Annotated in this window: 38 protein-coding genes and 2 tRNA genes; 16 read left to right on the forward strand and 24 right to left on the reverse strand. The window is 67.5% G+C overall.

Going from position 1 to position 48,703, the window contains the following annotated elements; all coding sequences use genetic code 11:
- Nucleotides 1–7 precede the first annotated feature (7 nt).
- A tRNA-Val gene (locus Q4A20_RS06325) sits at nt 8–80 on the forward strand.
- Between the two features lie 469 nt (nt 81–549).
- On the opposite strand, the gene Q4A20_RS06330 is transcribed toward Q4A20_RS06325, so the two are convergent.
- Nucleotides 550–1,929: a UTP--glucose-1-phosphate uridylyltransferase gene (locus Q4A20_RS06330; protein ID WP_303121427.1), complete on the reverse strand. Its 1,380-nt coding sequence runs from the start codon at nt 1,927–1,929 to the stop codon at nt 550–552.
- Nucleotides 1,930–2,008: 79 nt separating this feature from the next.
- On the opposite strand from Q4A20_RS06330, the gene Q4A20_RS06335 reads away from it, so the two are divergent.
- The 3 genes from Q4A20_RS06335 to Q4A20_RS06345 all read left to right on the forward strand — a co-directional run bounded on the left by Q4A20_RS06335 (nt 2,009) and on the right by Q4A20_RS06345 (nt 5,366).
- On the forward strand, nt 2,009–4,249 hold the full coding sequence (locus Q4A20_RS06335; protein WP_303121428.1) for a DUF2339 domain-containing protein: 2,241 nt from the start codon (nt 2,009–2,011) through the stop codon (nt 4,247–4,249).
- Nucleotides 4,250–4,590: 341 nt separating this feature from the next.
- Nucleotides 4,591–4,932 (forward strand): DUF2157 domain-containing protein, encoded by a 342-nt coding sequence (locus tag Q4A20_RS06340; RefSeq protein WP_303121430.1) that lies wholly within the window; start codon nt 4,591–4,593, stop codon nt 4,930–4,932.
- Nucleotides 4,908–5,366, forward strand: a complete 459-nt coding sequence (locus Q4A20_RS06345) for a DUF2339 domain-containing protein (RefSeq protein ID WP_303121432.1) — start codon at nt 4,908–4,910, stop codon at nt 5,364–5,366. Before Q4A20_RS06340 ends, Q4A20_RS06345 begins: the two co-directional genes overlap by 25 nt.
- Before the next feature lie 36 nt (nt 5,367–5,402).
- Here Q4A20_RS06345 and pdxS read toward each other — a convergent pair whose 3' ends face one another.
- A complete protein-coding gene (gene pdxS, locus Q4A20_RS06350; RefSeq protein WP_303121433.1) occupies nt 5,403–6,332 on the reverse strand; it encodes a pyridoxal 5'-phosphate synthase lyase subunit PdxS in 930 nt (309 codons plus the stop codon).
- Nucleotides 6,333–6,441: 109 nt separating this feature from the next.
- On the opposite strand from pdxS, the gene Q4A20_RS06355 reads away from it, so the two are divergent.
- On the forward strand, nt 6,442–7,830 hold the full coding sequence (locus Q4A20_RS06355; RefSeq protein ID WP_303121435.1) for a PLP-dependent aminotransferase family protein: 1,389 nt from the start codon (nt 6,442–6,444) through the stop codon (nt 7,828–7,830).
- Between the two features lie 52 nt (nt 7,831–7,882).
- Here Q4A20_RS06355 and uvrA read toward each other — a convergent pair whose 3' ends face one another.
- Together uvrA and Q4A20_RS06365 are read right to left on the reverse strand one after the other, a co-directional pair.
- Nucleotides 7,883–10,735: an excinuclease ABC subunit UvrA gene (gene uvrA / locus Q4A20_RS06360; RefSeq protein WP_303121437.1), complete on the reverse strand. Its 2,853-nt coding sequence runs from the start codon at nt 10,733–10,735 to the stop codon at nt 7,883–7,885.
- A 409-nt stretch (nt 10,736–11,144) separates the two neighbouring features.
- Nucleotides 11,145–11,942 carry a hypothetical protein gene (locus tag Q4A20_RS06365; RefSeq protein WP_303121439.1) on the reverse strand — a complete coding sequence of 266 codons (798 nt, stop codon included), beginning with the start codon at nt 11,940–11,942 and terminating at the stop codon, nt 11,145–11,147.
- A 75-nt stretch (nt 11,943–12,017) separates the two neighbouring features.
- Here Q4A20_RS06365 and Q4A20_RS06370 point away from each other — a divergent pair, with 75 nt between their 5' ends.
- A complete protein-coding gene (locus tag Q4A20_RS06370; RefSeq protein WP_303121441.1) occupies nt 12,018–12,302 on the forward strand; it encodes a YciI family protein in 285 nt (94 codons plus the stop codon).
- A gap of 32 nt (nt 12,303–12,334) precedes the next feature.
- Here Q4A20_RS06370 and Q4A20_RS06375 read toward each other — a convergent pair whose 3' ends face one another.
- Entirely contained in the window at nt 12,335–14,824 is a 2,490-nt protein-coding gene (locus Q4A20_RS06375; protein ID WP_303121444.1) for an HAD-IC family P-type ATPase, read from the reverse strand.
- Between the two features lie 60 nt (nt 14,825–14,884).
- Nucleotides 14,885–15,955, reverse strand: a complete 1,071-nt coding sequence (locus tag Q4A20_RS06380; RefSeq protein ID WP_303121446.1) for a TerC family protein — start codon at nt 15,953–15,955, stop codon at nt 14,885–14,887.
- Between the two features lie 330 nt (nt 15,956–16,285).
- On the opposite strand from Q4A20_RS06380, the gene Q4A20_RS06385 reads away from it, so the two are divergent.
- Nucleotides 16,286–19,102, forward strand: a complete 2,817-nt coding sequence (locus tag Q4A20_RS06385; RefSeq protein ID WP_303121448.1) for a TrlF family AAA-like ATPase — start codon at nt 16,286–16,288, stop codon at nt 19,100–19,102.
- Between the two features lie 65 nt (nt 19,103–19,167).
- Here the strand turns inward: Q4A20_RS06385 and uvrB are convergent, their stop codons facing one another.
- From uvrB to polA, 6 genes are all read right to left on the reverse strand, one after another.
- On the reverse strand, nt 19,168–21,264 hold the full coding sequence (uvrB, locus tag Q4A20_RS06390) for an excinuclease ABC subunit UvrB (RefSeq protein ID WP_303121450.1): 2,097 nt from the start codon (nt 21,262–21,264) through the stop codon (nt 19,168–19,170).
- A gap of 58 nt (nt 21,265–21,322) precedes the next feature.
- Entirely contained in the window at nt 21,323–21,973 is a 651-nt protein-coding gene (gene coaE / locus Q4A20_RS06395) for a dephospho-CoA kinase (protein WP_303121452.1), read from the reverse strand.
- A gap of 18 nt (nt 21,974–21,991) precedes the next feature.
- Complete coding sequence (locus tag Q4A20_RS06400; RefSeq protein WP_303121455.1) at nt 21,992–22,309, reverse strand: multidrug efflux SMR transporter; 318 nt, start codon at nt 22,307–22,309, stop codon at nt 21,992–21,994.
- A 66-nt stretch (nt 22,310–22,375) separates the two neighbouring features.
- Nucleotides 22,376–24,136, reverse strand: coding sequence for a hypothetical protein (locus Q4A20_RS06405; RefSeq protein WP_368502447.1), 1,761 nt, complete (start codon nt 24,134–24,136; stop codon nt 22,376–22,378).
- 128 nt (nt 24,137–24,264) lie between these two features.
- On the reverse strand, nt 24,265–25,716 hold the full coding sequence (gene rpsA / locus Q4A20_RS06410; RefSeq protein WP_303121457.1) for a 30S ribosomal protein S1: 1,452 nt from the start codon (nt 25,714–25,716) through the stop codon (nt 24,265–24,267).
- 245 nt (nt 25,717–25,961) lie between these two features.
- Nucleotides 25,962–28,742, reverse strand: coding sequence for a DNA polymerase I (gene polA / locus Q4A20_RS06415; protein ID WP_303121459.1), 2,781 nt, complete (start codon nt 28,740–28,742; stop codon nt 25,962–25,964).
- 17 nt (nt 28,743–28,759) lie between these two features.
- Between polA and Q4A20_RS06420 the strand changes: the two genes are divergently transcribed.
- Nucleotides 28,760–29,284 carry a PaaI family thioesterase gene (locus tag Q4A20_RS06420; protein WP_303121461.1) on the forward strand — a complete coding sequence of 175 codons (525 nt, stop codon included), beginning with the start codon at nt 28,760–28,762 and terminating at the stop codon, nt 29,282–29,284.
- A gap of 51 nt (nt 29,285–29,335) precedes the next feature.
- On the opposite strand, the gene Q4A20_RS06425 is transcribed toward Q4A20_RS06420, so the two are convergent.
- Nucleotides 29,336–29,947, reverse strand: a complete 612-nt coding sequence (locus Q4A20_RS06425; protein WP_303121464.1) for an ANTAR domain-containing response regulator — start codon at nt 29,945–29,947, stop codon at nt 29,336–29,338.
- A 63-nt stretch (nt 29,948–30,010) separates the two neighbouring features.
- Between Q4A20_RS06425 and Q4A20_RS06430 the strand changes: the two genes are divergently transcribed.
- The 8 genes from Q4A20_RS06430 to Q4A20_RS06465 all read left to right on the forward strand — a co-directional run bounded on the left by Q4A20_RS06430 (nt 30,011) and on the right by Q4A20_RS06465 (nt 36,673).
- Nucleotides 30,011–30,084 (forward strand) — tRNA-Leu (locus Q4A20_RS06430).
- Nucleotides 30,085–30,615: 531 nt separating this feature from the next.
- The gene (locus tag Q4A20_RS06435; protein WP_147680071.1) at nt 30,616–31,173 is read left to right on the forward strand and encodes a TetR/AcrR family transcriptional regulator; all 558 of its coding nucleotides are present in this window, start codon (nt 30,616–30,618) and stop codon (nt 31,171–31,173) included.
- A gap of 70 nt (nt 31,174–31,243) precedes the next feature.
- On the forward strand, nt 31,244–32,128 hold the full coding sequence (locus tag Q4A20_RS06440) for a dimethylarginine dimethylaminohydrolase family protein (RefSeq protein WP_136313503.1): 885 nt from the start codon (nt 31,244–31,246) through the stop codon (nt 32,126–32,128).
- Nucleotides 32,129–32,284: 156 nt separating this feature from the next.
- Nucleotides 32,285–33,442, forward strand: coding sequence for an ABC transporter substrate-binding protein (locus tag Q4A20_RS06445; RefSeq protein ID WP_136193927.1), 1,158 nt, complete (start codon nt 32,285–32,287; stop codon nt 33,440–33,442).
- A complete protein-coding gene (locus Q4A20_RS06450) occupies nt 33,423–34,481 on the forward strand; it encodes an iron ABC transporter permease (protein ID WP_303121473.1) in 1,059 nt (352 codons plus the stop codon). Before Q4A20_RS06445 ends, Q4A20_RS06450 begins: the two co-directional genes overlap by 20 nt.
- The gene (locus tag Q4A20_RS06455; protein ID WP_210729295.1) at nt 34,474–35,358 is read left to right on the forward strand and encodes an ABC transporter ATP-binding protein; all 885 of its coding nucleotides are present in this window, start codon (nt 34,474–34,476) and stop codon (nt 35,356–35,358) included. Before Q4A20_RS06450 ends, Q4A20_RS06455 begins: the two co-directional genes overlap by 8 nt.
- Nucleotides 35,358–36,011, forward strand: coding sequence for a hypothetical protein (locus Q4A20_RS06460; RefSeq protein ID WP_303121480.1), 654 nt, complete (start codon nt 35,358–35,360; stop codon nt 36,009–36,011). Before Q4A20_RS06455 ends, Q4A20_RS06460 begins: the two co-directional genes overlap by 1 nt.
- Nucleotides 36,008–36,673 carry a hypothetical protein gene (locus tag Q4A20_RS06465; RefSeq protein WP_136193924.1) on the forward strand — a complete coding sequence of 222 codons (666 nt, stop codon included), beginning with the start codon at nt 36,008–36,010 and terminating at the stop codon, nt 36,671–36,673. The genes Q4A20_RS06460 and Q4A20_RS06465 overlap by 4 nt, the downstream gene beginning before the upstream one ends.
- On the opposite strand, the gene pyk is transcribed toward Q4A20_RS06465, so the two are convergent.
- The 11 genes from pyk to Q4A20_RS06520 all read right to left on the reverse strand — a co-directional run bounded on the left by pyk (nt 36,661) and on the right by Q4A20_RS06520 (nt 48,521).
- Complete coding sequence (gene pyk / locus Q4A20_RS06470; protein ID WP_303121483.1) at nt 36,661–38,091, reverse strand: pyruvate kinase; 1,431 nt, start codon at nt 38,089–38,091, stop codon at nt 36,661–36,663. The genes Q4A20_RS06465 and pyk overlap by 13 nt on opposite strands.
- A 71-nt stretch (nt 38,092–38,162) precedes the next feature.
- A complete protein-coding gene (lgt, locus tag Q4A20_RS06475; RefSeq protein WP_303121485.1) occupies nt 38,163–39,062 on the reverse strand; it encodes a prolipoprotein diacylglyceryl transferase in 900 nt (299 codons plus the stop codon).
- Complete coding sequence (locus tag Q4A20_RS06480) at nt 39,063–39,887, reverse strand: indole-3-glycerol-phosphate synthase (RefSeq protein WP_303121487.1); 825 nt, start codon at nt 39,885–39,887, stop codon at nt 39,063–39,065.
- Nucleotides 39,888–39,910: 23 nt separating this feature from the next.
- Nucleotides 39,911–40,342: a phosphoribosyl-AMP cyclohydrolase gene (hisI, locus tag Q4A20_RS06485; RefSeq protein ID WP_303121489.1), complete on the reverse strand. Its 432-nt coding sequence runs from the start codon at nt 40,340–40,342 to the stop codon at nt 39,911–39,913.
- A gap of 29 nt (nt 40,343–40,371) precedes the next feature.
- Complete coding sequence (gene hisF, locus Q4A20_RS06490; protein WP_303121491.1) at nt 40,372–41,142, reverse strand: imidazole glycerol phosphate synthase subunit HisF; 771 nt, start codon at nt 41,140–41,142, stop codon at nt 40,372–40,374.
- On the reverse strand, nt 41,139–42,467 hold the full coding sequence (locus Q4A20_RS06495) for a hypothetical protein (RefSeq protein WP_303121493.1): 1,329 nt from the start codon (nt 42,465–42,467) through the stop codon (nt 41,139–41,141). Before Q4A20_RS06495 ends, hisF begins: the two co-directional genes overlap by 4 nt.
- Nucleotides 42,464–43,927 (reverse strand): Pup--protein ligase, encoded by a 1,464-nt coding sequence (pafA, locus tag Q4A20_RS06500; RefSeq protein WP_303121495.1) that lies wholly within the window; start codon nt 43,925–43,927, stop codon nt 42,464–42,466. Before pafA ends, Q4A20_RS06495 begins: the two co-directional genes overlap by 4 nt.
- A complete protein-coding gene (locus Q4A20_RS06505) occupies nt 43,924–44,103 on the reverse strand; it encodes a ubiquitin-like protein Pup (protein ID WP_303121497.1) in 180 nt (59 codons plus the stop codon). The genes pafA and Q4A20_RS06505 overlap by 4 nt, the downstream gene beginning before the upstream one ends.
- On the reverse strand, nt 44,100–45,815 hold the full coding sequence (dop, locus tag Q4A20_RS06510) for a depupylase/deamidase Dop (RefSeq protein ID WP_303121499.1): 1,716 nt from the start codon (nt 45,813–45,815) through the stop codon (nt 44,100–44,102). The genes Q4A20_RS06505 and dop overlap by 4 nt, the downstream gene beginning before the upstream one ends.
- On the reverse strand, nt 45,812–47,461 hold the full coding sequence (arc, locus tag Q4A20_RS06515; RefSeq protein WP_303121501.1) for a proteasome ATPase: 1,650 nt from the start codon (nt 47,459–47,461) through the stop codon (nt 45,812–45,814). Before arc ends, dop begins: the two co-directional genes overlap by 4 nt.
- A complete protein-coding gene (locus tag Q4A20_RS06520) occupies nt 47,454–48,521 on the reverse strand; it encodes a tRNA (adenine-N1)-methyltransferase (RefSeq protein WP_303121503.1) in 1,068 nt (355 codons plus the stop codon). Before Q4A20_RS06520 ends, arc begins: the two co-directional genes overlap by 8 nt.
- Nucleotides 48,522–48,703 lie beyond the last annotated feature (182 nt).

Consider the following 48,703-nt stretch of genomic DNA (forward strand, 5'->3'; position numbering starts at 1 on the left):
CCGCACCGGGCGATTGGCTCAGGGGTTAGAGCGCCTCGTTCACACCGAGGAGGTCACTGGTTCGATTCCAGTATCGCCCACCGGAAGCGGCTGAGGCCCCGGACCTGAAGGTCCGGGGCCTCATGCATGACGCACGGCGACCGTGTTCCCACGGACCGCACGTCTACCCACGAATGTCAAGCACCGCCCCGGATCAACCTCCCAGACCATATAGGCGGCTTTGCACGACCTTGGTGCACATTCCACGACCCCGGGGTGGTCGTGCAACACACACCAAGGTCGTGGAACGCGGCCCCAGGTCGTGCAAAACACGGGACGATTCAGGCAGTCCAAGTTGACGCAGGCAGTCCAGCTTCCAAGCTCAGGGCGAGGCGTGTCGGCGAGCGCCTGAGGTCACGCCTTGCCTGTGGCAGGCGGGTGGGGGGCGGGAGCATGGCGGCGTCGGGCTCCGCCACCGTACTCCACCCAGATTACGCGCAGTGCCTCCTGCGCGGGAGTACCGGCACCCATGTCTGCCCGGGCGCCAACCCCAAAGCCACCGCCGTCGTCTCAACCGACCCGGGTGCCGGCGGCGACCGTGCCGGGGGCGCCGTCCTCGGACACGACCGCATCCCCGGTGGCGACGACGTCGGCCTCGAAGGTCCAGTCGCCCCGAACGGTCAGGGAACTCGCCTCCCGAATTGACGGCACACCATGTGGGAATCGCGCCTCGAAGTCTGCGATCCGCTTGTAGTAGCGCGGGTCAAGGTCCACCACACAGGCGCGCTCCGGCACCTGCTGCAGCAGCCCGTCGGCGTCGACCTCGTACACGTCCGAACGCACCAGCAGCAGGTCATTCGTGGTCTTGACCGGCAGGAAGCGGCTTCGCGGCACCTCCACCGCAGTGGCGCCCTCGAAGGCCTCCACGGCCGCGCCCATCGCCGTCTCCAGCTGGATGACCGGGGTTGAGCCGGGGTCGGCGGGGTCCACCGTCTTGGTGTTGCGGATCAGCGGCAGCCCCAGGATGCCGTGCCGCTCGGTGAGCGTGTCCCGCAGCACCTCCAGGTCGAACCAGAGGTTGTTGGTGTGGAAGAAGGGGTGGCGGAACTGGTCGGTGAAGTAGTGCATCTCCTCCGGCGGCGTCTGGGCGGTGTCACGCAGGATGATGCGGCCGTCGGACCTGCGCACCGCCAGGTGTCCACCTTTGACATCCGCAGGGGTGCGGCGGCACATTTCCGGCGCGTAGGGGGCGCCGGAGGCGGCGAACCAGCCGGCGATCCGGGCGCTCGGGGCGGCACCCAAGTTGTCGGAGTTGGAGGTCATCGCGTACTTGTAGCCACGCTCGAGGAGTATGTCCAGCACTCCGGAGGCGACCAGCGCGGTGTAGATGTCACCGTGCCCGGGTGGGCACCACTCCAGACCCGGGTCCGCGTCCCACTCCACCGGGGTGAGGTCGTCGGCACGCAGCTTGGGTTCCCGGTTCTGCAGGAAGTCCAACGGAATGCCGTCAACCTCGATGCCCGGATGGGCGGCGAGCGCCGCGAGCGTGTCCTCGCGAGTACGGAAGGAGTCCATGAAGATCAGCGGCAGAGTCACGCCGTAGCGTGCGCGGGCGGCCATGACCTGATCCACCAGCAGATCCAGGAAGGTCTTGCCGTCGCGCACCGGCAGCAGCGACTTGGCCCGGTCCATGCCCATGGAGGTACCAAGCCCCCCATTGAGCTTGATCAGGACCGTTCTGCTCAGCGCGTCGCGGGCGGCGGCCTCGTCGACCTCAACTCCGTCGATCGAGTCGATCTGTGTGAGCGGTTCGATGGTGTCCTCCGGAACCAGCCCGGTCGCACCCCCCTCCAGCTCACGGTAGTAATGACTGAAAACGTCGATGGCCTGCTCGGCGACGCCGGCGTCGCGCATCTTTGCCTGGGCAGCTGCCAATCCGGTGGTGCTCATGGACAAAGGCTATCCCACCGCGTGAGACTTCCTTCATTGAAATCGTGACAAGGCCGATGCCTTGCCCGATCCTTGACCCATGAAGCACTACGACAGTGCGCGACTCGACGAGTTGAGCACCCGCTTGGAGGCCCTGGAACACAGGCTCGAAGGGCTTGAGGAGGCCCTTACCCGATTGGCGCCCGATCCGGGGCGTTCGGCTGATCCCCACCTGCACGACCCTTACGCCTCCCCCCGGGTAAGTCGGCGGGCGGAACTGCCGCAGACACCACCCGCGGCCCCGGTCATGACACCGTCCGGGACCGCCGGCACCCCGCAGCGGGAGGGGAGTGTCGGCACCTATCTGCTGTCCGGGGCGGCGGCGCTATTGGTGCTGCTGGCCGCGGTGAGCCTGATCGCGCTGGTGTGGGAGCAGATTCCGGACACCTGGAAGGTTGGCGGTCTGACTCTGCTCTCCTTGGCCATGGTCTCATTGGGAACCACCTTGGCGGAGAGTCGGCCGCGCCAGCGGGTCGCCGCAGCCACCGTCACCGGAACCGGCGGAGCGTTGGGATTCGTGACCATCATCAGCGCGGTGCTGCTCACGGGCCTGCCGGCACTGTGGGCCCTGACGCTAATGGCGGCCTGGGGGTTCGTACTGCTGCTGGTGTCCTGGACGGCCCAGCAGTTCTTCACCGCCGTCGTCTCCACCCTGGGCGCCCTGGTTACCGTCGGCTTCGCCTGCGCGCAGGCGGACGCCCATCCTGAACGCGCGGCACAGGTGTGGACACTGGTATGCGGCTACCTGACCGCCTTGGCGGCAGTGAGCGCGCTGCTCCCGCATTACACGCCGCGCATGCGCCGGGTCGAGTGGTTGCCGGCGACCTCCACGGTGGTGACGGGGACGGCGCTGGTCTGCGGGCCGCCCCACCTGCTGTCTAATGCGGCACCGGTCGGGATCGGGCTTTTGTGTCTGCCCGCTGTCGTCCTGCTGGCCCAGGCCCATCACTCCGGACGACTGCTGGCTGGCAGGGCCGGACGGAGGGCAGCCGCCTGGCAATGGGCCGGCGCGGGTGCGGCGCTGGTTCTCACCGTGCTGCGCCTCGGACTGGATCCCACCGCCCCGCCTGCGGCACGCGGCCTGATAGCCGTGGCACTCCTGGCCGCCGCGGTAGTGTCAACCGCGGCTCTGCTACCCGACGCCAACGCGACCCCTTGGCCGCAGAGCGTGATCGGCGTGAATCTGGCGGGACTTCTGGGGCTCGGTGCCGCCGCCTTCGCCGTTGACCCCAGGCTGCTGCTGCCAGGAATGCTGGCACTGGCGCTGGCATCGGTGCCACTGGTACGCGTCGGGCGGAGCGAGCCCGTGGCACTGCTGCCATTAACCGGCCTGGCGGCTCTCACCCTAACCAACGATGACTACCCGGCCCCAGGAACCGTGGAACTCGCGCTGGTGGCGGTGATGATCTGCGTGGGCCTGGGCGTGCTGCTGGAGAACGGGCTGGCCCCATCCCCCTATGCGCCGCCGCCTTCCGTCCGCGCAATGCCGGGGCGTGACGAACTGTTGACCATTGCGGCCTGGCTTTGCGCCGCCGACCTGGTACTGGCCGTACCCGCACTGGTCGGGCGGCTGACTCCGGGCGGCACCACCGCTGCGCTGCTGGCGGGAGTGTGCGCCCTGGCAATGGCGGGACTAGGCTTGTGCACTCACGGCTGCACCCCGCTGACGCTGGCCTCGGGGGCGCGTGCGGGCGCACTGGAGGGGGCGCGCAATCTGCGTGTCCCCCTGGTGGATCACGTCCCGATCGTGTCCCGGTTGGGTTTCGGTCTGTTGAACCTCCAATGCGCCTTGATGCTCGCTTTCGCCCATTCCATGGCACGCTCCACCTTAGGAATGCTCAGAACCGTTCCCCTGGTGGTGTTGGCGCTGGCGCTCACGGTGGCCGGGTCGCATCTGCTTCTGCCCTGGCTCCGCCGCACGGCCGCAGCCGTGGCGATCGCGCTCTCCCAGAGCGTGGCGTTGTGGTGGTCTGCAGTGATTCTCACCGGCGCGTCACCGACTTCGATGCTGATCACGGCACTGGTGCTCGCGACCGGGGCGGCGTGCATCGTAGGCGGCTTTCGGGCCGACGCGACCGCGCTGCGCCACTACGGCCTCACGCTGGTGATGCTGGTGGTGGTCAAGCTGGCAGTGCTGGATCTGGCCGATGGGAACTCACTCACCCAGATCCTGGCGCTGCTGGTGGCCGGACTGGCGTGTTTCTGCCTGTCTTTGGCATACAACCGCTTCGCGCGCGAGCAGCGGCGGGGAAGTTCTCCCCGCCCCGACGGCGTGACTTAGGCACACCGCTACTGGATCCTTGAGACATGGATACGGTCAGCAGTGAGCAGCTCGAAGAGATTATCGGGCGCCTGGCAACCCTCGAGCGCAAGATCGATTGGGTAGCCAGAAGGATCTCCCGTGACGGTTACCCCGCGCGCGGTTCTGCGGAACGTCCACAGCCGCGCTCCGCGCAGGTCGCCTCCCCACCCGTCCGGCCGAGCACTTCACAGACGTCGTCCTCCTCAACGGCCGCGGCTCCCGCGGTGCAACAGCCCCGGACCCCGGCCCTGGCTACATACCCGCCGGCCAAACCCTTTGTGAAGGCATCCACCGCCCCGTCACACAACGCCCCGGCGGCAGTGGCCCCGAGTGGATCCACGAGCGCCGTCGGCGGTGACCCCTTCATTCCCCGCAATGCCCAGGCGCAGCAGGAGCGCGCTCAGGAGGGGAACGTCGGCAGGTATGTGCTCTCCGGGGCGGCCGCGCTCCTGATCGTGTCCGCCGCGGTGAGTCTGATCGCCCTGGTATGGGATCAGATCCCCGACGTCGTGAAGGTAACGGCGCTGGGCGCCGTCGCCGTCACCCTGGTCGCCGCGGGAACGGCTGTCAACAAGACGCGTGAACGGCTGCGGGTGGCGGCCGCAACCTCACGGGCACGGGCGGTGCGCTTGGCTTCGTGGCCGTCATCGGCGCCGCCCTGATCGCCGGACTGGCGCCAGTGGCCGCCCTGGGACTGATGGTGGCCTGGGCTTTCGTACTGCTGCTGGTGTCATGTGTAACCGCGCAGTTCTTCACCGCGGTCATCTCCATGCTGGGGGCGCTGGTCACCGGCGTGGTGCTGGCAACCGGAGCCGCCTGCATCGTCATCGGATTCCGGCTGCGCGCCACCACACTGCGGCACTACGGGCTCACCCTGGTGCTGCTGGTGGTATTCAAGCTGGCCGTGGTGGACCTGGCCGGACAGAACTCACTCACACGGATCCTGGCGCTCATGGTCGCCGGCGTCGTGTGCTTCGGACTGTCGCTCGCATACAACCATTTCGCCCAGGAGCAGGCGGAGCACGGCGCGATCGGAGACGACTCCGCCGGCGCCATCAGTCCAGCAGGTCGCGGTGGATCGTCGTATCCCCGGTGAACTCGGGGTGTAAGGAGACGCCGACGACGCGTCCGCTCACCAGCCGCGCTCTGCCAGCCGGTGCGGCGCGGGCAGGTCTGCCACGTTGATGCCCACCATCGCCTCACCCAGCCCCCGGGAGGCCTCAGTGATCACGGCCGGGTCGTCGTAGGCGGCGGTGGCCCGGACGATCGCGGCCGCGCGGGCGGCGGGGTCGCCGGACTTGAAGATGCCGGAGCCGACGAATACGCCGTCAGCGCCCAGCTGCATCATCATGGCGGCGTCCGCGGGGGTGGCGATCCCGCCGGCGGTGAACAGCACCACCGGCAGGTCACCGGTGCGGGCGACCTCGGCCACCAGATCGTAGGGAGCGGCCAGCTCCTTGGCGGCAACGTAGAGCTCGTCCTCCCGTAGGCCGCGCAGGCGGGCGATCTCCTCCTTGATGGTGCGGATGTGGCGGGTAGCCTCGGACACGTCGCCGGTGCCGGCCTCACCCTTGGAGCGGATCATGGCAGCGCCCTCGGCGATGCGGCGCAGGGCCTCGCCCAGGTTGGTGGCGCCGCAGACGAAGGGCACGGTGAAGCGCTGCTTGTCGACGTGGTGGTCGTAGTCCGCCGGCGACAGGACCTCGGACTCGTCGATGTAGTCCACGCCGAGGTGCTGTAGGACCTGCGCCTCAACGAAGTGGCCGATGCGGGCCTTGGCCATCACAGGGATGGAGACGGCGTCGATGATGGCGGAGATCAGGTCGGGGTCGGACATGCGGGCCACGCCGCCCTGGGCGCGGATATCGGCGGGGACGCGCTCAAGTGCCATGACGGCGACGGCGCCGGCGTCCTCGGCGATGCGCGCCTGCTCCGGGGTTACCACATCCATGATCACGCCGCCCTTGAGCATGTCAGCCAGGCCCCGCTTGACCAGGGGCGAACCGGAGCCTGCGGGAATGGCGGCGGAATCGGGTGCGGCGAGAGTTTCGCGTGTGCTCATGGCGCCATACTCACGACACGGGTGGGCCATTGTCAGGTCCACTTTGGAGACAATTCTTTGGACCACCGGTTAGCCTGTGCCGGAGGCGGCGTCGATACACGCAGCCGGTGTGGACGATTCAACAGGTGTGGGAGGCGCTCGGGTGATCATCGACCATGGGCAGCCGCTCCCCCAGCAGGTGGTGGTGGATATCCGCGGCCGCGTCGCGCGCGGTGAACTCGCCCCCGGGGACCCGCTCCCCGCCACCCGCGTCCTCGCACGGGAGCTCGGCATCTCGCGCGGCAGCGTCGTGACCGCCTATGAGCAGCTTGTGGCCGAGGGTTTTCTTACCGCCACGCACGGCGGCACCCGCGTCAACCCGGAGCTGCCCCGGCCGGTACCGCAACGGCGTGCGCGCACCTCCGGGGCGCCGGCGGACTCTCAACCCACCGAACTGAGGCCGGGGGCGCCCGTCACCGGGGTGCTCACCACCGGCCTGTGGCGCTCCGCCTGGCGGGCCGCCGCCGCGGACCCCCGACCGCACCCCGCCTCCGGCTCCGCCGAGCTGCGCGAGCTCCTGGCCACGCATATTCGGCGCACTCGCCAAGTCGACGTCGATCCGGAACGCATTCTGGTGACTGCGGGGGCGCGCGATGGCCTGCGGCTGGCCCTGGCCGCGCTGGGTGGCCGCGGGACTGCCTTAGGCGCGGGGACGCTGGCAGTCGAGGAGCCCGGCTACCCCTCACTCACCGGCATTCCCAGGGCGTTGGGCTGGCGCACGGTCCCGGTCGACACCGCCGCCTTCCGGGAGGCTCCCGCCTCACCGGCGCTTCCCACCGGGGCGCAGGCGGTGCTGGTCACGCCGAATCACCAGTTCCCGTGGGGTGAGCGCATGCCCGCCGGGCAGCGCCTGTCCCTGTTGGGGGCGGCGCGTCGAGCGGGGGCCATGATCATTGAGGACGACTACGACGCCGAGTTGCGCAGCGCTCCCGCGCCACTGTTGTCCCTGGACCCCGGCGAGCGGGTCATCATGCTCGGCTCTTTTGCGAAGACCCTGAGCCCCGCCGTCGGCCTGGGCTACCTGGTGGCGCCCGCACCGCTACTGGAGCGGATGCGCCCGCTGTGCGTCCCCGTATCCGGGATCGTGCAAGACGCGCTGACCCGTTTCCTCGCCCAGGACGGCCTGCGCCGGCACGTGGCTCGGGCGCGTCGGATCGAGCGGCAGCGGCGGGCGCTGTTCGCGGGGGTGTTTCCGGAGGGCGTGCCCATGGAGGGCGGGCTCCACGCCGTCATCATGCTGGCGCCGCAGGCGGATGAGGCGGGTGCCGTGGCCGCGTGTCACCGCGCGGGTCTGGGAGTCGCCGGAATGTCCGCGTACTGGGCCTCCCCGGGGCTGTCGGCCGGCCCGGGCGTGGTTCTCGGCCTGGGCGCGCGCACGCCCGAGCGCCTGCGGGAGCTGCTGCTGCGGCTGCGGGAGACGCTCGCCCCCCACGGCCTGCGGCCCCGGACGCCGGCTTGACCACCGGGATCAGACCACTGGGGTTGACTGCGCCGTCCCGGGGACGTCCGGGTCAGCTCGCCGCCCGCCGCTGTTCCAGGACGCGCTTGAGGTAGTGGCCGGTCCAGGAGCCTTCGACTCCGGCGACCTGCTCGGGGGTGCCGGTGGCGACGACGGTGCCGCCGGCATTGCCCCCTTCGGGCCCCATGTCGATGATCCAGTCGGCGTTGGCGATCACGTCCAGGTTGTGCTCGATGACCACCACCGAGTTGCCCTTGTCCACCAATCCCTGTAGCACGCCGAGGAGCTTGCGGATGTCCTCGAAGTGCAGGCCGGTGGTGGGCTCGTCCAGCACGTAGATGGTGCGGCCGGTGGAGCGGCGCTGCAGTTCGGTGGCGAGCTTGACGCGCTGGGCCTCGCCGCCGGACAGGGTGGTGGCGGCCTGTCCCAGGCGCACGTAGCCGAGTCCCACCTCCACCAGCGTGTTCAGGTGGCGGGCGATGATGGGGGTGGCGGCGAAGAACTCGGCCGCCTGCCTGATGGTCATGTTCAGCACGTCGGCGACCGTCGCGTCCTTGTAGCGGATCTCGAGGGTCTCCCGGTTGTAGCGGGCGCCGCCACACACCTCACAGGGCACGTACACGTCGGGAAGGAAGTTCATCTCGATCTTAAGCGTGCCGTCGCCCTTGCAGGCCTCGCAGCGACCGCCCTTGACGTTGAAGGAGAAGCGGCCGGGGCCGTAACCGCGCACCTTTGACTCGGGCACGGAGGCGAAGATCTTGCGGATGTGGTCCCATACGCCGGTGTAGGTGGCCGGGTTGGAGCGCGGGGTGCGGCCGATTGGTGACTGGTCCACATGCACGACCTTGTCCAGGTTGTCCAGGCCGCGCACGGTCTTGTGCCGTCCGGGCACGCCCCGGGCGTGGTTGAGGCGGCCCGCAAGCACCTGGTACAGGATCGAGTTGACCAGGGAGGACTTCCCGGAACCCGACACGCCGGTAACGGCGGTGAACACGCCCAGCGGGAAGGTGACGGTGACGTCCTTGAGGTTGTTCTCCCGGGCACCGACGACGGTGACTGCCTTCCCCTTTACGGGCTTGCGGCGGCTGGCGGGCACCTCAATGGCACGGCGGCCCGCCAGGTAGTCGCCGGTGACGGAGCCGGAAGCCTGAAGCAGGCCGGCCACCTGGCCGGCGTAGACGACCTGTCCGCCCTTCTCCCCCGCCCCGGGGCCGATGTCCACCACCCAGTCGGCTGAGCGGATGGTCTCCTCGTCGTGCTCGACGACGATCAGGGTGTTGCCCAGGTCCCGCAGGCGCTCCAGGGTCTCGATGAGGCGGGTGTTGTCGCGCTGGTGCAGTCCGATACTGGGCTCGTCGAGCACGTACAGCACACCGACCAGCCCGGAACCGATCTGGGTGGCCAGGCGGATGCGCTGGGCCTCGCCACCGGACAGGGTGGCGGCACCTCGGGACAGGCTCAGGTAGTCCAGGCCGACATCGACGAGGAAACCCAGGCGGGCGGCTATCTCATTCAGGACGCTGCCGGCGATCTGGGCTGCCTGGCCGGTCAGTTTCAGGCCGGCTAGGAAGTCGCGGCACTCACTGATGGACAGGTCGCACAGCTGGGCGATGGACTTATCGCCTACGCGTACGGCCAGTACTTCCGGCTTAAGCCGGGTGCCGTGGCAGACGGGGCAGGGAATCTCCCGCATGTACCCCTCGTAGCGGTCCTTGGACCATTCAGACTCGGTCTCGTCGTGCTTGCGCATGACGTAGTTGAGGGCGCCCTCGAAGCCGGTGGAGTAGATGCGCTCCCGACCCCAGCGGTTGCGGTAGCGGACCTTGATTTCGAAGTCCTTGCCGCGCAGAATCGCGTCCCTGGCACGTTCGGGCAGGGCCCGCCAGGGGGTGTCAACGTCGAAGGAGAGCTCCTCGCCGAGCGCCTGGAGCTGGCGGGTGAAGTACTTCTGGTGGCCGGCCCAGGGGGCGACCGCGCCCTCGGCCAGGGTGAGTTCTTCATCGGGGACAACGAGTTCGGGGTCAACCTCCATGCGGGTGCCGATGCCGGTGCAGGCGGGGCAGGCGCCATAGGGGGCGTTGAAGGAGAAGGTGCGCGGCTCCATCTCCTCCAGCTGAAGTGGGTGCTCGTTGGGGCAGGCGCGCTTCTCGGAGTAGCGGTGAGTGCGGCCGAGGTCGTCCTCGGGCAGGTCGACCAGGTCGATGAGGACCAGGCCGTCGGCCAGGCCCAGGGCGGTCTCCACCGAATCGGTCAGCCGCTGGCGGATGCCCTCGCGCACCACCAGCCGGTCGACCACCACTTCGATATCGTGCTTGAGCTTCTTGTTCAGGGCGGGCACCTCCCCCAACCGGTGGGTGGCGCCGTCGACGCGGACACGGGAGAAGCCACGGCCCTGCAGCTCAGTGAACAGCTCTGTGTACTCGCCCTTGCGGCCGCGGATGACGGGGGCGAGCACCTGGAAGCGGGTGCCGTCCTCCATTTGTCTGATGTGGTCCACGATCTGCTGGGGCGTCTGGGAGGAGATCACGGCGTCGCAGACGGGGCAGTGCTGGATGCCGGCGCGCGCATACAGCAGGCGCAGGTAGTCGTAGACCTCGGTGACGGTGCCGACCGTGGAGCGCGGGTTGCGGGAAGTGGACTTCTGGTCGATGGACACCGCCGGGGACAGGCCCTCGATGAAGTCGACGTCGGGCTTGTCCATCTGGCCGAGGAACTGGCGGGCGTAGGAGGACAGCGACTCCACGTAGCGGCGCTGCCCCTCGGCAAAGATGGTGTCAAAGGCGAGGGAGGACTTGCCCGAGCCGGACAGCCCGGTGAAGACGATCATCTTGTCGCGCGGGAGGTCAAGGCCAATGCCCTGCAGGTTGTGCTCGCGGGCGCCACGGATGATGAGGGAGTCGTTCACGGGGTCAGAGTGTAGGGCCAAGGACCCGGCTTCGTACACCCGTTCGACTATGTGAGGCGAAGCGCTGGACCCACGTCTGCCGGGCGCCAGCGCCAACTACCCTCATAGACCCCTCCGGCGCGGCGTCAACGGCCCGCTGGCGTCCCTGACCGCCCGTACAGGTCTCACTGGTCCCTCGCCCGGCGCCCCCGCGGAGGCTCCCGAGCCGCTGTTCTCGCCCCTTCCTGGGCGGCGGGCATACGTTTTACGACCCTGGGGTACGTTTCACGACCACCCCGGGGTCGTAAAACGCACCCCAAGGTCGTGAAGTGCGAGGGATGACCGCGACAGGGTAACCGTCGCGGCCACGGATAAGCTCCGGATCGTCCCCGCCATGTGGCGGCTCGGGCGGCTCCATAAGCCAGGCCCGTCAGCGGTTGATCAGGAACACCGGCTCCGGAGATTGCGCTGAGCCGTCGACGAGCACATAGCCGATCCCGTCCAGGCAGAAGTTCGCGATCTCAACGCTTCCGTCCTCCGGATAGACCTCAGCGGCGCCCTCGCGCGCAGGACCCACGGGGTGCGAGCCCGCGTAGGCCTGCACTGCGCCGATGGGATCGACCACCTTCAGCGCGGTGTCGAGCTGGAGTACCAAGTGCCAATCCCCTCCTTCTGTGGGAACCGTGCCGCCGGAGTACCGGAAGGCCACGGTCCCGTTCGCCGTCCAGTAGGGAAGGCCGCCGACCTTGGTCTGGAGCGTGAAATCGAAGTCGTGCGGGTACGCAATACTCTCCGGCAAAGCGTCATGCCGGGCATCGAAGAACGCGGGCTCCAGAGAGGCATCCACGCCGTCGTCATGCTCGTGCCACCGCAGCGCCCACAGCTCGAGCAGCACCGGCGTACCCTCGGGGGCGGTAGCCGCTGCATCACTCAGATCTTCGAAGTCGACCAGCGCAACACAGTTGCGGCCCGTGGCCGGTTCCCAGAAGGCGCAGACACTGCTGCGCTCGCACTTGAACACGAACATGACCTGACCCGCAGGCGTGTGAGGCAGCTGCGCGGACTCGCCGGCCTGGAGGAGGAAGGACATCGGCAGGCCGCACTCGGCGCACAGCGGCCAATCCCTGCCGACGGGCCAGCCGAGCGGCAGACCACCCACCTTCACGACCTCGCTGGGCACCGGGGACTGCGGCGCCTCGATAGTCCACTCCGGAACACGACTCTGCACGACGCGAGCGTAGCCGATCGGCTATGCGAATCCCGGAGGCCGACGTCCGGGCCGGATGATGGCTAGGCTGGCGGCATGAGCAAGATCTTCGCCGTCGAGTACCACTACGTCACCGACCAGGACGAGGCCATGGCCGCCCTCCGTCCCACCCATCGCGCCTTCAACGCTGCACTGGCCGAGCAGGACCAGCTGCTCGCCGCCGGCCCCTACGTGGGCACGCATGACGCGCTCATCGTGGTGCGCGCCGACGACGCCGCCGGCGCCCTGGCCCTGCTGGAGGAGGACCCCTTCAACCAGGCGGGCTTCATCGCCGAGCGCATCCCCCACGAGTGGAACCCGGTGATCGGCGTCCTGGCCTGACCCCCCGCCGCCCGCGCCCGCCGGTATTCAGGTCAGTTCACCAGGCCACGGCTGCGTAGGTACGCAACCAGGCGCGGGCGCAGCAGGTAGACCGCCTCAATACCCGCCACCGCGGCGGCCGAGACGGCCAGGATGACCAACCAGGTGCCCGCAGTCGGCCACGCCAACAGGAAGAAACCGCGCACCGCGGGCACGAACACGCCCAGCACCGCGATACCCGCCATGGCCGCCACCAGGCCGAGCCGCCACCCCAGCAGTGGCCGGGCCGTCAGCGTCAGCAGCCACAGTCCGGAGCACACCAGCACCAGCGTGGATCCGGTAGTCACCTGTTCAGTGTGCACCCCTGCGGCCACCAGCCAGGTGCGGGCCGCCAGTGTGGCGCAGCCCGCCACCAGCCCGGCGGGAACCGCCAGGGTCAGCACTCGTCCCAGGAAGCCCGCCCGGTAGCGGCGGGAGTTGGGTGCCAAGGCGAGGATGAAGGCAGGAACGCCAATGGTCAGCGAGGACACGATGGTCAGTTGCCGCGGCAGGAACGGGTAGGCGATGGCGGTCAGGGATACCACCACCGCGATCAGTGAGGCGTAGACGGTCTTGGCCAGGAACAGGGAGGCGATGCGCTCGGTGTTGGCCATGACCCGCCGCCCCTGCGCCACCACGCCCGGCAGAGCGGAGAACTCCCCTTTAAGCAGCACCAGTCGGGCCACCGCCTTGGTGGCGGGCGCCCCGTTGCCCATGGCTATGCCCAGGTCGGCGTCCTTCAGGGCCAGGGCGTCGTTGACACCGTCGCCGGTCATGGCCACCACCCGGCCTCGGCTGCGCAGCGCCCGCACGAAGGCACGCTTCTGCTCGGGCGTGACCCGGCCCAGCACGCTCGCGCCCTCCAGGACGTCGGCCAGGCGCTCAGCCTCCGCGGCTTCCGGCTCCGGCTCCTGCGGCAGGGTGCGGGCGTCGACGGCGAGCGGAGCCCCGCCGTCCGGGCCGGTCACACCGGCCCGGCGGGCGACGGCCGCCACCGTGTCCGGGTTGTCCCCGGAGATGACCTTGACCTCAACGCCCTGCCCGCGAAAGTAGTCCAGGGTCTGGGCGGCATCGGGACGGATCTCCTCGGCCAGTATCACCAGCGCCGCCGTTTCCAGGCCGCCGGGCAGCAGATGATCCTGTCCGTCCTGGCCGCAGGGCTCGTTCGAGCGGGCCAGCGCCACCACCCGCGCTCCGTCGGCGGCGCGCTCGCGCGCCCGATCCAGCACCATGTCGGCCCCGGGCGCGGCCGCCAGCACGATCTCGGGTGCGCCCAACACCCAGGTGCTGGCGTCATAGCGGACCGCCGACCACTTGCGCCGTGAGGAGAAGGGCACCGCCGTCTCCACCGCGCGCCCCCCGGCCGCTCGGGCCCGCTCCCCCAGGTACCGCTCCTCGGCCAGGCCGCGGGCAATGGCGACGGCGGTGGCGTTGGGGTCCTCCCCACCGCTAAGAGCAGCCAGCGCCTCCAGGGCCGCTTGACCCGGGCCCCCGCCGTCGGGGGCCGCGACCTCCTCCAAACGGATGGCTCCGGTGGTGATAGTGCCGGTCTTATCCAGACACAGGGTGTCCACGCGGGCGAGTACCTCTACTGCCGGCAGCTCCTGCACCAGCACATTGCGGCGGGCCAGCGCCAGGGAGGCAGTGGCGAAGTTGACCGAGGTGAGCAGTACCAGCCCCTGCGGCACCATGCCGATCACGCCGGCAATCCCGGCGACCAGTGCGATGCGCCACTGCCCGGAGACCAGGGCCTGCGTCACGCCGCCGTTCTGCCGCAGCTGCGACCACACCAACAGCAGGGCCACGGGCACGATCACCCAGGAGATCCAGCGCAGCACCCGGTTGGTGCCCTCCTGCAGTTCGGAGGCGACCACCGAGTAGCGGCGCGCCTCCCGGGCCAGCCGATGGGCGTAGGCGTCGGCCCCGACCGCGACGGTGCGCACCAGGGCGGTGCCGGCGGTGACGGTGGTGCCGGACATGACCCGATCACCGACGTCGGGGCGTACGGGATCGGATTCACCGGTGAGAATGGACTCATCCAGTTCCAGGTTGTCGCTGCGCAGCACCACCGCATCGGCGGGAACCTGCTCGCCGCCGCGCAGCCTCAGGACGTCGTCGAGTACCACCTCGGACACATCCACATCCCGCTCGACTCCGTCACGCAGTACAAGGGCCCGGGGCGCGTCCAGGACCGACAGGCGATCCAGGGCGCGCTTGGCGCGTACCTCGGCAATGGTGCCGGTGGCCGTATTCAGCAGGAGTACGAAGCCGAACAGTGCGTCCTTCCAGGAGCCGAACAGGAGGATCAGCACCAGCGCCACGCCCAGGATCGCGTTGAACACCGTGAAGACGTTGGCCCGCAGGATCGCGGTCGCAGAGCGGGAGGTGCGATCCCGGTAGGCATTGGTCTGCCCGGCCGCTACACGTTCGGCGACTTCCTTAGCGGTCAGCCCGGTCGTTTCCGAGACTCCGGCGGGGGCAGCGGTGGTGGAGGTCGTGGTCACGGGGCAAGCATGTACGTCTCGGCCCGGAACTTCCTGAGAGTCTCTCAGCGTATTCACGGATCAGGCGCCGGACTGCGCCGTCACGGCGGCATCCCGAGCGGTGGCGGGCTCTAAGGCGGCCTCGGCGGCCTCAAGGCCCTCCCGGCGCGCGCGCCGCCGGGACACCAGCACCGACGCCGAGACGGTTATGAGGATCACCACCACGATGAATCCGAGGGAGACGCCGATATCGGGCTCGGGGATGACCTCCCAGGGCTCACCGCCGTTGATGAAGGGCACCTCATTGGTGTGCAGGGCGTGGTTGACCAGCTTGAAGCCGATGAAGCCCAGTATCGCGGCCAGCCCGTAATGCAGGAAGATCAGCCGGTCCAGCAGCCCGTCGATCAGGAAGTACAACTGCCGCAGACCCAGCAGGGAGAAGGCGTTGGCGGCGAATACCAGATAGGGCTCGCTGGTCAGGGAGTAGATGGCCGGAATGGAGTCGACGGCGAACATGACGTCGGCGGTGCCGATGGCGATCACGCACAGCAGCATCGGCGTGATCATGGTGCGACCGGCATGCCGGTGGATGAGCCTGCCGCCGACGAAACCGTCTGTCATGGGCACGACCTTGGCCACCAGACGCACGAAGCCGGTCGGCCGGTACTCCTCCTCCTGGTGCGCATCGGGCTCCTCTACGCCCTCACGCGCCTGAGACAGGGCCGTCCACAGCAGCCAGGCGCCGAACAGGTAGAAGATCCAGGAGAAGTTCTCGATCAGGGCCGCACCGGCCATGATGAAGGCGAAGCGCAGCACCAGGGAGATGATGATGCCGGCCAGCAGCACCTCCTGCTGGTACCTCCTGGGTACCCGGAAGGCCGCGATCATAATCACGAACACGAACAGGTTGTCTATGCTCAGCGCCTTCTCGGTGATGTAGCCAGCGAAGTACTCCTGACCGTAGGTGCCTCCCCAAATCGCCCAAACGATGCCGCCGAAGACAACGGCCATGGCAATGTAGCCGATGGTCCAGCCGGCGGCCTCCTTCAGCGTGGGCTCATGGGGGGTGCGGACGTGGCCGACAATGTCGATCGTGATCATCGTGAAGATGATGGCGGCCAGGGCGAGCCAGCCGAGGGCGTGGACATCCACTTACATGTACCTCCGGTACGGTGCTGGTACCGGAGGTCTCCTCCCGCCAGGGGCGCGCAGCCGCGTCCTGTGCCTGGCCTGCGACGCCGGGGGCCGGGGCGCCGCGGTGCGGTGCCGATCCGGTCCGCCGTGATGACGACGTCGCCGTTGCTGGGAGTACTCCCCTCCGTGTGGGCTTATGCCCTGAGTCTATCGCCGCGGCGCGGCCGACCCGCTACCCCCGCGCGGCCGGGAACGGTGTGTGGTTCCACACGGACACAGCGGCCACCGACCATCTGATAGTATTCTCATAGTTCCCAATTAGACGAATGATAATCGAGGGGGCCCTCCATGGCGAAGGCTGGAACACGAGGATCCGAATGGAAGAGATGGGATCTCCATATCCACGTGCCGACAACACGTCTCAATTGTCAATATAAAACACCTTCGATCGAGGCACTACCAGAACTTCCAAAGATTGACCATGGGGCGGACGATACAGTCCACAACATCATTAAGCACAAGCCGGACGAAGCACGCCTCTGGTGGACATTCTGCACCCTCATCGCCAAATCGTCTGCATCCGTGTTCGGCTTAACAGACTATTTTCGCATTACAGAATTCCATAAGTTTAACGCCTTCTGGAAGATGTATCTCAATACTCTCGACGACACAACAGAGAAGCAGCAGCGAGAAAAGGTATTCTTCCCTAACCTCGAGCTACGTTTAGATCGCGCTGTCAACGGGAAGCAGGAACCCGTTGACTATCACATCATATTCGACAATAGACCGGAAGTTCTAGACGACGCGAAGACGTTTCTTTACAATTTGACAGTGAAATACGGCACCGGGAAAACGCAAGTCACGAAAGTCGCAAACCTGCAAGACGCCCAGTGCAAGCATGCATTCGTGACTCTCGATGACATCCATGACGCGCTAGTCGAAGCGTTCCCCGCCTCCAAGTATACAACTTGCCCCTACCTGACCATTGTGCCAAATAACAGCCATGGGGTAGCTCCGCGCAACCCCAAATCGCGTATCGACCATGTCGCTGACGATATCCGCTCACGAACAGATGTCATCTTCGGCAACCACCACGATTATGAATTCTATACGAAAACCGATATACCTAAGCCGGTGATTGCCGGGTCAGACGCCCACTCTTTCGAAGAACTCCAATGCCACTGCGAACCTAGCGATCAACACAAGAAGCTCGGGATTACGTGGATCAAATCAACACCAACGTTTGCCGGACTTCAACAAATCCTCGTGGAGCCAGTTACTCGAGTCAAGATTGCCGATACCTCTCCCCTAAAAATACGTAATCGGCACCGCATCTCCAAAATCAGCTTCCCAGAGTCCGCAAACAAAGACTTCCCTTCCGAAATACTGTTCAATCCGAATTTTAACGCGATCATTGGTTCAAGATCCTCTGGCAAGTCCACCTTACTCAAATATATAGCCAAAACGTCCAATGCGAAGCTGCTTGACGGAGATGAACTCGAGGAGCCTGCCGCCAATCAGCAGTGGCCGGGTCCTTCGGACATGCCCACAATCACTTGGGGCGATGGGAGCACGGAGTTGAGGCGACTAACGTACATTGGCCAAGGACAGCTTGCAGAAATTGGTGAAAACGCAAAACGCGTCGCTGACCTAATCGAACCGACGCTCGCAAATACCCAGCCGACGGTCATAAAGAATTACAACGATCTAAAAAAGCGCGTCGATGATTCTGCCGAACAGATAGTACAACTCATCAATAAATACTTCGAAGACTACGATCTACTGGATGAGTTGCGGTCCAAGCAGCACACTATAGGCGACCGTGAAGGTTTGGAGAAAGAACGTAGTGAATGTCTCAGGGCGCTCGGTGCAACAAATGAAGGACCTGCCCCTAGTTCAAGTACAAAGATCTCAGACAGGCTGACATGTCTCACTTTAGAGAAAGAACGTGTCGACCGCATTATCGAAGATTTGGGAGCCAAGATTACTGAACTCAACGGCGTGTTAGAATCCGACTTCGACGTGAATATCGACATCCAATACACCCCTGCGATAGAGCAACCCGACCTCCTTCGCAGCATTGACTCGTCCCCCGACATTCAAGCCGCGATCAATCAAGCGAGAAACGCCGTCCGGCACGGTTTGAGGTCATCCATCATAGAGGTACGGATGCTTCGTGATGGTCTAAGTAAGATTTTCGACGACGCCAACGATAAGTGTGATGATATCGCTAAAGAGCTGGATAAGTTGCAGGTCAACTCTGACACATTGGCACGCCTTAATCAGGTCACTCAGGACCTCGCGAAACACGAGGAAGTCTCTAGGCAAATCGAAGCGAGAGCTAGGCTACTAGATGAGGATCTTAAATCGATTGATTCCGCTCGCCGAGAAGTGACACTGACGATCGAAAACACAACCGAAGAAATCAACAGATCTGTTCGGGAAATAGATGGAATTCGATTTTCATTAGAATGGGGGATCGACGAGGAGAGGTCCGACGTAATAGTAGAGCGTCTGAATCGACACCAATCGCGGAGACTTGTCGATGAACTCGAGAGCGATTTTAGTGAAGTATTTTCGTTTTCGGCCGCCGACATCATCACACGCGCTAATGAAGCGAAGTATAAGGCTGGCTCGGATTCTCGCATGTTCGCACGCGATCTACTGAGCTTTCAACGACTCCCGAGATGGGCGGGTGAACTCGAAGACGATCGCATTGGCGGCTATTCACCGGCGTCGATGACCCCAGGCAAACAGGCGCTTTTCGCACTAAAGTTGATCTTCGGTTCGTCATCCGATCCGTGGCCAATTCTCATCGACCAGCCTGAGGACGACTTGGATAGTCGGTCAATCTACGATACTTTAGTCCCGTATTTACGAGAGGTTCGCGAGGAGCGCCAATTATTGGTAGTAAGTCACGATGCCAACGTCGTCGTGTCCAGCGACGCTGAGGAAGTCATCGTAGCAAATCGACACGGTCGTGACAGGAAGAATCAAGATGACCGCACGTTTGACTATTTGACTGGCGCACTCGAAGATTCTCGCCCCAGGCGCAACTCTCAGTTTACGCTTGACACTCAAGGAATACGTGAACATGCTTGTGCCGTCCTCGATGGCGGCGAGGATGCGTTCAGGAAGCGAGCCCACAGGTACTCATTAACATGATTGAGTCGTTCTCTGCATGGAGGGTTTTCCACTGACGGCAAAGATTTACCGCGACTGTCCGTCCTTTAGCTGACCGCCCGCATGTCCCGCAGCTCCTTCTTCAAGTCCTGGATCTCGTCGCGCAGGCGGGCGGCCAGCTCGAAGTGCAGGTCCTCCGCGGCGGCGTGCATCTGGGCGGTCAGCTCCTCGATCAACCCCGCCAGGTCGCTCTGCGCCGCCCCGGCCAGCTTCTCGCGCACGGTGGCCTCGGCCGCCTGCTTGCGGCGGGAGACGACTTGCCTCTCCTCGTGTCCGCGGTAGCCTCCGGCCAGCAGTTCGGCGGTGTCCACGTCCTCCCGGGCGAGCATGTCGGTGACATCGGCGATCTTCTTGCGCAGCGGCTGCGGGTCGATGCCGTGGGCGGTGTTGTAGGCGAGTTGTTTGGTGCGGCGCCGCTCGGTCTCCTCAATGGCTGCGGCCATGGCGGGGGTGACCTGGTCGGCGTACATGTGCACCTCGCCGGAGACATTGCGGGCGGCCCGCCCGATCGTCTGGATCAGGGAGGTCGTTGAGCGCAGGAAACCCTCCTTGTCGGCGTCGAGGATCGCCACCAGGGAGACCTCCGGCAGGTCCAGACCCTCGCGCAGCAGGTTGATGCCGACGAGCACGTCGAACTCCCCCAGCCGCAGTGAGCGGAGGATCTCCACGCGGCGCAGCGTGTCCACGTCGGAGTGCAGGTACTCAACGCGCACGCCCCGATCGGCCAGGTAAGTGGTCAGGTCCTCCGCCATACGCTTGGTCAGGGTGGTCACCAGGACGCGCTCGTGCTTGTCGACTCTGCGGCGCACCTCCTCGAGCAGGTCGTCGATCTGCCCCTCGGTGGGTTTGACCACGATCTTGGGGTCCACCAGCCCGGTGGGCCGGATGATCTGCTCCACCACGCCGTCGGCGCGGCGGGTCTCGTACTCGCCGGGGGTGGCTGACAGGTAGACGGTCTGCCCGACCCGGTCCTCGAACTCGGCGAAGGTCAGGGGCCGGTTGTCCAGTGCGGAGGGCAACCGGAAGCCGTGCTCCACCAGGGTGCGCTTGCGGGAGGCGTCGCCCTCATGCATGGCACCGATCTGCGGCACGGTCACATGCGACTCGTCGACCACCAGCAGGAAGTCCTCGGGAAAGTAGTCCAGCAGCGTGTTGGGTGGCGTTCCCGGGCAGCGGCCGTCGATGTGCATGGAGTAGTTCTCCACGCCGGAGCAGGATCCGATCTGCCGGAGCATCTCCAGGTCGTAGGTGGTGCGCATGCGCAAACGCTGCGCCTCCAACAGTCTGCCGTCCCGCTCCAGCACCGCCAAGCGCTCAGTCAGCTCCTCCTCGATGCCGGCGATGGCGCGCTCCATGCGCTCGGGTCCGGCCACGTAGTGGGAGGCGGGAAATACGAACACCTCTTGCACCCGATCGATGACGTCGCCGGTGACCGGGTGCAGGGTGGCCAGCGAGTCGATCTCATCTCCGAAGAACTCCACCCGGATGGCCAACTCCTCGTACATGGGGATGATCTCCACCGTGTCCCCGCGCACCCGGAAGGTGCCGCGGGTGAAGTCCATGTCGTTGCGCGTGTACTGCATGGTGACGAAGCGGCGCAGCAGCTCGTCGCGATCGATCTGCTCCCCCACCTGCAGCGGGGTCATACGGTCGACATACTCCTGGGGCGTGCCCAGGCCGTAGATGCAGGAGACGGAGGAGACCACCACGACGTCACGGCGGGTCAGCAGGGAGTTGGTGGCGGAGTGGCGTAGCCGCTCGACCTCGTCGTTGATGGAGGAGTCCTTCTCGATGAAGGTGTCGGTCTGCGGAACGTAGGCCTCCGGCTGGTAGTAGTCGTAGTAGGAGACGAAGTACTCCACCGCGTTGTTCGGCAGCAGCTCGCGGAACTCGGCGGCCATCTGGGCGGCCAAGGTTTTGTTGGGCTCCAGGATCAGGGTGGGGCGCTGCACCTGCTCCACCAGCCAGGCGGTGGTGGCCGACTTGCCGGTGCCGGTGGCGCCCAGCAGAACGATGTCCTTCTCCCCCGCATTCAGCCGTTCAGCCAGTTCGGCAATGGCGGCGGGCTGATCCCCGGAGGGGGTGTAGGGGCTGATGACCTCGAAGGGCTTCTCGGCGCGGCGCAGGTCGGTGACAGGACGCATGGGTTCAAGGCTACGCGGCAGCCGCTAGGGTCGTGCGGGCGCAGGTGGATGTGCACCACTAGTCAGCTGCGGGCGCAAGCTGTTCCGTCCACAGCCGCGATACAGCCATGGCCAGTTCCTCCCGGGTTCCGGAGTTGGACACCACCACGTCGGCGACGGCACGCCGTTCGGCGTCGGAGGCCTGGGATGCGATACGGGCCAGGGCCTGCTCCCGTTCCAGACCACGGCGATCCAGGCGCTCCAGCCGGGTCTCCAGCTTCGCCTCAACCACCACGACGACGTCGAACATGCCCTCCATCTGCCCCTCCACCAGCAGGGGCACGTCGTAGACGGCCACCCGTCCGGCGGGCACGGCCTCCAGGCGCGCCCAGGCCTCGGCAGCCACGAGCGGCAGGATGATCTCCTCCAACCGGGCGCGACGCAACGGGTCGGTGAAGACGATCCGTCCCAGCGCGGCCCGGTCCAGGGCGCCGGCGGCATCCAGCAGCTCCTGCCCGAACTCGGCCGCCACGGCGGCCAGACCCTCGGTGCCGGGTGCGACCACTTCCCGAGCAATGGCGTCGGCGGACACGACCACGGCCCCATGTGCGGCCAGCAGACGGGCGACCTCGGACTTGCCGGCGCCGATGCCGCCGGTCAGTCCGACGTACAGGGCGCGCCCAGTGGGCCGCCGGTGGAGGGATGGCCAGGCGGGCGTGACGGTGCTCATGGCACTATCATGCCCGCTTCACCCCTCGGTGAGCTTCAATCCGGCCACGCACGCCACCAGCCCCATTAGCAGCAGCACGCGCACCAGCGACACCGGCTCGGCGCCGGTGGCCATGGCCCACACGGCGGTCGTGGCCGCCCCCACCGCGGTCCACACCGCATATCCCGTGCCCACGGGAATCTCCCGCAACGCATAAGCCAGCCCGCCCATGGAGGCCAGGCAGGCGGCTAGGAACACGAGCGTGGGCACGAGCCGCGTAAACCCCTCGGACCGGCTCAGCGCGGTGGCCCAGACGGCCTCGAACAGGCCGGAGCCGATCAGAATCAGCCAGGACATGTGCACCCCTTCCGCGGGGCCGTCCCCGAGTGTGATCCGTTGGCCCCGGGTCGTCCCGGGCAAGGGCTAGCATGCCTCATCGCTCACCTCCACGACCAGCTCGCCGGACTCCCGCGCGGCGAGCTGCACGGACGTGTCGGCACGGTGCCGCCCACGCCGGCCACGGCCATAGGGGGCTACGGCCTCCTCGACCGCCAGGATCCGGTCGGGCAGCCCTTCCGGCGGCACCTTGGAGCGGTCGAGCTGCTCACGGCAGCGTTTGCTCGCCTCACGGGCCGCCGCCGCCCGGGAGTGGTCCTCCGTCACGCCCACGGCCAGCCTCTCAGCCAGCGTCGCCAGAGCCTGCGCGCTCGTCTCCGGACGTCCCACCGCCTCCACCAGGGTCCCGATCCGCTCACCAAGACGCCCGATCGGCCAGGTGTCCATCAACTCGCCCATCCGCTCCCAGTGGGCGGCGGTGGCGCCCCGGTCCGCGCGCGCGTGGGCGCTGCGGGCAGCAGTGGCCAGGCTGGCACAGGCCAACTCCACCCACCCCTGCGACAGGCACAGTTCGGTCGTGTCCAGCGCCTCCTTCTCGGCACGCTCATCGGCACCGAGCTCCAGCAGCAGACGGGCAAAGGCGATGCGCAGATCGACGATCGTCTCCAACTGCGAGTCGTCATCCGCGGCGGCCAGGGACTGGCCGACGGCCTCCGCTGTGGAGATTGCCCGCTGGTGCACGGATTGCAGGCCGTAGCCGCGGGCGAGTACCAGCAGCTGGTCGACGTCCGCCAGCAGTGCACGCCGATCCGCCAGCCGGGACGGGATGACCGCGGGACCTGTGACGGTGCCGTAAGAGCGGGTGGCCAGTCCGGCCGCCTCCGCGGCCATGCGGGACTCCGTCCGGTAGGAGATGGCGTTGTTACCGTTGCGCCGGTCGAAGCGGGCCGCCAAGGCGCGGGCGAAGGCGGTGACCGCGTCGTAGGCGTGGACGACGGTGTCCCAACCGGTTACGGCCGGCGAGTCCGCCCACGGATTGGGCCAGTTCAGGGAGGAGCCGATGGCGTTGGCTCCATATCCGGATCGATTCGCCTCACGCAACACCAGGCTGGCACCGACGGCGACGTTGAGCAGACTCCAGGCGCTTGCCTCCTCGGCGGTGATGTCGATATGGCGCAGCCGGGCGAGTGCCCGCTCCCACTGGCCCGACAGCCCCAGGTATTCCAGTTCGTCTCCGAGCACTCGCAGCCGCAGCGCGGCCGGCGTGTCGAGCAGCGTCAACGAGGCCAGGGCGTCTTCCGCCTCCACCCGCCGTCCCTGAGCCAGATATGGCAGCAGGCCGGCGGCCAGGCCCAGGGCCGTGCCCGCCGGGTCGGCGTCGGGGCGGGTGGGCAGCGCCGTCGTCGTCCGGATGAGGCCCGAGTAGTCCTCATGCAGGCGGGCCGTGGCCACGGTGGCGCCGAGATCGACGGCATCGAAAGAGAATAGGCGGGCCATGCGGAGGTTCTCCAGGGCGTCGTCGGCGCGGCCGTAGTAGGTGCACAGCTCCACTTGCGCATAGCGCAGTGGCAGCACGGTCAGGCCCGCGCCGCGGCGGGCGGCGGTGCACGCGGCGATGGCGGCGTCGATTTTCTCCCGGGGCCGGTCCGGATCCTCCCCCAGCCCGGCCAGCCAGGCGCGGTCGACCGCTGAAAGTGCTGCGGCGAACTCCTCGGCGGCCGACGCCGATGGTTCACCCACGGGAGGCTCGGCGACGACGAGCCGATATAGACGTTGCTGCGCCCCCGGGCTGCGCGGATCGCCGACGTCACGAATCAGCGGGGCGAGCTCGTCCCAGGTCGTCATCATCACTCCCGTCCTCGGTGCATTCCAGGATTCACTGATCGGGGCCCGTCCACCTGATGGTGGGCGGGCCCCGATCGTGGATAGTCGTCGGGCACGAAGCCCGGCGCCTGCGGCCGCCTGCGCGGCCGGTATCAGTTGCCGGTCAGCTTCTCGCGCAACGCGGCCAGTGCCTCATCGGAGGCGAGGGTGCCGGCGGCCTCGGGCTGCGTGGAGGAGAAGGAGGTGGCCTCCGCCGGAGCGGCCTCACCCTCCTCCTGGTCCTCCTCCATGGCGCGGGCGACCTGCGCCTTGTGAGCCTCCCAGCGGGCCTGCGCGGCGGCGTACTCGGCCTCCCAGGCCTCCCGCTGGGCCTCGTAACCCTCGAGCCACTCGTTGGTCTCCGGGTCGAAGCCCTCGGGGTACTTGTAGTTGCCGTTCTCGTCGTACTCCGCGGCCATGCCGTACAGCGACGGGTCGAAGTCGTCGGAGTTGGGGTCGACGCCGTCGTTGGCCTGCTTGAGCGACAGGGAGATGCGGCGCCGGTCCAGATCGATGTCGATGACCTTGACGAAGACCTCGTCACCGACCTTGACGACCTGCTCGGGCAGCTCCACGTGGCGCTGGGCCAGCTCGGAGATGTGCACCAGGCCCTCGATGCCGTCCTCCACACGCACGAAGGCACCGAAGGGGACGAGCTTGGTGACCTTGCCGGGCACGACCTGGCCGATTGCGTGGGTGCGGGCGAAGGCCTGCCACGGATCCTCCTGGGTCGCCTTCAGCGACAGGGAGACGCGCTCGCGGTCGAAGTCGACGTCGAGCACCTCGACGGTGACCTCCTGGCCGACCTCGACGACCTCGGACGGGTGGTCGATGTGCTTCCAGGACAGCTCGGAGACGTGAACCAGGCCGTCCACGCCGCCCAGGTCCACGAAGGCACCGAAGTTGACGATGGAGGAGACCACGCCCGTACGGACCTGGCCCTTCTGCAGGGTCTGCAGGAAGTTGGTGCGGACCTCGGACTGGGTCTGCTCCAGCCAGGCACGGCGGGACAGGACCACGTTGTTGCGGTTCTTGTCCAGCTCGATGATCTTGGCCTCGAGCTCACGTCCGACGTAGGGCTGCAGGTCACGGACGCGGCGCATCTCCACCAGGGAGGCGGGCAGGAAGCCACGCAGGCCGACGTCGAGGATGAGGCCGCCCTTGACGACCTCGATGACGGAGCCGGAGACGACGCCGTCCTCCTCCTTGATACGTTCGATGGTGCCCCAGGCGCGCTCGTACTGTGCACGCTTCTTGCTCAGCAGCAGGCGGCCCTCCTTGTCCTCCTTCTGGAGAACCAGGGCCTCGATCTCGTCGCCGACGGAGACGATCTCCTCGGGGTCGACATCGTGCTTGATCGACAGTTCACGAGCGAGGATGACGCCCTCGGTCTTGTAGCCGATGTCGAGGAGGACCTCATCGCGGTCCACCTTGACGACGGTGCCCTCGACGATGTCGCCGTCGTCGAAGTACTTGATGGTCTCGTCGACGGCGGCGAGGATCTCCTCGGTCGAGCCGATGTCGTTGACGGCGACCGGGGCGGGGCTGGGCGTAGTTGTGGTCATTGAGTGGTTGCTCCGAATATGGACAGAAGGGTCGGGTGGATAGAGTCCACACGTCCCCCGCCGTGCGGGCCGGCCCGGACCGGGGCCGCACCGCGGTTGGATGCCTCAGACGGTACCCAGGGACGTGCAGGTCGAACCATACCAGCACGTTCCCAATCCGTGACTTGTGGGCGTGTCACAAACTTGGTCCGCATTTACGTGGAATACCTCACGCCCGCCCGGATAGAACCCTTCGGAGCAGACAATCAGTGGGCGGCGTCACGCCAGGTGGCGCCGCGGCCGACGGATACATCCAGCGGCACCGACAACTCGGCCGCCCCACTCATTCGTGTGCGCACCAGCTCCTCGACGGCGGCGGCCTCCCCCGGGGCGATCTCCAGCAGCAGCTCGTCGTGGATCTGCAGCAGGATGCGCGAGCGCAGGTCGGCTTCCACCAGGGTCTGGGCGACATCGACCATGGCCTGCTTGACGATGTCGGCGGCACTTCCCTGGATGGGGGCGTTGAGGGCGGCTCGTTCGGCCATCTCGCGGCGCTGACGGTTGTCACTGTTCAAATCCGGTAGGTAGCGGCGGCGGCCGAACATGGTCTGGGTCCACCCGTCGCGGCGCGCCTGCTCCACCACGTCCTCCAGGTATTCGCGCACCCGGCCGAAGCGGGCGAAGTAGGCCTCGCGCAGGGCGGCGGCCTCGGCTGTTTCCACGCCCAGCCGCCGAGCCAGCCCAAAGGTGGACAGGCCGTAGGCCAGCCCATAGCTCATGGCCTTGACGTGGCTGCGCTGCTGGGGGGTGACTTCAGCGACATTGATGCCGTGAACCATGGCGGCGACGTAGCGGTGCAGATCCTCACCTGAGCGGAAGGCCTCGATCAGGGCCTCGTCCCCGGACAGGTGCGCCATAATGCGCATCTCGATCTGGGAGTAGTCGGCGGTCAGCAGGCACTCGTAACCCGCGCCCACGACAAAGGCCTCGCGGATGCGCATGCCCTCCTCGGTGCGGGCGGGAATGTTCTGCAAGTTGGGATCGGTGGAGGAGAGGCGGCCCGTGGCGGCGATGGTCTGTTGGAAGGTGGTGTGGATGCGTTCATCGGGCCCGATCGCCTTGCGCAGTCCCGCCACGGTCTGCCGCAATTTGATGGCGTCCCGGTGCGCTAGCAGATGCTGCAGGAAGGGATGGCCGGTCGTGACATACAGGGAGGACAGGGCGTCGGCGTCAGTGGTGTAACCAGTCTTGGTGCGGCGCGTCTTGGGCATCTTCAACTCGTCGAACAGCACCTTCTGCAACTGTTTAGGACTGGACAGATTGAGTTCGTGCCCGGCGGCCGCGAAGGCGCCCTCCGCGGCGTGCGTGACCCGGGCGTCCAGCTCGATCTCGCGAGCCGCCAGGACGGCGTCGTCGACGGCGATGCCGGCGTTCTCCATCTCCGTCAGGGTGGCCGTCACCGGCATCTCCAGGTCCGTGAACAGTTCCAGCACGCCGCGGCGGCGCATCTGCTCAGCCAGAGTGCGGTCCAGGGGCACGAGCACGGCGGCCCGGCGGGCCGCGGCGAGCGCTGCGGACGCGGGGGCGTCGTCGGCCAGGGAGTCCAGGTCGAAGGCGCTTTGCGGCTGATCGTCGCTCGCGGCGGTGAGCGCCTCCAGGTCTATTCCGAGCCACCGCTGCGCCAACGACCTGACGTCGTAGGAGCGTTGCTCGGGGCGGCACAGGTAACCGGCGAGCGCCGGGTCCGCCGTCACGCCGTCCAGGTCGATGCCGCGCGCGTGCAGGGCGTGCCAGGAACCCTTGGCGTCGGCGACGATCTTGGGGCGGTCGGCGTCGGCCAGCAGGGCGGATAGCGCCGCCTCGTCGGCCGGGTCGAGCAGGGACAGGTCCGCGACGAGGGCCGTGACGCCGTCGGACAGGGCGATCATGGTCGCATCCCCACGCCCGGGGTGCAAAACGCCGACGACGTCGAGCCCGAGCGGGACATTGGCGCGGCTGCACAGGTTGGTCTTGAGCCAGGCGGCGAGTCCGCCGGGTCTGATGTCGCGCCCGACCGTGTTGACCACCACTGCCTCCAGTCGCGCCCCTGGCGAGTCGGCATCGGCGTCGCCGGCCGGGGCCGCACCGTCCGTGAAGGGCAGGACCCGTTCGGAGCGCCGCTGGAGGCTACGGAACTCCAGGGACTCCATGACCCGCGCGAACTCCTCTCGGTCAGCGCCGGTCAGGCGGAGGTCGTTTTGGGGATCGATCCCTAGATCGAGGTCGGTGAGCAGGTGGTTGAGGCGGCGGTTACGCAGCACGTCGTCAAGGTGGTCGCGCAGGGATTGGCCGGCCTTGCCCTTGATCTGGTCGGCATGGGCGATGACGCCGTCGAGGCCGTTATACAGGCGGATCCATTTGGCAGCGGTCTTGGGACCGACCCCGGGCACGCCCGGCAGGTTGTCGGAGGTCTCCCCCACCAGCGCAGCCAGATGCGGGTAACGCTCGGGGGGTACGCCATAGCGGTCCTCGACCTCGGCCGGAGTCATGCGCCTAAGAGTGGATACGCCCTTGATCGGGTACAAAACGGTGCAGCGCTCGGTCACCGTCTGGAAGGAGTCGCGATCCCCGGAGCACACGAGCACCTCCATATCCGCCCGCTGCCCCTGTACGGCAAGGGTGGCGAGGATGTCGTCGGCCTCGTATCCGGGCGAGGTCACGGCGGGCACACCCATGGCCTTCAGCACCTCCTGCAGGAGTTCGACCTGGCCGGCGAAGGCCGGCGGCGTCTCGTCGCGGGTGCTCTTGTACTCGGCGTACTCGCGAGTGCGGAAGGTGCCACCGGGCAGATCGAAGGCGACGGCCACGTGCGTGGGTCGCTCCTGCTCGAGCAGGGACAGGAACATGGATACGAAGCCGTACACGGCGTTGGTGGACTGCCCGGTGGTAGTGGTGAAATTCTCCACCGGCAGCGCGTAGAAGGCGCGAAAGGCCATGGAGTGGCCGTCGATCAGGAGAAGACGACCGGCAACGTCGTGGTCGGCGGGGCTGGTCTTGGCGGTGCTCACCGTGACAGCCTAAGGGCATGAGCGAAAAGGACCCCGCATCCCGCAGCGCGGACGTACCCGTGGCCTTCCCGACCAAGTCCGCCCGCCCCTTCCCGGTGCCACGACCCGCCGGCTCCGCGGTCTCGGCCACCAGCGCCCTGGGCACGTCGGGGCTGGCGGGCACCGAGGCCGACACGCTCATGGCGACGCTGCACATGGAGCTGCAGGAACGCTCCGCCGAGCGCACCGTGGTGCGCATGCCGGTGGACGGCGCCCGGCAGATGACGGGGTTGCTACACGGGGGAGCCAGCGCGGCGCTGGTGGAGACGGCGGCGTCGATGGCGGCACGGCAGGGGGCTCCCGCGGGTACGGCGCCGGTGGGAGCCGAACTTCAGGTCAGCCATCTGCGGCCGGCGCGGCGCGGTTGGGTGACGGCGGTCGCCACGCCCCTGCATCGCGGGCGCCGCACGGCCGTCCATCGAGTGGAGGTAAGCGACGAGGATGGGCATGTCATTGCGCACGGCACACTGCGCAGCCTGTATGTCGCCGTAGATGAAGCCTGAACCGCGGCTGGGGCAGGGACAGGGCCTGGCGGCGACGGCGCCGGGTCTAGATCAGGAATCCTTCTTGGCTCCACCGACCTGCTCAATGACGGCGTCGGCAACCTCACGCATGGTCAGTCGGCGGTTCATGGAGGTCTTCTGCAACCACCGGAACGCCTCGGGTTCGCTCAGCCCCATCCGCTCCATAAGCAGGCCCTTGGCGCGGTCCACGCGCTTGCGGGTCTCGAAGCGCTCCTGCAGGTCAGAGATCTCCGACTCCAAGGAGCGGATCTCCTCGTGGCGGGACATGGCGACCTCTATGGCGGGGATCAGGTCCGCCGGGGTGAAGGGCTTCACCACGTAGGCCATGGCGCCAGCAGCGCCGGCGCGCTCAACCAGTTCGGTCTGAGAGAACGCGGTCAGCATGACCACGGCACACCCGTGCGCGTCAATGATGCGCTCAGCCGCGGTGATGCCGTCCAGCACGGGCATCTTGACGTCCATCACACACAGGTCGGGCTCGTGCTCCTCGGCGAGGCGAATCGCCTCCTCCCCATCAGCGGCCTCGGCGACGACCTCATAGCCGGCATCGGTTAAAGTCTCGACGATGTCCAGGCGGATGAGCGTCTCGTCCTCGGCGACAAGGACTCTGCGGGTGCGGGAGGAAGTCGACTCGTTGTTCACGCCCCGATCCTAGTATGATCTCTCCCGTAGCGAGGTCCGCGCGCCGAGCGCACTGCCGAGCACGCCTCCGTAGCCCAATTGGCAGAGGCATCCGACTCAAAATCGGAGTGTTGTGGGTTCGAGTCCCACCGGAGGTACGGATTCGCCCGGAACCTCAACGAAAGCGGCTCCGGGCGATGCGTCTGTCCTGCCTACTCCCATCAGAAACGAATCGAGTTCTTCCCCACCGTCGACGACGACGCCCCGCATGGTCCTGGGGGCTCACGGCCCTGGGCGCTGGAGACCGGGAGAAGGCGCCCTGGGCGAGATGGCCCGGCTCCCGCCCTATGGGCGCGGGGCGGGAGCACTGGACCAAGACGAGCCCGCGAAGCAGATCGCCCCGCGCCTTGACATCTCCTTGACACTGCCGGCCCCACAGCAAACCTCCTTTCCTCGTCCTGCCGCTGCGCAGGCGTAGGCATTCTTGGCGGACGACGAACCGACTTCTCGCGACCCGGCAGCTTGACGCGAGTTACCGGCATCACAATCGCGCCGACACCCCTAATGCCAACCGGTCTCGAGGCGAGACTTGCCTCCCAGTGAAGACTCTTGTACGTTTGCCTTGGGCGATCGTCCAAGGCAAACGTACAAGGCCGTCGCCCATCTACCAACACAGTCAGGAGGATCGCGTGCCCGATTCAGCATCGACTCGTCAGGCATTGGTCACCGCCGCACAGGAACTGGTAGTCGAGGGCGGCTGGGAGATGGTGACCACCCGTCGTGTGGCCGAGCGCGCCGCAGTCAGCCCCGGACTCGTCCACTACCACGTGGGGAGCATTGAGGCATTACGGCGCACTGCCGCATATGAGGGCGCACGAGATCTTCTGGATGGCCCATTCCAAGCGGCAATGGAGGCTCCCGACCTTCGTGAGGGACTGACATCCTTCCTCCTTCAACTCAATGTTGGACCCGCTCATCCGGGCGCCGCCCTACTGAACGAGGCGCTGATTGCGGCCACACACGACGCCGCACTGCGGCGCGACCTGGCCGCAATGTTCTCCGCCTTCCGCGCCCGCCTGGCCGAGCGACTACGCGTGCGTACCGACTCAACGACAGCGGACGCCCAGGCCAAGGCACTCGCCTTGGTGGCCGCCGTTGACGGGTTTCTGCTGCAGCGCGCATTAGATCCTGACCTTGACGCGGAACAGCTCGTCCGGGGCATAGCGCCCCTCCTCGAGCCCCGCTGACCCCTGGATTCACCCGGGCCGGCCGAACAACATCGAGCCCGCCACACCAATACCAGACCCGAGGAGCAACATGATCCAAGTGCACAACCCCAGCGACATCGCCCCCTTGAAGGAAGTGGTCGTCGGACCGTACAAGCGATTCGGATGGTGGCCACTGGTGCGCGAGACACTCCGCAGTCCGAACCCGAGCTACGCGTTCTACCTCTCCAAGAACACCGTGAGCATCCCGGATCACGACATTGCCGAGCGCGAGCACGCACAGTTCGTCTCCGTTTTGCGCGAGTCCGGGGTAGTGGTACACACGCTGGGCGTTATCGATGACGTCTCGGTACAGCTGTACCCGCGCGATATCGCCTTCGCGGTCGATGACGTCCTGTTCCTCGCCCGCTCGGCGGACCCTGTGCGCCGACGCGAGCAGCGGGCACTCTATCCGCTACTCGCAGAGGTCTCACGCGTGGTCCCCCTGGACGATGGCCACATTGAGGGCGGGGACGTCATAGTCACCGATGATGTCGTGCTCGTAGGACTGAGCGAGGCCACCGACCTCAAGGGGGTCGGCTCATTGCGGCAGGCATTCGCCCGGGCGGGTATCGATCGCGAGATCATACCCATCGAGTTCTCACACCGGGGTGTGGTCCACCTTGACACCAAGCTCACCCTCGTTGGTCCCGGCCTGGGATACATCTACTCACCCGCCCTCACTCCTCGCTCGCGCGAGCGCGTAGCACAACACCTCGAGCTGATCGAGGCCACCGAAGCGGAGACGCTCGCACTCATGGTCAACACCTTCGCACTGGCTCCCGATCACATAGTCATCGACGAGCGCGCTACCCGTCTGGAGCGTGAACTCCGTTCGCGCGGCATCACCCCAGTGCCTTTGAAGTTCAGCGAGGTCACACGCTTCCCGGGAGGCTTCCGCTGCGCGACTCTCCCCCTGATCAGGCGCCTCACCTGAGCCGCAATCACCCCCGCCTGGGGCCGCCCGGATGAACTGACAGACCGTCATAGGTTCACAAAACGATCACATTAATTTAGGGTAGGCAGAACTTACTGGACCGGTTGGCGGGACTCTCCCGCATGGGCCGGTCGCCTCGAGTTCTGAAGGAGCCTCATGCACGTGCATCCCTACCCACGGCGCACCGTCATCCGGGCGGCCGCCGGAGTCGCCGCGACACTGCCCGCGCTATTCGCCGTCGGCGCCTGTTCCTCACGCTCCGGTCAGGACATCCCCGCCGAGCGCGGCGCCACTCTGGCTGAGCCGATCGTCGTCACCGATCAACGCGACAAGACTCACACCTTCACCCGATCGATCGAGTCCATCGTCACCACGGTCATCCCCTCCCCCTCGATCCTCACCGCGATCGACCAGGGCTACGACCGCATCTCCGGTGTGAACGAATCCACAGTCAAACGCGACCGCGGCTCCGTGTTCGAGACGATGTTCCCCGCCGCGGTCTCAAACAACACCGTCGCCAACTCCGACTTCATCCCGAATGTCGAGGAGATCACCCGCATCAACCCCGACGTCGTAATCCAGTGGGCCGACCAGGGGGACTCCGCCACCTACATAGAACCCATTGAGGCCGCCGGATACCCGGTGATCGGACTGCGCTACGGCACCCAGGAGTACCTGGAGCAGTGGATCAAGATGTTCGCGACCCTCTTGCAACGCGAGGATCGGGGCGAGCAGATCCTTCAGCGCATGCACCAGACCATCGCCTCGCTGCAGGAGTTCGCCGCCCAGCAGACCGCCTCGCCAACCGTCCTGTTCCTGCGCTCGGCCGGCGACTCCGGCTACAACGCCGGCATGAGTTCCACCCGCGGTTACATGAATACCTGGATGACGTTGTGCGGGGCCACGAATGTCGGCGCGGACGTCGACTACTCGACCTCCAACGCCACCAGCGTGGAGCAACTGCTCGCCTGGGATCCGGAGATCATCTTCGTCTCCTCCATGACGGCCCTGACGCCGGCGGATCTGTATGCCGACTCCGCTCTGTCGCAGCTGCGGGCCGTCAAGAACCACAAGGTCTACGCGGTTCCCTCCGGAGGCTTCTGGTGGGATCCGCCCAGCGCCGAATCGCATCTGACCATGATGTGGGCGGCCCAGATCGCCTACCCGGACACCGCCGCATTCGACCTGCGCGAGCAGCTGCGGGAGAACTACGAATTCCTCTACGGGTACTCAGTGTCGCAGGATGAGATCGACCAGATCCTGCGCTTCGATGCCAACGCCGAGGCGCAGGGCTATGACCAGTTCTCCCGCTGATCCCCCCACCGGTCGGCGGTACCGGGGAATGCCCTGGGTGACCGTCATCGTGATCGGAGTGGTTTCGCTGGTGGTGTGCCTGCTAGCGCTGGCGGCGGGCCGATTCAGCATCCCGGTTGTAGAGGTCGCCCGCATGCTGATCGACCGGGTAATCCCGCTGGAACGCACCTGGTACGCCCAGGAGGCGAGCATCGTATTCGAGGTACGGCTGCCACGAGTAGTCCTGTCCTTCCTGGTCGGTGCCGCCCTGGCGACGGCGGGTGCCGTACTGCAATCGGTGTTCCGCAACCCGCTGGTGAGCCCCCAGGTCCTTGGCGTATCCGCCGGCGCGTCCTTCGGCGGGGTACTGACCATGGTGCTGGGACTCGGTTCCTCCTGGCTGGTGGGCGGCGCCTTCCTGTTCGGACTAGGCTCACTGGGCTGCGTAGTGGCATTCAGTCGCATCGTCTCCAGCGCACCCCTGCTGATGATCGTACTCGGCGGCGTGGTTGTCAGCGCCCTGTTCAGCGCACTGACCTCGTTACTCACCTATGTCGCCGACCCCTACCGGGATCTGCCCGCCATTACGTTCTGGCTGCTCGGCTCCCTGGCGACGGCCGGATGGGGCGGTGTGCTCACCGCCCTGCCGCCGATACTGCTGGGCACGCTCACCGTCTTCCTCCTGCGCTGGCGGCTCAACATCCTGTCTCTGGGCGACGACGACGCCCGCGCCCTGGGCGTGCCGCCCGCCCCCTACCGCAACGCGGCACTGCTGGCCGTGGCCCTACTGACGGCGGCCGCCATCTCCGTGTCCGGCGTCATCGGCTGGGTGGGCCTGCTCGTACCACATCTGGCCCGTCTACTGGTGGGCGGCGACAACCGGGTGCTGCTGCCCGCCTCATTCCTGCTGGGCGGCGGCTACCTCACGGCGGTGGACACCATCGCCCGTTCCATCGCCTCGGTCGAGGTGCCGTTGGGAATTCTCACCGCGATCATCGGCGCGCCGTTCTTCGTGGTTCTGCTCGTACGCTTCAGAAGGCGGGTGTGGCTCAGTGACTAATTCAGTGACTACTGGTGCTGTCGGCGCCGCGACCGCCGAGGCGACCCGCACCAGGCGGCCCGAGACGGTGCTCGACGCCGCCGGCCTCGGTTTCAGGTACGGACGCAGCCGGTGGATCTTCCGCGGCGTGGACCTGCGGGTGGGGGCCGGGGAGGTGCTGGCCGTGCTCGGACCGAACGCCCACGGCAAGACCACACTGGTCACCTGCCTGGCCGGGCTGCGCAACCCCACCGAGGGTGAGGTCACCCAGCGTGCCATCATCGGCTACGTCCCCCAGTCCCACGGCGCAACAGCCGCCTTCTCAGTACTGAATATGGTGCTGATGGGTCGCGCCCGCTTCGTACGCGCCTACGCCAGTCCGGGCCGCGCCGACCATGAGGCCGCAGAGGCGGCGATGGAGCGCGTCGGCATCATCCACCTGCGCGACCGCGACTACCAGGCCCTGTCCGGCGGTGAGCGTCAATTAGTCCTGATCGCCCGCGCACTGGCCACCGGCTGCCGCGCACTGGTCCTGGATGAGCCCGCCTCCGCTCTGGACCTGCGCAATCAGGCCCGTGTGCTGGGCGTCCTCCACGCCCTGGCAGAGGACGGTATGGCCGTGGTGATGACCAGTCATCACCCCGACCATGCGTTGCGGATAGCGGACCGGACACTGCTGATCGTGGACTCCGCGGATATTCGCATCGACGCCACGGCCAGACTGCTGACCGGTAACACCCTTTCCTGTCTGTACGGCCTGCCGGTGGCGACCCCCGAAGTGAACATCGGCGGCCAGCCGCAACGCGTCGTCGTCCCTGACTACGGCATCCACCGACATACCGCCGCGCAGACCACCCTTGCCCACACCGAACCTCCTGAGTGGAAAGGAACCCGCTGATGACCCATAACGAACCCCTTTGGCTCATGCCCGCACCAGATGGGCACTCCCCCACCATGGGGGCCGCCGACGTGCCCGACGGATTTCGCCCCCTCGACCCCTACGACTTGGATGAAGAGGCACTGGCGCATACGCCCGGCATCCTCGTTTCCGGCATGTGCGATCAGCGCCACCTGGCCGGCCACCGCGCGCACTTCGACGCGTTCTTGAGGGCCGGTGGCCGCATGCTGGTCAACGGTCACGTGGTGGAGCCCTGGGTGACCGGCCTGCCCAAATGGCGGCTGCTGGAGTATCACGGCCCGCGCGACCTGGGCATCACTCGCCTGGCCTCGCACCCGGTGTGGGACGGCGTCGATGTCGAAGAGCTGCTGTACCGTTCCGGGCCGCATATTCCCCGTACCCGGGAGCAACTGGAACAGTTCGGCGTGGCCGGCTTCTACGGTCGGGGCTACCTGTTAGACCTGCCGGTAGGCACCACGGTCATCAACGGTCTGGGACCGCTGCGGGCGCCCATCGATGTGGACTTCCCGGTGGCAGAGGGCCGTGTCGTGGTTCATGCCGGCCTGGATCTGGCAATCTTCGCCCGCACCCCCGGGACCACCCTGACTCGACTCACCGACAACATTCGCAACTGGCTCGGAGGTAACGCATGAACCCCGCACCCATGATCGGCTTCGCCCACACCGGCACCGGCTCACAGCTAAAGACCCTGGCCGACCCCGCACTGCGGCCCTACCGCCTGGCCGACCTGTATCTGCCCGACGCGACGGCGGCAGACTTCGCCGCTCTCGATGTCCTGCTCGTCGCGGACCGCTCCCACCCCCGGATGCTGCTGGAACATGCCGCCGCCATGCGAGCTGTCGCCGAACGCGGCGGCACCCTGGTCGTATTCGGGGAGAACTCCGCCCAGGAGTGGTTGCCGGGCCTGCAATGGCAAGCACGACCCACCAACTTCTGGTGGTGGCGCACCGGGGAGGATTCCGGCATGCGGCGCCGCAGCCCGGAGCATCCCGTGTGGGAGTATTTGTCTGAACGCGCCGTGATCTGGCACCACCACGGCGTCTTCCAACTGCCCGAAGGCGCAGTGCCACTGGTGACGCTGGAGGAGGACGGGGCTGAGGCGGGTGTGACCACCTTCCTGGACGAGTCCACCACGCCCGGCGCGATCCTGGTCACCACCATGGACCCCTGCTACCACCATGGGGCGGGCTTCATGCCCGGCGCCACGCAACTGCTCTACTGCGTGTTGCGATGGGCCGATACCCGTTTTGCCCGCGCATCACTGCGGGCCCGACCCGGCGCTCATACCCGGTAGTCGCGGCGCTCCCCCACCGTGTGTACGCGGATGGAGTTGGTCGAGCCGGGCGTGCCCGGCGGCATGCCGGCGACGATGATCACCTCATCACCCGGCTCGGCCAGGTGCTTGGACTGCAGCAATTCGTCCACCTGATCGACCATGTCGTCGGTGTGCTTGACCTCGGGCACCTCGTAGGTCTGTACACCCCAGGACACGGACAGCTGGTTACGAGTCGAGTGCAACGGGGTGAAGGCCAGCAAGGGGATGGTTGACCGCAGCCGGGACAGCCGGCGGGCGGTGTCACCGGACTGGGTGAAGGTAACCAGGTAGGTGGCGTCGAGTTGCTCTCCCATGTCCGCGGCCGCCCGGGTGATGGCGCCACCGCGGGTCTGCGGGTAGGAGCCCAGCGGAGCGATGCGCTCACCGCCGTTCTCCTCCACGTTCTCGATGATGTTGGCCATGGTGCGCACCGCCTCGATCGGGTAGGCGCCCACGGAGGTCTCCCCGGACAACATGACGGCGTCGGCGCCGTCCAGGATCGCGTTGGCGCAGTCCGATGCCTCTGCACGGGTGGGGCGGGGATTCTGGATCATCGACTCCAGCACCTGGGTGGCTACGATCACCGGCTTGGCCTGCCGACGGGCCAACTCAATGGCGCGCTTCTGCACCAGCGGCACCGCCTCCAGCGGCATCTCCACACCGAGGTCGCCACGGGCCACCATGATGCCGTCGAAGGCGGAGACGATGTCCAGCAGATTCTCCACCGCCTGCGGCTTCTCGATCTTGGCGATCACCGGGATGCGCACACCGGCCTCGTCCATGATCTCGTGAACGTCCCTGATGTCCTCGGCATTGCGCACGAAGGACAGGGCGATCAGATCGGCGCCGATCTTCAGTGCCCAGCGCAGGTCCTCGCGGTCCTTCTCACTCAGGGCGGGCACGGAGACCGCCACGCCCGGCAGGTTGATGCCCTTGTGGTTGGAGACGTAGCCGGGCACCTCCACCCTGGTGACCACGTCCGTGTCGGTTACGGCGGTGACCCGTACGGCCACGTTGCCATCGTCAATCAGGAGCCGATCCCCCGGGCGGCAGTCACCCGGCAGTCCCTTGAAGGTGGTGGAGACACGCTTCACTGTGCCCAATACGTCATCGGTGGTGATGGTGAACTCGTCACCCTTGTTGAGCATGACCTTCTGGTCGTCCACGAAGTTGCCCAGGCGGATCTTCGGGCCCTGCAGGTCCACCAGGATCGCAATGGCACGGCCGGAGGCCTCCGCGGCTGCACGCACGCGGGCGATGACCTCCTCCTGGTCCTCGGCGCGTCCGTGGGAACGGTTGATGCGGCACACGTTCATGCCGGCGTCCACGAGCGCCTGCACCTGCTCGGGTGAGTCGGTGGCGGGCCCCAGGGTGCATACGATCTTCGCTCTGCGCATGGGCCAAGCCTAGTTGACTGTCGGCGCCGCGACGAGTCTGCGACGCACTCGCCATCGGGTTGGGATCGTCGTCACCGCCGGCTGTGCTCCTCCTCGGTTCGATCCGCGGTCCGCTCCCGACGGATCCGGTCATTCAGCGGGCGACGGGAGGTCACGATGAAGCAGACCATTCCGGCCAGGAAGATCAGGATGGAGGTCCACACGTTCAGCCGTAGACCGGCAATCACCTGGGCATCATCAATGCGCAGGCACTCGATCCACACACGCCCGGCCGTATACACCATCAGATAGGCCCACAGCAGCCGGCCACCCACGGCTCCGTCCCGCCGCCGCAGCCACCGCTCCAATCCGATCAGGACGACGGCGCCGGCGAGGTTCCACAGCGCCTCATAAAGGAAGGTGGGGTGGAATAGGGTGCCGGATGCGTAGCCGGGGGGAAGGTGGGCGTCGTCGATCCGCAGACCCCAAGGCAGGGTCGTTGGGGAACCGAACAACTCCTGGTTGAACCAGTTGCCGAGGCGGCCAATGGCCTGCGCCACCAGCAGGGCTGGGGCTACGGCATCCGCGAAGGGCCCGAAACGCAGGCCGCGATGACGCAGCATCCAAGCGGCGGCGAGCGCGCCGAAGAAAATACCGCCCCACACTCCTAGACCTCCGTGCCAGATCTGCGGTATGAGCGTCGGGTCGCCGTTCGCACCGAAGTAGGCGTCGGGAGAGGTGACCACGTGGTACAGGCGCGCACCGACAATACCTGCGGGTACCGCGAGCAGGGCCACATCCAGGACCTGGTCCTCTCCCCCACCGGCGGCCCGGTAGCGGCGGTCAGTCCACCACACTGCGACGAATACTCCGGCCAAAATGCTCAAGGCGTAGGCCCGCACGGGAAATGGGCCGAGATACCAAACGCCGCGGGCGGGACTGGGGATGGCGGCCGCCGCCGCGGCGACGGGAGTGAGCAGGACTGTGGGCAATTACGGCGCCTCTCGGTGAGTAGCGGGAAGGAGCGCCGGGTGGCTGCCTGCGGCTACCAACTCGGCTACGAACTGCTGGGGGTCGGCGGAACGGATAACGGCCTCGCCGACGAGCACGACGTCGGCACCGGCGCGAGCATAGCTCATGACGTCGTGGGGGCCGCGCACACCTCCGGCCGCAATGCGGGTGATGGTGGTCGGCAGCGCCTGAGCGACATGTTCGAAACGGGAACGGTCCACCGCACGGGTCACCGGGTCGCGGGCGTCGACGGCGACAAAGCGGGCACCGGCCTTAACGGCCGCCAGCCCCTCAGCCCCCGAGTGGGCCCGGACAACGGCCACCATGCCCAAGGAGTGGGTGCGTTCGATGAGTGATTCCAGAATCAGCGGCTTCAGCCGGGCGTCCAGCATGAGCAGGTCAGCGCCGTGAGCACGGGCCTCGTGCACCTGGTAGGGGGTGACGATGATGTCGTTGACGAGTACGGGAACGTCGACGGCGGCGCGCACGGCGTCCAGGTCCTCCAGTCGTCCGTGGGAGCGGACGGGCTCAGTGACTACGGACACGCAGGCCGCTCCGCCGGCGGCGTAGAAACCGGCGAGGATGGCCACGTCCCCGATGCCGGACAGGTCCGCGAAAGTGGCGGTGGCCCGTTTCACCTCGGCGATCACAGAGACGGCCCGGCCTTCGTCGTGCAGCGCTCCGGCGGCATCACGACAGGCCGGGGCGGCGCGCACCGCCTCCTTCAGTTGTGCCAGCGGGACTCGCCGTTCGCGCTCGGCCACGCAGGCGCGCGCCGTGCCGGCGAGTTCTCCGAAGGTGTCCACCCGTCTATCACCCCCTGGGATTATCAGCCCTCATGGTTGCTGGCCGCCGCCGTGGAGGCAAATCCGTTCCAGTTGGAGGGACGGTCCCCCTTCTTGGCACGCAGATCACCGCCGGAGAGGAAGCAGGTGCGCGCACCGGTGTGACAGGCGGCACCGACCTGGTCGACCTCCACCAGCAGGGCATCGCCGTCGCAGTCCAGGGATACGGCCTTGACGTACTGGTAGTGCCCGGAGGTGTCGCCCTTGCGCCAATACTCCTGCCTGGACCGTGACCAGTAGGTCACTCGTCCCTCGGTCAGGGTGCGCCGCAGAGCCTCGTCATTCATCCAGCCGACCATGAGCACCTCGCGGGTGTCGTACTGCTGGACGACGGCGGCCACCAGACCGTTTGCGTCTCGCTTGAGGCGCGTGGCCAGCTCGGGCGGCAGCGGGGAGGCGGCGATCGCGTCAGTCACGGGCACCATTGTTCCACCCGTTCCGCCGCTCAGCGCACGGGATGGCCGGCCGCCCGCAGCGCGTCCTTGGCCTGCCGAATTGTCATGGCGCCGTAGTGGAAGACGCTGGCGGCAAGTACGGCGTCCGCCCCGTGGTCGGCGGCGGCGGCGAAGTCCTCGGGGCGGCCGGCTCCACCGGAGGCGATCAGTGGGATGTGCACCGCACGGCGCACATCGTCAAGCATCTCCAGGTCGAATCCACCGGTGACTCCGTCGGCGTCCATGGAGTTCAACAGGATCTCACCGGCACCGAGTTCGGCGGCGCGTCCAGCCCAATTGACGGCGTCGATGCCGGTGGAGCGGGTGCCGCCATGAGTGGTGACTTCGTAGCCGGAGGGCGTGGTCACACCTTCCGGGCAGCGGCGGGCATCCACCGACAGGACCACGACCTGACTGCCGAAACGGGCGGCGATCTCGGTCAGCAGTTCCGGTCTGGCGATGGCGGCGGTGTTGATGCCGACCTTGTCGGCACCGGCCCGCAGTAGACGATCCACGTCCTCGACGCTACGCACCCCGCCGCCGACGGTGAGCGGCACGAACACCTGCTCGGCGGTGGCGGAGACGACCTGAAGCATGGTGGAGCGTCCCTCGGCGGAGGCGGACACGTCCAGGAAGGTGATCTCATCGGCGCCCTGGAGGTCGTAGCGGGCGGCCAACTCCACCGGATCACCCGCGTCGCGCAGTCCCTTGAAGTTCACGCCCTTGACCACGCGGCCTTCCTTGACGTCCAGGCACGGAATAACGCGCACGGCGACACTCATGATTGCTCCTCCTTGCCGGCCGGCAGCTCTGTGGATGCGGCAGCGGGCTGCGCCGCGTCCGGGGCGGGGGTGACCCTGACGATGCCTTCGTGGGCGTCCTCGGTGGCATCCGGCGCAGGCGCCGAGGTGGCGTCGGTCAGGGCGTCATCGGCGGCGACGGCGAGAATGTCGATGACCATCGCCAGTGCGTAGTCGCCGGCCGCCTGATCGGCCGGCAGGGCCAGCACGATACGGCTGCCCACGGTGGCATCCACTAACTGCTGGGAGATGCCCGACATGGTGTTGGACATGTCGATGGTGCCGGGGACGGTTGTGGTGCCGTAGCTGGAGCTGCGCAGTTCGGAGTCGGCCCATCTGACGACGGCGTAGCGGGCGATGATGACGTCACCGGAGTCGATCTGCTGCCCTGCTCCGACCACCAGTGCCGAGGCCGCGGCCCGGGTGGGCGCGTTCAACCCATCAGTTGACAGTGAGACCGTGCCGTCGTCCGCGAAGGCTACGGCTGGCATACCGTCCGCGGGCGCCCGCTCTTCGCCGGCGGCCGTGGTGGGCAGCACGTCGACGACGGTGATCTCGGTGGTGACGGCGCCGTCCTTGCCGGACACCGGGGCACGCAGCACCAGGCGCGACCCCTCCGCGACGCCGGTGAGCGTATCGGCCAGTACTTCGCCGAGCGCGTCGGCGTCGACGATGCCGCGGTACATGCGCACACCGGATGAAGTACCGGTGGTGTTCGCCCCGCTGGTGCCGGAGAAGGTGGACACCGACAGCAGCACAGCGTCCTTGTCGGCCAGGACGCGGCCCTCCCCCGTGATCAACGTGTCCGTGGTAACGGCGGTGGCGGGTGCGAGCGGAGCCGCCAGGGAGACCACGGGAACGGAACCGACCCGGCCGGCTACCTCCAGCACCGAGCCGATGGGGGCGTCGGCCGCGGTCGCCTGGTCGGTGGCGACGCCGACGGCCTCGCCACCGCGCCCCAGGCGGGACACGACGACGGGCACCAGCACAATCGCGGCGACGATGATGACCGCCAGGACGACGGCGACGCGGCCGTGGGGGCGGGGGCGTCCCAGGGCGGCCCCGATGGCGCGTTGGGCGCCGGTGACCGTCGGCGGCTCCTCACGGTGGGCGGGTGGTGTCTCCTCCACCACGGCCGGAAGCGACACCGTCGGCGCGGGCAGCACATAGGCGTCCGGCCCGCCGCTCTCGCCTTGGCGGGCACGTTCCAACTCCCGCTCGAGATCGCGCAGCTGACGGCGGGTCAGTGGTTTGCCGTCCGGCCCGCGCAGGGGCAGCGGCGTGGTTTTGTCGTCGTAAGCATTCATGGGCTGGTTACGAGTATGCCAGAGTGGGGTGAATCGGGCTCATTCATGACGGACAGCAACTCATCCACGCGCGCGTCGACGGCGGCGAAGGGGTCGCGCAGGGCGACGGAGCGGGAATGGCCGTCATTGAGCTTGAGGTTGACCCAGTCGACGGACAGGTCACGGCGCAGATCCTCGGCGCGTGCGACCGCGGTGCCGCGCAGGCGGGCCCGGGTAGTGGCCGGAGGGGTGTCGACGGCGGCGCGACAGGCGTCCTCATCGACGATGCGACTCAGTAGTCCGGCGGCCTCAAGCCGCACTCGCAGCCCATCGGCGGAGTCCACATCGTGGTAGGCCAGGGCCAGGCGAGCCACGCGTGGATCCTCCAGATCGGTGCCTGCCCGCTGCGCGTAGCGGGTCAGTAGCCGCTGTTTTGCGGCCCAGTCCAGGTCGGCGGCAACCAGCGCCGGGTTGCCCGTACGCACGGCCTCCAGGCCACGCTCCCACAGTTCCAGGACGCGCCGGTGGGCGTCGTCCAGCTCCAGCTCGTCTGCGTGGGCGGATACGCGGGCCAGATGCTCGGTCTGTAAGTCGACCGGGGTGATGGTGCGCCCATCCGCCAACTCGAGAGGCACGGTTCCGGTGAGGTCGTGGCAGGTGTCGCGAATGGCACGCATGGGGTCGGCCAGCCGCAGATCGCTCAGGTCACCGCCGGCCTCCAGGTAGTCCAACAGCAGGTCCATGGCACCGACCTTGAGCAGCGTCGAGCCCTGAGCGATGTTGGAGTCACCGACGATCACGTGCATGCGCCGGTACTTGTCGGCGTCGGCGTGCGGCTCGTCACGGGTGTTGATCAGCGGGCGGGCGCGGGTGGTGGCGGAGGACACGGCGTCCTGCATCTGGTCGGCGCGCTGGGAGAAGACGTAGCGTGCGGGGCGGGCGCCGCTCGGGTCGGTGAGGATGTGTCCGGCGCCCACCAGAATCTGCCGGGTCACCAGGTGAGGTACCAGTGTCCGGGCGTCATTCCAGAAGTCTCCGTGGCGGCGCACCAGGTAGTTCTCATGACAGCCGAAGCCGGCGCCCTCGGCGTCAAGGTTGTTCTTGAGCAGATGGATGCGTCCGGGCACGTCCTGCGCGGCCAGGCGGGCGTTGGCCTGCGCAGCCAAGTCCGCCATGGTCAGCTCCCCGGCCCGGTCCTGGGCGAGCAGATCGGTCAGCCGGTCGCATTCGGCGGTGGCGAACTCGGGGTGGGAGCCGACATCCAGGTACAGGCGGGCGCCGCCGCGGGTGAACACGTTGGAGGATCGGCCCCGGGCGATCAGTGTGGCGAACAGCTCACGGGCGGCGTGGTCGGCATCCAGCGGCGGGGGGCCGCCAACCGTGGAGGCACAGGTGATGCCGTACTCGGTCTCCACCCCGATGATCCGTCGGGCCGGCGCGCGCCGAGGGCGGGGGGCGGCCGCAGCGGCCGTCACCGTCACTGCCCGCCCTTCTGGACGAAGCCCTGGACGAAGGCGGCGGCATTGGTCTCCAGAACGGCGTCGATCTCATCAAGGATGTCGTCTACGCCGCCGACCTGGTCCTGCTTCGTGGCGGCCGACGCGGGCTCGGCATCGGCGTCGGGACCGGCGGGCCGGATCTGCTCGTTAAGACTCATACGGGATCTTCGCTTCCTGATTCGGGGGATGGTGCCGAGGCGATGACGCCACGCAAGGCGTCCAGGATACGGGCCGATTCTGATTCGGATACGGCGACGGCGTCGGGCAGTGCCAGCCGCAGCAGATCGGACCGCCCGGGCACGTCCACTACCAGGCTGGTCCAGGATGCGGCGACGACGGCGGCATGTTCGGCCACGGCCGTGCCGCGCACAGCGGCACGGGTTCCGACTGGAGGATGGTCGGCGGCCGCCTCGATCTCGGCGCCGGTGGTAAGGGTGCGGGTGCGGCCGGCGGAGATGAGTCTGTCGGCCAGGCCGTGGCCGACGCGCAGGTCGGCCCACTGGATGTCGGCCGCCGCCAGGCGCGGGTCGTCCCAGCCGGTGCCGAAGCGTGCGCGCAGCCCTTCGCACAGTTGGAGTTTGGCCACCCATTCGACCAGCTCGGCGGCCCGGGACGTGCTCTCGGCCTGGGCGGAGGTTCCGCGGGAGTCCGCGTAGGCCTGCAGGGCATCAAGGGTCTCAGCCCACAGGGCGAGTGCCTGGGCGGTGTCGCCACCGACGTGCTCGGGGCGAACGCCGCCGTAATCCTCGCTCAGGGCCCCGGTGACGGCCTCCAGGTGGGCACGTTGGATCTCCAACGCGGTCAGGGGACCGCGGGCGGTGGCAAGCACATGAGTGAGGGTGGGATCGTGGGACATGGCCCAGTGCTCCTCGACCGGGTCGGCGGTGATCCGCAGATCCTCAAGGGCGGCCAGGCCCTGGCCGCGATCGTGGGCGCGCTCCAGATACCACAGCAGCAGGTCGGTGGTGGCGACCTTGAGGTAAATGGGCACGTCGAAGCGGTTGGCGTCACCGTTGATCACGTGTAGGCGGCGGAAGCGGGCGGCATCGGCGTGCGGCTCATCGCGGGTGTTGACGATGGGCCGGTTGAAGGTGGTCTGCAGCGCGATGTCGGTGCCGACGTAGTCGGCGCGCTGGCTGATCTGAAAGCCGGGAGTCTGACTGTGCTGTCCAATCCCGATCCGCCCGGCCCCGGCGAAGGCCGGTCGGGTGACCAGGAAGGGGATGAGGGCGGCGGCGAGCGTGTCGAAGGGCAGGTCGCGGCGCACCAGGTAGTTCTCGTGGGCGCCGTAGGCGGCGCCCTTGCCGTCGACGTTGTTCTTGTACAGAACCACCTCTCCGTCCTCCGGATCCAGAGCGGCCATGGCACGGCGGGCGATCACCTCACCGGCCCGGTCCCACACGAGGGCGTCACGGGGGGTGAGCACCTCCGGGGAGGAGTATTCGGGGTGGGCATGGTCCACGTACAGGCGGGCGCCGTTGGTGAGCACCGCGGTGGTGGCCTGCGGCAGGGCGGCCTCCGCAGCACTGGGACGCGGGCGCGTGCCCCACGGGGCCGGGGGCAGGTCGCCCGCGGGCGCGGGCCGATCGGGGTCGTCGGTGAGCTGGCTGGGGTGGGCGGCGGCCCGCTCCAGGCGGCCCCCACGCAGGTCGGCCAGCGGATCCTCCCCCTCGTAGTCCCAGCGGACAACTTCCCGCGTGCCGGCCTTAGGGCGCGCGAAGGCGCCGTAGGCGGCGACTATGCGGTTGGCCATGGCCACCGAGTTGGCGTAGGGGTTGCCCGGCTCGAGCACCCCGAACTCGGTCTCCAGGCCGACGGGGCGGCGAACCGGGCCGATCCCTGCACGATCAGTGCTTTTCGGCATACTCATGCGTGCTCAGACCCCTCCTGGATACGGCGTACCGCGCGAATGAGTTCGCCGCGGTGGCCGACGGCGCGATCGGCGGCCTCAGGGGCGGTGGCGGCGGTGATCTCCTCATTCTGCCGGGCCTCGACGGCTATGGCCGCCCGCAGCCGGGATGTGGACACTCCGCCGGAGCCTCCGGCCAACTCATCCTTGATGGCCGCGGTCTTGGCCCGGGCCACAATGGCGGCGAGCATGGCGCCGGAGACGAAGTCAGCCAGGTACAGGGTCTCGCGCCGCCCGGAGACGTAGGTCAACTCCAGCACGGCCCGCTCGGGGGTGCGTGCGTACAGGTCGGCGACGACGGCGCGGCGCATCGCGGCGGCAGCGGCCTCCCTATCGCCTCCGGAAGCGGCCAGCTCCTCCGGGGCGAGCGGCAGGTCGGCCCGCAGGTGCTTGGAGAGGATCTCCTGCGCCCCGACGGCGTCGGGACGGTCGATGCGGATCTTCACGTCGAAGCGGCCGGGCCGCAGAATCGCCGGATCGATCATGTCCTCCCGATTGGAGGCGCCGATGATGACCACGTTGTTCAGCGACTCGACACCGTCGATCTCGGTGAGAACCTGCGGCACGATCATGGTCTCCACGTCGGATGAGACACCGCTGCCACGGGTGCGGAACAGGGCCTCCATCTCATCGAAGAAGATCACCACGGGCCGGTCCTCGGCGGCGACCTTGCGGGCCTGGTCGAAGATGGCGCGGATCTGCCGCTCGGTCTCACCCACGAACTTGCTCAGCAGCTCCGGGCCCTTGATGTTCAGGAAGGCGGCGTCGTGGACGCCGGCACCCGTGGAACGCGCCAGAGAGGTGGCCACCGCCTTGGCGATCAGGGTCTTGCCGCAGCCGGGCGGACCATACAGGAGCATGCCCTTGGGGGCCTGCAGCCCGTATGCGCGGTACAGCTCGGGATGCGCGAAGGGCAGTTCCAGGGAGTCGCGGATCTGCTGAATCTGCGGGCCCAGGCCACCGATATCCTCCCAGGACACGTCCGGAGTCTCGGCAACCACCAACTGTTGGACGCTGGTGCGCGCAATGCGGGCGGTTACCAGGTCGGCGCGCAGATCGGCGGCGAGAGTGTCGCCGGGCCGCAGCGCGTCGGCGTCGAGGTGCCCGGCCAGCCGCACCACGCGGGTGGCGCCGGAACCGGTCGTGACCAGGGCGCGGGCCGCGGGCACCGCGGTGCTCTCGCCGCCGACGGACAAGGCGTCGCCGCCGTCGGCCAGCACCTCGTCCAGGGTGACGGCCTCACCGGTGTCGGGTGCGGGCAGGGCCCCGACCACCAGCATCTGGTCGTTGACGGCCACGCGCTGCCCCACCCGCAGCTCGGCCGCGTCCAGATCGGGGTGGAGTCCCAGCCGCAGCTGCCGCCCACCCAGGGACACGTCGGCCTCGGCGGGGCCGGACATGCCCGTGAGCAGGCCGAGAGTGAGCGGCGGGCGGGTGACGGCGTCGAGCTGGGTGCCGAGCTCGGCGATGCGTTCGCGGGCGGCGTTCAGGGCCGTCACGAGGCGCTCGTTCTTGGCGGACAGGCTGATGGCCTCGGCGCGGGCCTCGCGCAGCTGGTGGCTGGTGAAGTCGCGCGCGGGCATGCCCAGGGACCGGGGGTCACTCATGTTCCGGCTCCTGCGGTCCGGAAGGGCCCGGCTGAACCAGGGTCGCGTCCTCGGGCTGCTTGGCCCGGCAGTCGCGCAGCACGCGGCGGACCTTGCGGTCGGTGCTGATGCGCTCCCCCACGTCCTCGGCGGTCCAGTAGCCGGCGTCGTCGTAGGCCCCGCGGGCGGGCGGACGCTTGCGGGTGAGTGGGGCGGAGTCGGCGGCGAGGCGGCGTGCGGAGATCAGGAAGCCGGTGTGGGCGACCATGCGGTGGTCCGGGCGCACGGCCAGGCCGTCGACGTGCCAATTGCGCACCGCCGACTCCCAGGACTCGGGCTCTGTGAAGCGCTTGGAGTGGCGCAGTGCCTCCACGGTGCGCGACAGCTGCGGGACGGTGGCGACGTAGGCGAGGAACACGCCGCCGGGCACCAGCACGCGGGCGGAGGCGTCGATGTTCTCCCAGGGGGCGAGCATGTCCAGCACCACCCGGTCCACGCTCGCATCGCCTACGTGGGCGGCCACGACGTCAACAAAGTCTCCGGCGCGCAGCTCCCAGGCGGGGTGGTGGCGGCCGAACCAGGCGTCGACGTTCGAGGCCGCGATCACGGCGAAGTCATGGCGGCGTTCAATGGACAGTAGGTGGCCACTCTCCCCGATCGCGGACAGCAGGCTCATGGTCAGGGCGCCGGAGCCCACCCCCGCCTCCAGGACCCGGGCACCGGGAAAAATGTCCGCGAAGGCGACCACCTGCCCGGAGTCCTTGGGGTAGACCACCTGGGCTCCACGGGGCATGGACAGCACATAGTCCGCCAGCAGCGGTCGCAGCAGCAGCAACTCATGCCCGGACTCGGTGGTGATCACCGTGCCCTCATCGCGGCCGACCACGTCCCGGTGGTAGAAGCTGCCGCGCTGGGACTGGAAGTAGCCGCCGGGGTCGAGCACGAAGGTGTGCTTGCGGCCCTTGGAGTCGGTGACCTGGACGCGTTCGCCGTAGCGGAAGGGACCGCGGCGTCCGGCCTGCCCCAGCACCTGTTGGGTGGCCACGCGCGGCTGCGCGGCGGGAGTGGTCTGCTCGCTCATCGGACCCGAGTCTAGTAAGGCCGGGGCACCACCGCGGGTCAAGCCTCCGACGAGGCTCGTCTCAGATGCCTGCTAAAGAGGTTCTGTGCCTCATCTGGAACTGTCAACGAACCTGGGGGTGCCCCTATGGCGTACATGGGGTGAGGGTGCGGCGGTGGGCGAGGGCGAGTATGGCTTGGCCC

The sequence above is a fragment of the Actinomyces sp. genome (assembly GCF_030530635.1).
Classification (GTDB): domain Bacteria; phylum Actinomycetota; class Actinomycetes; order Actinomycetales; family Actinomycetaceae; genus Actinomyces.

Excerpts from the sequence above, each read along its gene's own strand:
- Q4A20_RS06330 (WP_303121427.1), bottom strand. The coding sequence starts at position 1,929 with ATGAGCACCACCGGATTGGCAGCTGCCCAGGCAAAGATGCGCGACGCC.
- Q4A20_RS06335 (WP_303121428.1), top strand. The coding sequence starts at position 2,009 with ATGAAGCACTACGACAGTGCGCGACTCGACGAGTTGAGCACCCGCTTG.
- pdxS (WP_303121433.1), bottom strand. The coding sequence starts at position 6,332 with ATGAGCACACGCGAAACTCTCGCCGCACCCGATTCCGCCGCCATTCCC.
- Q4A20_RS06370 (WP_303121441.1), top strand. The coding sequence starts at position 12,018 with ATGAGCAAGATCTTCGCCGTCGAGTACCACTACGTCACCGACCAGGAC.
- Q4A20_RS06385 (WP_303121448.1), top strand. The coding sequence starts at position 16,286 with ATGGCGAAGGCTGGAACACGAGGATCCGAATGGAAGAGATGGGATCTC.
- uvrB (WP_303121450.1), bottom strand. The coding sequence starts at position 21,264 with ATGCGTCCTGTCACCGACCTGCGCCGCGCCGAGAAGCCCTTCGAGGTC.
- coaE (WP_303121452.1), bottom strand. The coding sequence starts at position 21,973 with ATGAGCACCGTCACGCCCGCCTGGCCATCCCTCCACCGGCGGCCCACT.
- Q4A20_RS06400 (WP_303121455.1), bottom strand. The coding sequence starts at position 22,309 with ATGTCCTGGCTGATTCTGATCGGCTCCGGCCTGTTCGAGGCCGTCTGG.
- Q4A20_RS06405 (WP_368502447.1), bottom strand. The coding sequence starts at position 24,136 with ATGATGACGACCTGGGACGAGCTCGCCCCGCTGATTCGTGACGTCGGC.
- rpsA (WP_303121457.1), bottom strand. The coding sequence starts at position 25,716 with ATGACCACAACTACGCCCAGCCCCGCCCCGGTCGCCGTCAACGACATC.
- Q4A20_RS06420 (WP_303121461.1), top strand. The coding sequence starts at position 28,760 with ATGAGCGAAAAGGACCCCGCATCCCGCAGCGCGGACGTACCCGTGGCC.
- Q4A20_RS06440 (WP_136313503.1), top strand. The coding sequence starts at position 31,244 with ATGATCCAAGTGCACAACCCCAGCGACATCGCCCCCTTGAAGGAAGTG.
- Q4A20_RS06445 (WP_136193927.1), top strand. The coding sequence starts at position 32,285 with ATGCACGTGCATCCCTACCCACGGCGCACCGTCATCCGGGCGGCCGCC.
- Q4A20_RS06450 (WP_303121473.1), top strand. The coding sequence starts at position 33,423 with ATGACCAGTTCTCCCGCTGATCCCCCCACCGGTCGGCGGTACCGGGGA.
- Q4A20_RS06460 (WP_303121480.1), top strand. The coding sequence starts at position 35,358 with ATGACCCATAACGAACCCCTTTGGCTCATGCCCGCACCAGATGGGCAC.
- Q4A20_RS06465 (WP_136193924.1), top strand. The coding sequence starts at position 36,008 with ATGAACCCCGCACCCATGATCGGCTTCGCCCACACCGGCACCGGCTCA.
- pyk (WP_303121483.1), bottom strand. The coding sequence starts at position 38,091 with ATGCGCAGAGCGAAGATCGTATGCACCCTGGGGCCCGCCACCGACTCA.
- hisF (WP_303121491.1), bottom strand. The coding sequence starts at position 41,142 with ATGAGTGTCGCCGTGCGCGTTATTCCGTGCCTGGACGTCAAGGAAGGC.
- Q4A20_RS06495 (WP_303121493.1), bottom strand. The coding sequence starts at position 42,467 with ATGAATGCTTACGACGACAAAACCACGCCGCTGCCCCTGCGCGGGCCG.
- Q4A20_RS06505 (WP_303121497.1), bottom strand. The coding sequence starts at position 44,103 with ATGAGTCTTAACGAGCAGATCCGGCCCGCCGGTCCCGACGCCGATGCC.
- dop (WP_303121499.1), bottom strand. The coding sequence starts at position 45,815 with ATGAGTATGCCGAAAAGCACTGATCGTGCAGGGATCGGCCCGGTTCGC.
- arc (WP_303121501.1), bottom strand. The coding sequence starts at position 47,461 with ATGAGTGACCCCCGGTCCCTGGGCATGCCCGCGCGCGACTTCACCAGC.
- Q4A20_RS06520 (WP_303121503.1), bottom strand. The coding sequence starts at position 48,521 with ATGAGCGAGCAGACCACTCCCGCCGCGCAGCCGCGCGTGGCCACCCAA.